At 50.2% G+C, this 57,671-nt stretch carries 40 protein-coding genes (2 of these 40 cut by a window edge); 19 read left to right on the top strand and 21 right to left on the bottom strand.

The features are described 5' to 3' along the window. Together HRM2_RS04415 and HRM2_RS04405 are read right to left on the bottom strand one after the other, a co-directional pair. Positions 1-531, bottom strand: the 5' portion of a protein-coding gene (locus HRM2_RS04415) for an SMP-30/gluconolactonase/LRE family protein (RefSeq protein ID WP_012663252.1). Its footprint begins 531 nt before the window's first position; only the first 531 of its 1,062 coding nucleotides appear in the window; it begins with the start codon at positions 529-531; its stop codon lies off the left edge, out of view. Between the two features lie 286 nt (positions 532-817). Then, on the bottom strand, positions 818-1,738 hold the full coding sequence (locus tag HRM2_RS04405; protein WP_187149331.1) for an alpha/beta fold hydrolase: 921 nt from the start codon (positions 1,736-1,738) through the stop codon (positions 818-820). A 236-nt stretch (positions 1,739-1,974) separates the two neighbouring features. Here HRM2_RS04405 and uvrA point away from each other — a divergent pair, with 236 nt between their 5' ends. From uvrA to HRM2_RS04380, 5 genes are all read left to right on the top strand, one after another. Next, the gene (gene uvrA / locus HRM2_RS04400) at positions 1,975-4,884 is read left to right on the top strand and encodes an excinuclease ABC subunit UvrA (RefSeq protein WP_012663250.1); all 2,910 of its coding nucleotides are present in this window, start codon (positions 1,975-1,977) and stop codon (positions 4,882-4,884) included. A 30-nt stretch (positions 4,885-4,914) separates the two neighbouring features. After that, a complete protein-coding gene (locus HRM2_RS04395) occupies positions 4,915-6,336 on the top strand; it encodes an MFS transporter (protein WP_012663249.1) in 1,422 nt (473 codons plus the stop codon). A gap of 238 nt (positions 6,337-6,574) precedes the next feature. Next, complete coding sequence (locus HRM2_RS04390; RefSeq protein ID WP_012663248.1) at positions 6,575-8,281, top strand: YcaO-like family protein; 1,707 nt, start codon at positions 6,575-6,577, stop codon at positions 8,279-8,281. 67 nt (positions 8,282-8,348) lie between these two features. Beyond that, entirely contained in the window at positions 8,349-10,442 is a 2,094-nt protein-coding gene (locus HRM2_RS04385; RefSeq protein WP_041273046.1) for a TonB-dependent receptor plug domain-containing protein, read from the top strand. 9 nt (positions 10,443-10,451) lie between these two features. Next, the gene (locus tag HRM2_RS04380; protein ID WP_012663246.1) at positions 10,452-11,243 is read left to right on the top strand and encodes an alpha/beta hydrolase; all 792 of its coding nucleotides are present in this window, start codon (positions 10,452-10,454) and stop codon (positions 11,241-11,243) included. An 88-nt stretch (positions 11,244-11,331) separates the two neighbouring features. Here the strand turns inward: HRM2_RS04380 and HRM2_RS04375 are convergent, their stop codons facing one another. After that, on the bottom strand, positions 11,332-12,429 hold the full coding sequence (locus tag HRM2_RS04375; RefSeq protein ID WP_232364196.1) for a hypothetical protein: 1,098 nt from the start codon (positions 12,427-12,429) through the stop codon (positions 11,332-11,334). An 832-nt stretch (positions 12,430-13,261) separates the two neighbouring features. Between HRM2_RS04375 and HRM2_RS26485 the strand changes: the two genes are divergently transcribed. Next, complete coding sequence (locus HRM2_RS26485) at positions 13,262-13,483, top strand: hypothetical protein (RefSeq protein WP_148214559.1); 222 nt, start codon at positions 13,262-13,264, stop codon at positions 13,481-13,483. A 453-nt stretch (positions 13,484-13,936) separates the two neighbouring features. Here the strand turns inward: HRM2_RS26485 and HRM2_RS04370 are convergent, their stop codons facing one another. The 3 genes from HRM2_RS04370 to HRM2_RS04360 all read right to left on the bottom strand — a co-directional run bounded on the left by HRM2_RS04370 (position 13,937) and on the right by HRM2_RS04360 (position 19,363). Further along, entirely contained in the window at positions 13,937-17,239 is a 3,303-nt protein-coding gene (locus HRM2_RS04370) for an AAA family ATPase (protein ID WP_012663244.1), read from the bottom strand. A gap of 17 nt (positions 17,240-17,256) precedes the next feature. Continuing rightward, positions 17,257-18,237: an SPFH domain-containing protein gene (locus tag HRM2_RS04365; RefSeq protein ID WP_012663243.1), complete on the bottom strand. Its 981-nt coding sequence runs from the start codon at positions 18,235-18,237 to the stop codon at positions 17,257-17,259. Positions 18,238-18,400: 163 nt separating this feature from the next. Beyond that, complete coding sequence (locus HRM2_RS04360) at positions 18,401-19,363, bottom strand: tRNA dihydrouridine synthase (protein WP_012663241.1); 963 nt, start codon at positions 19,361-19,363, stop codon at positions 18,401-18,403. 79 nt (positions 19,364-19,442) lie between these two features. On the opposite strand from HRM2_RS04360, the gene HRM2_RS04355 reads away from it, so the two are divergent. From HRM2_RS04355 to HRM2_RS04345, 3 genes are all read left to right on the top strand, one after another. Next, complete coding sequence (locus HRM2_RS04355; protein ID WP_232364195.1) at positions 19,443-20,075, top strand: TetR/AcrR family transcriptional regulator; 633 nt, start codon at positions 19,443-19,445, stop codon at positions 20,073-20,075. A 32-nt stretch (positions 20,076-20,107) separates the two neighbouring features. After that, a complete protein-coding gene (locus tag HRM2_RS04350; protein WP_012663239.1) occupies positions 20,108-21,919 on the top strand; it encodes an acyl-CoA dehydrogenase in 1,812 nt (603 codons plus the stop codon). 268 nt (positions 21,920-22,187) lie between these two features. Beyond that, entirely contained in the window at positions 22,188-23,951 is a 1,764-nt protein-coding gene (locus tag HRM2_RS04345) for an acyl-CoA synthetase (RefSeq protein ID WP_012663238.1), read from the top strand. 139 nt (positions 23,952-24,090) lie between these two features. Here the strand turns inward: HRM2_RS04345 and HRM2_RS04340 are convergent, their stop codons facing one another. Next, on the bottom strand, positions 24,091-25,986 hold the full coding sequence (locus tag HRM2_RS04340; RefSeq protein ID WP_012663237.1) for a bifunctional acetyl-CoA hydrolase/transferase family protein/GNAT family N-acetyltransferase: 1,896 nt from the start codon (positions 25,984-25,986) through the stop codon (positions 24,091-24,093). Between the two features lie 20 nt (positions 25,987-26,006). After that, positions 26,007-27,395 carry an NAD(P)/FAD-dependent oxidoreductase gene (locus HRM2_RS04335; RefSeq protein ID WP_041273045.1) on the bottom strand — a complete coding sequence of 463 codons (1,389 nt, stop codon included), beginning with the start codon at positions 27,393-27,395 and terminating at the stop codon, positions 26,007-26,009. Between the two features lie 180 nt (positions 27,396-27,575). Between HRM2_RS04335 and HRM2_RS04330 the strand changes: the two genes are divergently transcribed. Both HRM2_RS04330 and HRM2_RS04325 read left to right on the top strand, forming a co-directional pair. Continuing rightward, entirely contained in the window at positions 27,576-28,031 is a 456-nt protein-coding gene (locus HRM2_RS04330) for a DUF3842 family protein (protein WP_012663235.1), read from the top strand. Beyond that, positions 28,024-28,212 carry a CooT family nickel-binding protein gene (locus tag HRM2_RS04325; RefSeq protein ID WP_012663234.1) on the top strand — a complete coding sequence of 63 codons (189 nt, stop codon included), beginning with the start codon at positions 28,024-28,026 and terminating at the stop codon, positions 28,210-28,212. Before HRM2_RS04330 ends, HRM2_RS04325 begins: the two co-directional genes overlap by 8 nt. Before the next feature lie 106 nt (positions 28,213-28,318). Here the strand turns inward: HRM2_RS04325 and gltA are convergent, their stop codons facing one another. The 6 genes from gltA to HRM2_RS04300 form a co-directional block, all read right to left on the bottom strand. Further along, a complete protein-coding gene (gene gltA, locus HRM2_RS04320) occupies positions 28,319-29,728 on the bottom strand; it encodes an NADPH-dependent glutamate synthase (RefSeq protein ID WP_012663233.1) in 1,410 nt (469 codons plus the stop codon). A gap of 21 nt (positions 29,729-29,749) precedes the next feature. Then, positions 29,750-30,577, bottom strand: a complete 828-nt coding sequence (locus HRM2_RS04315) for a sulfide/dihydroorotate dehydrogenase-like FAD/NAD-binding protein (RefSeq protein WP_012663232.1) — start codon at positions 30,575-30,577, stop codon at positions 29,750-29,752. Positions 30,578-30,948: 371 nt separating this feature from the next. Beyond that, on the bottom strand, positions 30,949-31,452 hold the full coding sequence (locus HRM2_RS04310; RefSeq protein ID WP_012663231.1) for a dihydrofolate reductase family protein: 504 nt from the start codon (positions 31,450-31,452) through the stop codon (positions 30,949-30,951). Between the two features lie 169 nt (positions 31,453-31,621). Further along, entirely contained in the window at positions 31,622-32,179 is a 558-nt protein-coding gene (locus HRM2_RS04305) for a carbohydrate-binding family 9-like protein (RefSeq protein WP_232364194.1), read from the bottom strand. A 153-nt stretch (positions 32,180-32,332) separates the two neighbouring features. Next, positions 32,333-32,596 carry a GGDEF domain-containing protein gene (locus HRM2_RS28050; RefSeq protein ID WP_083776514.1) on the bottom strand — a complete coding sequence of 88 codons (264 nt, stop codon included), beginning with the start codon at positions 32,594-32,596 and terminating at the stop codon, positions 32,333-32,335. Next, a complete protein-coding gene (locus HRM2_RS04300) occupies positions 32,496-33,644 on the bottom strand; it encodes a sensor domain-containing diguanylate cyclase (RefSeq protein WP_012663229.1) in 1,149 nt (382 codons plus the stop codon). Before HRM2_RS04300 ends, HRM2_RS28050 begins: the two co-directional genes overlap by 101 nt. Positions 33,645-34,090: 446 nt before the next feature. Here HRM2_RS04300 and HRM2_RS04295 point away from each other — a divergent pair, with 446 nt between their 5' ends. Beyond that, positions 34,091-35,653, top strand: coding sequence for a long-chain-fatty-acid--CoA ligase (locus tag HRM2_RS04295; protein WP_012663228.1), 1,563 nt, complete (start codon positions 34,091-34,093; stop codon positions 35,651-35,653). Positions 35,654-35,835: 182 nt separating this feature from the next. Here the strand turns inward: HRM2_RS04295 and msrB are convergent, their stop codons facing one another. From msrB to HRM2_RS04260, 7 genes are all read right to left on the bottom strand, one after another. Further along, positions 35,836-36,975, bottom strand: coding sequence for a peptide-methionine (R)-S-oxide reductase MsrB (gene msrB, locus HRM2_RS04290; protein WP_012663227.1), 1,140 nt, complete (start codon positions 36,973-36,975; stop codon positions 35,836-35,838). 141 nt (positions 36,976-37,116) lie between these two features. Continuing rightward, entirely contained in the window at positions 37,117-38,412 is a 1,296-nt protein-coding gene (locus tag HRM2_RS04285) for a nitrogenase component 1 (RefSeq protein WP_012663226.1), read from the bottom strand. Then, positions 38,402-40,642, bottom strand: coding sequence for a nitrogenase component 1 (locus HRM2_RS04280; protein WP_012663225.1), 2,241 nt, complete (start codon positions 40,640-40,642; stop codon positions 38,402-38,404). The genes HRM2_RS04285 and HRM2_RS04280 overlap by 11 nt, the downstream gene beginning before the upstream one ends. Positions 40,643-40,709: 67 nt before the next feature. Further along, the gene (locus HRM2_RS04275) at positions 40,710-41,312 is read right to left on the bottom strand and encodes a DUF7713 domain-containing protein (RefSeq protein WP_012663224.1); all 603 of its coding nucleotides are present in this window, start codon (positions 41,310-41,312) and stop codon (positions 40,710-40,712) included. Between the two features lie 278 nt (positions 41,313-41,590). Then, a complete protein-coding gene (locus HRM2_RS04270; RefSeq protein ID WP_012663223.1) occupies positions 41,591-42,922 on the bottom strand; it encodes an anaerobic C4-dicarboxylate transporter in 1,332 nt (443 codons plus the stop codon). A gap of 225 nt (positions 42,923-43,147) precedes the next feature. Further along, positions 43,148-44,803 (bottom strand): phosphoglucomutase (alpha-D-glucose-1,6-bisphosphate-dependent), encoded by a 1,656-nt coding sequence (gene pgm / locus HRM2_RS04265; protein ID WP_012663222.1) that lies wholly within the window; start codon positions 44,801-44,803, stop codon positions 43,148-43,150. A 46-nt stretch (positions 44,804-44,849) separates the two neighbouring features. Then, positions 44,850-45,845 (bottom strand): LacI family DNA-binding transcriptional regulator, encoded by a 996-nt coding sequence (locus HRM2_RS04260; protein WP_012663221.1) that lies wholly within the window; start codon positions 45,843-45,845, stop codon positions 44,850-44,852. 727 nt (positions 45,846-46,572) lie between these two features. Between HRM2_RS04260 and ptsP the strand changes: the two genes are divergently transcribed. The 7 genes from ptsP to HRM2_RS04225 form a co-directional block, all read left to right on the top strand. Continuing rightward, a complete protein-coding gene (gene ptsP / locus HRM2_RS24965) occupies positions 46,573-50,529 on the top strand; it encodes a phosphoenolpyruvate--protein phosphotransferase (protein ID WP_012663220.1) in 3,957 nt (1,318 codons plus the stop codon). Between the two features lie 34 nt (positions 50,530-50,563). Beyond that, entirely contained in the window at positions 50,564-52,300 is a 1,737-nt protein-coding gene (locus tag HRM2_RS04250) for a zinc-binding dehydrogenase (protein ID WP_012663219.1), read from the top strand. Between the two features lie 4 nt (positions 52,301-52,304). Next, complete coding sequence (gene pfkB / locus HRM2_RS04245; RefSeq protein WP_012663218.1) at positions 52,305-53,231, top strand: 1-phosphofructokinase; 927 nt, start codon at positions 52,305-52,307, stop codon at positions 53,229-53,231. 22 nt (positions 53,232-53,253) lie between these two features. Next, positions 53,254-54,237, top strand: a complete 984-nt coding sequence (locus tag HRM2_RS04240; RefSeq protein ID WP_332306305.1) for a class II fructose-bisphosphate aldolase — start codon at positions 53,254-53,256, stop codon at positions 54,235-54,237. Between the two features lie 95 nt (positions 54,238-54,332). Next, the gene (gap, locus tag HRM2_RS04235; protein WP_012663216.1) at positions 54,333-55,352 is read left to right on the top strand and encodes a type I glyceraldehyde-3-phosphate dehydrogenase; all 1,020 of its coding nucleotides are present in this window, start codon (positions 54,333-54,335) and stop codon (positions 55,350-55,352) included. A gap of 25 nt (positions 55,353-55,377) precedes the next feature. Continuing rightward, complete coding sequence (locus HRM2_RS04230) at positions 55,378-56,643, top strand: glucose-1-phosphate adenylyltransferase (RefSeq protein WP_012663215.1); 1,266 nt, start codon at positions 55,378-55,380, stop codon at positions 56,641-56,643. An 18-nt stretch (positions 56,644-56,661) separates the two neighbouring features. Next, positions 56,662-57,671, top strand: the 5' portion of a protein-coding gene (locus tag HRM2_RS04225) for a fructose-bisphosphatase class III (protein WP_012663214.1). 946 nt of this gene lie beyond the right edge of the window; only the first 1,010 of its 1,956 coding nucleotides appear in the window; it begins with the start codon at positions 56,662-56,664; its stop codon lies off the right edge, out of view.

Below are 57,671 nucleotides of genomic sequence, written 5' to 3'. Positions count from 1 at the left end.
TTCTAAAAGATCATACAGGTACTCATTTGGGGAATACTTTGCACTTGCATCGGTAAAATAGATGGTGCCGTCACGGGCAATGTCCAGGGCATCGGTGAACTTAAAGGCAACGCCGTCTGCCGAGGTGGCAAGCACCTTGATCTGCCCGTCAGGGTTAATGGAAAGCAACCCCTTAAAGGCATCACAGACAATCAAATTGCCATGGGTGTCAAACTGAATCCCCAGGGGACGGCCCTGGGTTTCGGCAAAAGTTTCCAGATTTCCATTGGCCAGAACCCTCACGATGGATCCATCCTGGGTTCCCCCATAGACCCGACCCAGGCTGTCCACGGCCACTTCTTCGGGTCCGTGGATTTTTCCCAGGGCCAGAAGTTCAGCTTTCTGCAAATGGGTGTTGGGTTCAAGAACGCCTGAGAGGGCCTGTAATTTGCCAGGGGTGTATGCCACAGGATCAATGGGTGATGGCTTGACCAGGAAAACAACGATGATCACTGCCAGTATTCCACCCATCCCTATCATTATTTTTGCCATGCCTGATTCTCCTGTATCTGATTATCATCTAACCTGGACGAGCCAAAACCCAAAAGGTGCGACACGTGCGGGTAACTTTTTTTACATGAAACTCTTATAAGACCGGCGAACGGGAACAGGTATAACCCTACACTCATTCTCGCAGCCCGTCCATGGGCTGCTGCGAGGTCAATGGCAGCTTCTTCAGCGTCCATGCTGACCGCTGCCATTTAACCCGCTTCGGGTAATACCTATTCCCGTTCCCCTCTGTTATTGGATTTTATTTTTTGTCATACCAGTCGGAAAGCTAACCCCACAGGTCGAAAACTTTTAAATCAGGGCAAGGGATCCCAAGAAATTCCGCTATAGCCTCATTCAGTTCTTTTGAATGGGTTACCGGAATTGAATGACCACCCGGAATGATTTTAAGCGTTCCGTGGGCCAGCAGACTCGCCATCTTTTCTGCATGGGCAATCGAGATAAGATCGTGGGTGCCGACCATCACAAGGGTCGGATTGGTAATATTTTCCAACTCCACCGATTCCAGCACTGGAAATTTTTGCCACATCTGCTTGATTCGTCTTTCCAGACCGGTAAGTCGTTTTCCAGCACCTGTCCACCAGCTTTTGAACCAGTATGACACCCCCCAGCTCTGGGTATGCGTTTCTTCAAGGGCTCCAGGGGTAAGGCCGGAAGGACTGAAGTTAGCACTGACAGTAACAATTCGACCGATTCGCCCGGTCCAGTATTGTCCCATCCGCAATGCCGTATTCCCGCCATCACTCCAACCGATCACATCGGCCAGGGGAATGTCGAGTGTGTCCAGGACATGGATGGCGTCGGATGCAAGCAGACGGTAGTTCAACGGCCTATTGCCAATTCCAGACTCACCATGCCCCCGGGTATCCGGCAGCACAACCCGATGACCGGTTGCCACAAGCCAGGGAATCTGGGAGAACCAGATAAGCCGGTTACTCAACCCGCCATGGAGCAACAAAATCGCCGGACCTTTGCCATAGCTTACAAAATGGATGGTTGCGTCACCTGTTTTGACACGTCCCTTCAATGCAACGCCGGCCGGTGTCGTTGTCCAGACCAGATAACGGATAAAACAGCCGGAAACAGGCATAAACAGGGTATAAAGGGCCCACAGCAAAGCAAACGACACAACGACACCGATGAGGATATGAAGACCTGGTTTAAAAGCTGTTCCGACTGATGGAATCATATTGGACAATAAAAACCTGTTTGGGCTGAGCATGGTTTATAACAGACATCTTCTCGGTTAAGTTTTTCATTGTAATCACTTCCTTCGTGTTTTTCAAAGGATTTTTACTTGGTATGAGGCCCTCTTTACATTGCCGGGGCCATGCTTATTCTTTTCTTCTTACACAATAGTGGAAAACCATGAAAAAACCCTCCCTGCAAAGGGGTTTAACATATTAGACAACGGAAACCAGCACCATGAAAAATGGCCAATCAGCAATCAAATCCATCATAAGGGATATTAAACCCGGAAAAACCATGGAACTTGACACCATCATCGTCAAGGGAGCCAGGGAGCACAATCTTAAGAACATTGATGTGACGATTCCCAAAAAACAGCTCATCGTGTTCACCGGGGTATCGGGATCAGGCAAATCAAGCCTTGCCTTTGACACCATCTTTGCCGAGGGCCAGCGCCGCTATGTGGAATCTCTCTCCTCCTATGCCCGCCAGTTCATCGGACAGATGGAAAAGCCCAAGTACGACACCATACGGGGACTTTCCCCCACCATTGCAATCGAACAAAAGTCCGCCAGCAAGAACCCAAGATCCACCGTGGGAACCATCACCGAAATCTACGACTACCTCAGGGTGCTCTTTGCCAGAGTCGGCACCCAGTACTGTTTTAAATGTGGTAAAAAGGTAGGCCAGGGCAATGCCGAATCCATGGTTTCCCAGATTCTCGCACTTCCCCTTGACTCCAAGATCCTGGTCATGGCCCCCATTGTTGAGAACCGAAAGGGAGAGCACCGGGACCGGCTGGGCGATCTCAAACAAGAGGGCTTTGCCCGGGTCAGAATCAACGACGTAGTCCAGGATCTTGCCGATGTCCAGACCCTGCCAAAAAACAAGAAGCACAACATCGAAGTGGTGGTGGACCGCCTGGTCATCAAGAAAGATCCGGCATTCACAAAACGCCTCACCGACTCGGTGGAGACAGCCCTTAAACTTGGCAACGGCCGGCTCTTTATACACATCCCGGGCCGGGAAGACCTTAAAATGAGTGAGGCCAGGTCCTGTTGCGGTATGGCCTATCCCGAGCTTGTGCCCCAACTCTTTTCGTTCAACTCCCCCCTTGGCATGTGTTCTGAATGCAACGGTATCGGAACCCTCCTGTCCATGGATGTGAACAAGGTCGTTGCCGACCCCAGTCTCACAATCCGCCAGGGGGCCGTTATTCCATGGAAAAACTATTTTCTCAAAAACCCCCGTTATACCAACAGCTCCTGGGGCAAGGAACAGCTCCTGGCCATGGAAGAACAATGGGACCTGGATTATGACACCCCGTGGAAGGATCTTCCCCGGGCCCAGAAAGATCTCATCCTGTACGGTTCCAAGGGCAAGGAACTGACCGTTAACTGGAACTCGGCAAAGATCCAGGGGGCGGTGACCATGTCCCACGAAGGGGTGCTCAACACCCTCATGCGCCGATACCGGTCCACCCAGTCCGAAGGATCCAAACGGTATTATTCCGGCTTCATGACCTCAAAACCCTGCCCGGTCTGCCAGGGACGACGCCTTAAGGAAGAGGTTCTCCACGTGCTGATCAACGGTCGTTCCATCATTGACCTCACCGAAATGACCATCCAGGATGCCTATGAATTTATCTCAAACCTCAAGCTTGAAGGCAACCAGCTGCTCATTGCCGAAGAGCTGTTAAAGGAGATCCAGGACCGCCTGGGATTCCTTGTAAACGTGGGGCTTGACTATCTCTCCCTGGACCGGAACGGTCCCACCCTGTCCGGCGGTGAATCCCAGAGGATACGACTTGCCTCCCAGATCGGTTCAGAACTCACCGGCGTCCTCTACATCCTGGACGAACCCTCCATCGGCCTGCACCAGCGGGACAATGGAAAGCTGCTCAAGACCCTCCACCACCTCCGGGACATCGGCAACACCCTCATCGTTGTCGAACACGACCAGGAGACCATGGAGAATAGCGACTGGATCGTGGACATCGGCCCTGGTGCAGGACACCTTGGGGGCCAAATCGTGGCCCAGGGCACCCCGGACCAGATCCGGCAAGATCCCATGTCCATCACAGGCCGGTTCCTCAACATGACCGAAACCATCGAAATTCCCGAACAAAGACGCACCCCCAAACAGATGGGCAACCACTTTATCACCATCAAGGGAGCCACAGAGAACAACCTGAAAAACGTCACAGCCAAAATTCCCCTGGGTTTGGTCGTTGCCGTCACCGGAGTTTCAGGGGCAGGAAAATCCACGCTTATTAACCAGATCCTCTACCCGGCCCTGGCCGTAACACTCAACAACGCCACCCTGGAGGTTGGCCGTCACAAGACCATCACGGGCCTTGAGAATCTGGACAAAATCATCAACATCGACCAGAAGCCCATCGGCAGGACCCCAAGGAGCAACCCCGCCACCTACACCAAGGTGTTCGACCCCATCCGGGAGCTGTTTGCCAGCCTTCCAGAGGCAAAGGTCAGGGGCTATCAAAAGGGACGCTTCTCGTTCAATGTCAAGGGCGGCCGATGCGAGGCCTGCCACGGAGACGGATATATCAAGGTGGAAATGCACTTTCTGGCGGACGTGTTCGTTCCCTGTGAGGTGTGCCACGGAAAACGCTTCAATACTGCCACCCTGGAGATCAAATACAAGGACCACTCCATTGCCGACGTACTTGACCTCTCCGTGGTCCAGGCCATGGTGCTGTTCAAAAACCATCCAAAAATCCGAACCATCCTCACCACCCTCATGGATGTGGGGCTGACCTATATCAAGCTGGGCCAGGCCGCAACCACCCTGTCCGGGGGAGAGGCCCAGCGCATCAAGCTCGCCCGGGAGCTTGCAAAAAGAGATACGGGCAAAACCCTGTACATCCTGGACGAGCCCACCACGGGCCTCCATTTCCAGGATGTTAAACTGCTCCTAAAAGTTCTCCAGCGACTTTCCCTTGCCGGTAACACCGTGATCATCATCGAGCACAATCTGGACGTGATCAAAACAGCCGACTGGGTTATCGATCTTGGCCCGGAGGGGGGCCACAGGGGCGGTGAGATCATTGCCCAGGGGTCTCCGGAACAGGTTGCCCGGTCAAAAAAAAGCTACACAGGCTTTTTTCTAAAAAAAATGCTGGCCTAGGGGAAAAAGTACCATTAAGATACAATTCATATGGCTGAAGACGAGAAAAACAAATGGCTGATCTTTGCCTGTGTGGCCCTGGGGGTCTTCATGTCCACCCTGGACTCGAGCATCGTCAACATAGCCCTGCCCTATATCATGCAGGATATGGGAACAGGTGTTGAAACCATTCAATGGGTGGTGGTGGGCTATCTGCTCACCATCTCATCGCTGCTGCTGACCTTTGGCCGCTTGAGCGACATCCGGGGCAAGCGAATGGTATACACGGGTGGATTCCTCATATTTACCGCGGGCTCTGGCCTGTGCGCCATGGCCCAGACTCCGCTTTTCCTCATCATCTCCCGGGTCGTTCAGGCCTGCGGTGCTGCCATGCTCATGGCGTGCTCACCGGCCCTGATCGTGGACACCTTTCCGGTCAGAGAACGGGGCAAGGCCCTGGGCATGGTGGGGGCCGTGGTGGCTGCGGGCCTCACGGCAGGCCCTGTGGCAGGCGGGATTCTCCTGGATCTGTTTTCGTGGCGGTTCATCTTCTACATCAACATCCCCATCGGCATTGGTGCGGCCCTGGCCGGTTCACTGATCCTCAAAAACGGCCAGTCAGACCCTGGCAGTCTTGAACCCATGGACAAAACCGGCAGTCTCCTGCAGGCCGTCAGCCTGGTCTGCCTGATAGTGGTCCTCACCCATCTCAACCAATGGCAGTTTTTCTCGGCCAAAACCATGGGGTTCCTGCTGACCTTTGCCATGGCCAGCCTGGGGTTCGTCTGGAACGAAACCCAAACCCTTTATCCCTTGTTTGATCCGGCCCTGCTAAAAATCCGGCTGTTTGTGCTGCCCGTCATCACTTCGGCCATCCTGTTCGGTACACTGTTTGTCATCGTATTCATGATGCCCTTTTTCCTTGTCCACCCCTGCGGCCTGTCGGCATCGGCCACAGGGCTTATAATGATCACCCCCTTTATCCTGCTGTTCTTCATCAGCCCCGTGTCCGGCGCCCTTTACAACCGAACCGGATCAAGGGGCCCCTGCTCCCTGGGAATGACAATTCTGGCCCTGGCCCTGTTCGCATTTGCCCGGATAGAACCGTCCTCAGGTATGACAGCCATTGTATCGTACCTGGCCCTGGCCGGAACAGGCACAGCCCTTTTTGTTTCACCCAACAACACTGCAGCCATGGGTGCGGTTCCGGCCAATCGCAGGGGCATTGCATCGGCTACCGTGGCCACTGCCAGGAACCTGGGAATGGTCATCGGCGTTGCCACGGCAGGATTGATCTTCACCGGCACATTCACCAGTCTCAACCATGGAACCCCCTTTCAAACCTACTCATCCAGTGTAGAGCCAATGTTCATGGCAGGATTTCACAGGGCCATGGCTGCCGGTGCCATCATGGCCTGCCTGGGCAGCATTTTATCGTTTTTACGGGGGGATGACCGGCCCCGCGTCCATTGAGCCAACCCCGTTCCCTTTACAAAATGACATGAAAACCGACACAAATGATTTCAACGCCAGGTTCAGAAAGGGTATGGGCTCCCGGCAAATACAAATGATACACGCCGCCAATTGTACTGTATTGGCAGCACTTTCCCATAAACAATGCAAAAACAGCTTTCAAAACTGACCATACAATTAATCAGGCACAATATTTGCTGAAGATTCTAAAATAATATAAACGCAAGGAGATTTACCTTTGATCGAATCCCTGGAATATACCTTAACCCTGGCCGACACCCAGCTTGCCACCGGTTTTTTCAAAGCAATTCCCCGTTGTTGCCCCTCCCTGGAACGGGCCCTTGACCTGCTCAACGATCACCCCATGGACCAATTCCTCCACCAGTATGCCCTGGACCTCATGGCCCAATTAAACCCGGACCAGATGACGGCCCTCATCACCCGGGCAAAGGCTGAAAACAACATGGTTTTAAAGGCCCTGGCCTGTGAACAGCTCCTCCTTTTCCACGCCCTTCCCAAGGTTGAACAATTTTTTTCAAGGGAAAACCTTGTTGAACTTTGCCGCCACACGCCCCTTGTGGACATCCGGTCGGCCCTCATGCCCAATCAACGGCTCCACAAAGGTTGGATTAAAATCTTCAAGGCCAACATGGTTGACCACCTTCCCCTTCCCCCCCTGGACAATACGGGCCTTCCCCCCATCTGCCAGGGGGAATGCATGGTCACCACCCCGCCTGCCACCACCATTGATTCACTTGTAACGGCTGATATTAACACCCCCGGCAACAAACAAGAATTCTCCCTTGAACAGACGACCCAGACAGCCATGGAACGGCTGGAGAATGCAGGAGTCAAAATTAAAAAAGAGATGCGTCACGAATCAAGCCTGAGTCCCTTTGCCCTGCTCAGGCAATGGCGGTTTTCCACAACCACCACCAACCGTCGAAACCGGTTCACCCTTGAAGGCCCCCAGACCAGCTATGGAAAGGGGCTCTCCCTTGAGCATGCCAGGGCCTCCCTTGCCATGGAAATGGTAGAACGGTGCTCGGCCTTTGCCACGATCTCGGACAAAGAAGTGATGGGGTATGCAAGGCCTTATCCCTTGACCCGGGCCACCCACCAGGAACTCCTGGACCAGGGCAAAAAAGCTTTGAACCCCCAAGATCTGGCCCTTGAGGTAAACTACAATGACGAACCCCTCCACTGGATAGAGGGAACAACTCCTGGAACGAACGGTCTGGAACCTGCCATGGTGCCGGTCCAGGCCCTGTTTCTCTTCTGCAACCTGGATGAAACAGCCCTGTTTTCGGGCCTTGGCTCCACAGGTCTTGCTTCTGGCAACACCATGGAACAGGCAAAGGTTTCCGCCCTCCTTGAGGTGGTGGAACGCCACCAGGAGGCAACGGTTCCCTTTACCCCGGAAACCTGCTTTAACCTCGTTCCCGGCACCAGCGGCATCGCATCCTTGCTCGACGGATACCGGGCCATGGGTATCCACCTGCAGTTCCAGGACCTAACGCCAAAATCTGGCATCCCATGCTGCAAGTGTTTTGTCAGGGCCAAGGACGGCACCATACACAAGGGAACCGCAGCCCATCTCAGCGCAAGGCGGGCTATTGTCTCTGCCATGACCGAGACCACCTACCCCTTTCCCTCGGGACCGCCATCGGCTGCGGGCATGGCAGATCTTATTCCCGTGGGGTATGACAACCTGCCCGACTATTCCACCAACGACCACGGCCGGGACCTTGCCCTGTTGGAAAAACTGCTGCTGGCCAACGGCCAATCACCCTTTTATGTTGATCTGACCCGCAGGGACATCGGCCTTCCCGTTGTTAAGGCCCTGATTCCCGGAATGGATATCCTTGGGGACTTTGACCGGTTTTCAAGGGTTCACCCTGAACTGTTCCAGAACTATCTCGAACTGTTCAGCCCGCCCCAATAACCCAATGACAAGGATGCCTGACCTGAAACGATTAGCTGAGGCTCGACACCCTGAAGCGAGTAAACAGATGCACGGTTTAAAAGTCTTCCTACAACCCATTTCAATCGTTCTCCTCCTGATCCTGGCGGCAACGGGTACAGCAATTCCGGGTGAGGGTTACACACAAACAGAGGAACAGGAACAGGAACGACGTATAACCCTTGATCCGGTGCTGGTGACGGCCCGGGGCAGACAGAGCCTGGCCTCGGAAACCCCGGGGGGTGTCGGTGTTGTTGACCAGGAAGAAATTTCAGAGTCAAATTCCATAAGCCTTACCAATGCCGCGGCCCGCATTCCAGGAGTGGACAAATCATCGGATTCGGCCTGGGGATCCGCCATGACCATCCGGGGGCTTGGCAGAAATGCTGTTATTTTTCTGGTTGACGGATGCCGGGTAAACACCTCAACGGACATTAACGCCCGGTTCGGTCTGGTCAACCCCCTTGACATCGAACAGATTGAGGTGCTCAAGGGCCCCATTTCTGCGCTATACGGCTCAGGCTCCACGGGGGGTGTCGTCAACATTATCACCCGGAAAGGAAAATTCACCCAGACCCCCACCTGGACCGGTGAGATTACCAACACCATTGCCTCCAACCCCCAGGGCAATGACTCCTATGGGTTAGCCACCTATAACAGCAAAAACGTATGGGTCTCAGCCTCAGCAGGTTTCCGGGATCACGCATCCTATGAATCGGGCAGCGGTGAAAAAATTGACAACAGCCAGTTTGAGGATTCAACGCTTAACGCAAGCCTTGGCCTGCGGGAAAATCCCCTCAACACCACCCAATTTCAGGTCCAGCACCTCAGGGGCGAAGAGATCGGCATCCCCGGAAAGGGACTTGCCCTGCCCACAGGACCGGATGTGACCTATCCAGACGTAAACCGAACCCTTGTCAACCTCACCCACACCCTTACACCGGACACCCCCTTGATTTCAGAGTCAAGCATAAACCTCTTTTACCAAAAAATTGAACGCAGGGTGCGCCTGGACCATTTCCCAGGAGGGCCGCTCACTGAATTAAGACCCCAGGCCGACCATGATACCTGGGGAGCAAAATGGCAAAACACCCTCACCCCCCGGGCCCACACCATTGTTGCCGGTGTGGACGTCTGGAACTGGAAAATTTCAAACTCAAACCGCTACAGGGAGTTTGCAAGCGGCTTGACCGGGGTGGACGCCTCCCTTGCCGATGTGGAACAATTTTCCGGCGGCGTGTTCATGGAGGATGAATGGCGGATAGGTAAAACAGTCAGCCTCAACCTTGGCGCCCGCCTGGACTACATCAGCGCCGAAAGTCAGGATCTCTACAACTGGATCACCCCCCCTACCCCATCCACTCCCGTAACACTTGTACAATCTGGACGAAGTTACAGCGACACCAGTTGGAACGCCCATGGGGGTGTCACCTGGAAATTCATGCCCGACTGGACCATGACCTTTATCACGGCCTCTGCATTCAGGGCCCCGGACCTGATGGAGCGGTTTAAATATATCAACCTTGGCGGCGGTGTCGAACTGTTCGGCAATCCGGACCTGGACCCGGAACGATCCATATTCCTGGAATACGGGCTCAAACATACAACAGACCGGTTCACGATTTCAGCCTCAGCCTATGTCAATTTCCTGGACGATCTCATCACGGAAACCGTTGTGGATGACACCACCCATGAAATGATGAACGTAGACAAGGCAAGGATACATGGGGGTGAAATCGATGTTGCCTGTTATCTCACCCCCTCGCTGACGGCAACCGCCACCCTGGCCTATATCTATGGCAAAAACACCCGAACGGATGAGCCCCTGGCCTTTATCGCCCCCCTGAACGGCCTTGCGGGCCTCAGGTACGACGGTACGTCCCGGTTCTGGGGAACCATTGAAATGGAGTGGGCCGCAGACCAGAACAGAACCCCTGACGCAACGCCATCGGGCAAGGGATGGGAGAGATTCAACCTTCACATGGGGAAAAAATTCACTGCCCTGGGAAAGAATCAGGAACTGATCCTGGGCATAGACAATCTCTTTGACCGGGATACGACAAACTACCTTTCCACCTCCCGGAGCATGGAGTTAAAGGAACCCGGTATCAACTTTTTCTGCACTTGGAAAATAATTATCTAAGGAGGCAAAATGGAACAACGACAACGGCCGGATTATACCGTTCTTGATCAACCGGAAGTGACGCGCTACCTGTTCCACCCCAGAAGGGAAGATTCCCACAGGCGGCTTACGGCAAAAGATCTCATGATTCCCGTGGATGACACAACCGTGGTCGGGGCCTGTTTCCACCTTACAACGAAAACCGGGCCCAGCATCCTGTTTTTCCACGGAAACGGTGAAATCGTCTCAGATTACGACGATCTTGGCGGGGTATACAACCGCATGGGAATCAACTTCATCGTGGTGGACTTTCGGGGATACGGCCGATCCAATGGATCGCCGTCCGTATCTACCCTCATGGCCGACTGTCATCCTATCCTTGACCGGGTAACCCACCACCTTGACGACCTGGGATTCAAAGGCCCGCTCACCGTCATGGGCCGATCCCTTGGCAGCGCACCGGCCCTGGAGCTTGCAGCCTCAACGCCCGGCCCCATTGCCTCACTGATTATTGAAAGCGGTTTTGCCAGGGCCGAGCCCCTTCTTTCAACCCTGGGCATTGATCCCAAGGCCATAGGATTTAAGGAAGAGCAGGGCTTCTGCAATATTGACAAAATCGGCAGATGGACTGGACCGACCTTGATCATCCATGCCGAATTTGACCACATCATCCCCTTTAGCGACGGTGAGGCCCTTTACAATGCCTGCGGGGCTGATAAAAAACGTTTGCTCAAGATTGCCAACGCCAATCACAATGACATTTTCTTCCAGGATATGAACACCTACATGGCGGCCGTCAGTACCCTGGTGGAGAACGAATAATAAAACAGGGTCTGCCAACGGCAGACCCTGTCTTGTTTTAACAAACTGTCTTAAACCTGCAACCAAAGATTAACCGGAACACACGGCATCAGTCATGGGTATAAAAGGGCCATTTATGAAAGAACCATTCATTCCAGAGCAGTGGAATAATCCACCAGAAGTTCCATACTAGTGACTCTCCATGGGAAAATTTATGTTCCCAATGGGGGTTGCCAAGGGCCCACTCACCCCAGCCTGCGTAATAGAAAATAATGTAATTGATGGCACAGAATACGAGGACACCAGCGGTTCTGAACCAGAAGGCTGCCCAGGAATCTTTATCGTCCATGGGAACCATGTCATCAAAATAGTGGTGCCAGATCAGAAATGGAACCAGTGTAAACCCTGCGATTTCAGCCGAATGGTACCATAGGAATCGTAACAGTTCTGCATTTTCGGGCTTGGCCTGCTCAAGGTGATGAAGCACATCATGGGGCAGCCACAGGGGAGCAAGTTTAACACAGATCAATGCCATGATATATGCACCGATCATATTGAGCACAAAAGAGACCAAACCTTTCCAGGGCTGGGGAAGGGGAATCAAACTCCAGGGTTTCATCCGCCAGACATTGGCTGTCATGAAAAGAATGATGATGGCCCATTCCCACCATCCAAAAACCCAATGGAGATGGGTAAAATCAGCAATCCCCCCCCACCATGGCGTATTCAGACCAAAGGAACTCCCAAGGGCCGTTCCATATACAAGCCCCCAGAAGGGAACGATAAGAACGGTATAAAAGAACAGGGTCCACAGAGAACACCATGCGATTTCAAGCATACCTGCATGGGGCTGGGGAAGATCGCTGGGACGAAGGGGCCATTTGCCAAAAAGAATGGTGACAAAAGGATAGCTGTAAAAGCCGACCAAAACAAAACAGACAACAGCACTTTCTGCGAAATGATTTGCCTGCATGGCGGCAAGATCAAGTTTCCCGGCCTGGCCGGCAGCAGCAAGGGCATTTAGATTGTCCTGACTCAGAAAATTGAACCCCACCCCCAAAATTTTATAAAAAACAATGTGAATCATAAACCAGACAAGCACGAGATTAACGATGGTCTCAACGATTCCCCGGGCAGGTTGAGGCAACTTTTCAAAGGGCCAGTCGCCAAGGAACATGTGTTGATAGAGGCCCACGAGGATCATCATTGCCAGATACATTACAAACGGGTAAGGAAACCATTGAACAATCCCCCTTGGGTCACTAAAAATAAACCACGTTATCAGTGCAATCCCCAAGAAAACAACAAAAGAGATTATTCCAGTAAGGGGTTGCCCCCAACGAGGTTTTAATTCTACTGCTGCTGACATACGCTTCTCCTTTTCAAAACAATTATTAAATAATTCTTTTTTAAACTGAGAACGAACCATGCTTCGCAATCGAACTGCATTCCCCAAATATCTTTAAAACCGAGCGCTCGGTCACAAAAGGATATACAACAACAATCTTCCGTAAGACTGGAAGTTTACCTCTAAAATTTTTATTTCATTTAATGGTCATTCATTTTCTGATCAAGCGCTCAATCGTTTTTACACATAATAATTCGTAACTGCTTTGTCAATCCTTATTTTAACTGGGAAGAATAAAAAATAAAGTCTTGATCATCGCATCGGTCGTCTGTCACTGGTTAAAAACACCTGAATGCGATCAGAACGACGATCAAGCCCAGAAATAACGGCAAGAAACACGATGATACAGGGCAGGCGATCGTACCATTCCGCCCTCTTTGGTTACCCTGACCGAAACGGTAAACGTCGGGGGAATTTTTGCCCTTCCGGACTAAAGCGCAGGAACTGCGGGCTAAAGTCCTCAAACAGCCTGCGCTTCTTAACGCCTGGAAGGGCAAAAATTATAGCCCCTTTGGTTTACAATGTTCCGGTCAGGGCGACCAAAGAGGGCTCTATAGTCGAGACTTTCATAATGATGTTACGACAAGCGTTTCTTATAAAAACCCACATGTCCTGACGGACACAACGAAGCATGAAACTCGACAATAGTAGGCCGGTGGGAACGGGTGTTGCACTGAACGGATTAAATGGCAACGGTGGACACGAGGTCCAAGGAGTTGCCATTTCCCTCGGAGCAGGCCATGGACGGCCTGCGAGAATGAGTGAAGGGCAACACCCGTTTCCACCGGCCGATCGAAGCGAGTTTCATATAATTAATCGAATTGACAGCACGTTTTTAACAGGTATTGTTTAGAGAAGGACAGCAGACAAAGAAATTATTGATTCGGTAAACAAACGTCGGATGATCAAATGAAGCCTTAGAGCGCGAATATAACATGACGGGTCGGTTTTTTGCACAACAAACTGTTAGTCCTCCATCGGGGGAACTACGCATATAAAACTTATCTAAAATAAACCGACCACTACTGATGATTTAAAAACTTGTCTTCCGTGCCTGAATTATTAACCCGACAGGAAGAATTCTATCGATTTGATATTTTCAATCTGTAGCGTCAATCAAAGTGTTCTTGGGACAAGACCCAAAAACCAACAGGAGACTATTCCCTTTTTCGAGGGGAGTGTTACATATAAAACCGGCACGGCCGGAACGAGGTATGGCTCCGGCCTCAACGAATTTTGAAACACCTTCATTGACAATGCTTCGGTGAGTGTTTCATATAAAAAAAAAAAGAAAAGGTATCCCCTGTCACCGGTTCCCATAATGCTTTAAGATAAGGTCGTGGGAGAGATAATGATCCCGGACCGGATCAAGAAGATAATTTCGTATGGCATTGATTCTGTCCAGGATAACCGCCTCCACAATGACCCGAAGTTCCGTCTTTCGCTCCTGGATATTCCTCTGGAGATTGGGGCATCTTTTTGCCCCCTGGTAATCCTCACGCTTTATCCTGATCCCCATGCGAATATGATCCTCAAGTTTTTTGTCGTAATCTTTCCCAAGGGAAACCACTTCGGCAAGGAGGTCGGCAAAATGGGTTACCCCCATGATATCCTTGTCAAGCTCCCAGTATCCCATTAGGAACTCGGGTTCAAGGTCCTTGTAGTTCTGCAACGGCATATACATCCGCCTGAGGTGGAGCAACACCTTTTCCGTCTTTTTCCGATGGCCACCGATGATCACAGATCCTCCGACTTCGTCCTTTCTCACCCCCTTGGTCCAGGGGGCGCCGGTGATGCCGAAATCGTTGCACAGGGGGATTCTGAAAAGGGCGGACAGGGTATTAAGGGCAAGGGCATATCCTGCCGAGGGTCCCCCGACATTGTAGGAGGCACTCAACAGCTGATGGTGGAAGGCATAGGGTTTTAAGAATTCCTCGAACAGTCCGGCAATGTCGATTCCCGGGGCCAATTCCTGGAGATAATTCTTGACCATGGTCAGGGCCTCCCTGGCACTCTGTCGGGTCATCTGGACGGCCATATCCATCTGGGCCGCAGTGTCTGCCGTGGACGACACCGCCCCTGTAACCAGAACCTGGGACTGGCCCAATCGGGAGGTGAGGCTTGTGGCAATGGGAAGCAGCATGCCCGTTACATCATTGGCCCCCACCCCGATGATGAAACCGATCTGGGGCTCCTGGCTCAATTCCGCCTCCAGAAACTCGTTGAGCTGGACCGACCCCTTTCGGACAGGACTCTGGGAGATCTCCCGCCGTGCAGATTCCAGGTGGGACTCCTTAAGGGGATACTCGGCTTCGGTTTGAACCTCCTTGATAAGGTCGAGGATGGCGGCATAACGATCGACAAAATTTACCGGATCCCCCTTGATCTCGGCCTTGAGAAGGGGGGGGGCATCCATGGCATCCAGGATGCCAAGCAAGGTCTTGAAATTAAACTTGATAAAGGCCTGTTTGTCGGCCTGGGGAGCGTGTTCCAGTTCCCTGAGGCGAATGAGTACCTTGTACTCGGTGGTGCAGAGGGCAATGGCCTTTTCCGTAAATGCCGTGAAATCGGCCGGGGTATTGCAGATGCCCTGGGCCGTCTCAATGATCCTTTCGGCTGCCACCTGCCTGCCATGGGCAATGGCGGCAAATTGCTTGGTGATGATGTCTGCAATATCCTTTTGTCGCAGATGCCCTGTCACCTCAAGCACCTTGAGCCGCTTGGACCGGATCAGGGCCGGGTCCAGAATATCAAGGCGGTTGGTGGTGAGGACGGTAAACACCTTGTTCAGGGGAATTTCCCCGTCAATAATGTTCAAAAACTTGTTGGTCAAGGCATCAGAGGGTGATCCACCGGAGGCGCTTCGCCGGGGGGCAAGGGAATCACCCTCATCAAAAAAGACAATGGCCGGGGCGATCATCTTGGCGATGTCGTAGACCCGTTCAAGATTGGCAACAGCCCCGTGGATGGGATTAGCACTGTCCTGGAGGGCAGACGGGCTTGTGGCAATATCGTGGACCTTGGTGCTTTCGCCCAACCAGGTCCGGACCAGGAAGGTTTTGCCACTTCCAGGCGGCCCGGTAAGCACCACCCCCTTGTCTTCACTCACGCCGTAGTTAAAACAATTGTTTGCCATTTCTGAGAACCGGTCCTTGATGCTGCCCACATACTCCTCCCAGGGGGCATTTCGGTCCATCCTGTCCACCACTTTTTTGTACAGTTCCCCATAGACATTCTTGGCAACGAGCTGAAACGCGCTCCTGATCAAGGTGGCATCGTCCAGGTAATCCGGGGTAAAATCACCCTTGATCTCGATCACGGATTCCACAAGCTTTCTTACATAGGCCGGGGTCACCTTGAGACTTCGATCCCTGAAAATCGTATAGATTCGATCCGCGGACGCATTGACAGCTGCAGAAGCGGCATCCATGGACAGGTTGTGACGTTTGAGTTCCAAAACAATAATCTGCTTGAGATTTTCAGGATTTGTCCAGAACTCTGACATGTCAATGATTTTTCCCCGTTCAATGAACCGGCGATAAATGGCCGAATCAAACCGGGAGGCCTGGTCCGTGGTCGCCACCAGGAAACAGTCCCTTTTGCCGTTGATAATTTCGTCGAGGAGAATATTGGCCGTGTCGACGAGGGAACGCTGCTGACCTTCCACCCCGGATTCCCTGGCATCTGCCTTGCCAAAGGCGGAATGGGCCTCTTCAATATGACGGATGGTGGTCACCTTGGGATACCCCATGGCCTTTCGAAAATAGTTGCCCGGTTCTCCGGCATAGGCGGTCTGGTAATCATTGGGGGTAATGGTTGAATAATCCACGGATATCCCCCGCTCCTCAAAATGGGTCAGGTTATCCATAATTCGATGTTTGAAGATCCTGTTGACAATAGGAATCTTGGACAGGGTATTGTAAAAAGCCCTTTTTCGGCCCAGGGCGATCTCCATGGCAAAATCGGGGTCCACCGCCTCAAGGCTTGTGAACAATCCCTCCCTCGCCATGATTTCGTTGCGCTTTTTTCGCCAGTCAATGGTCGGGATCACCCTGTTCCTGAAGATCACCTTTTCAATGGTTTCCTGGACGGTTGCGCTCTTTCCGCTGCCACTGGATCCCTCGACCAGCAGAATCGGGGCCTTGGGAACGTCCTGGCCCGTGAGATACTCTTTGCGGATATGGGCCCGGTAGATTTTTGAGATAATCTCCTCCAGCTCCAACGGCACATGGATATCGGTCAATTCGCGGTCAAGGACCGCCAGAAGGTACTGTTTTTCCTGGCGGGTCAGCTCATTCTCAAGAATCCGATTCCACGAGCGGCCGGGGTTGGTTTCTCCTGAATATTCAAACCGTTTTTTCCAGTCCGTCAGAATCTCAGGATCCTTGAGAACCTTCATCCGTTTTTCCCTGAATTTAAAAAGAAAAATAAGGGTTGCAACGGATTTCAACAGGGAAAAAAACGGCGAAATGGGCCTGAACTGGTTCAGGCGGGAACGGACAAAGGCCATGGTGTCGTAGGACCATTCGCCCACAAGATTTTCTATCCGCAGAATCTGGGACTCGGGCAGACGAATATGAGTGTTTTCCCGGGTTAAACGTTTCGGCATGGTCACCTCTTCTGGATTTAACGACCGTCAGATGCAGAATTGCCCGTTAGTATATCGTCGACATGCTTGCCCTTTAAATCTGGAGCATCCGGCATGGCGGGAAGTGTCATGGAAGGATCGACCCTTGAGCCGTGGAGCACAAAGGTCTTCTGCCCGGTCTGGTTGGCATAGGCCGAGGCCCACTTCTGCTGGGTCAGAAAGTTCAAAAGATCCGGTTCGATTCCTTTTCCATCGGTCCCAAGGGCCTTCTGCAGCGACGAAATACTCTCAAGATATGCCGTGTAAAGCTTGCGTATCCGATCGGCTTCCTGGTCTGCCGCATAGTTTTCCGCCTCGGCCAGCAGTTCCCTGCGTTTTTTTTCTTCCGTGGCTGCAATCAAATCATCCCCGAACCGGGTTTCGCGAAGCACAAAACTGACCACGGTCATCCCGTACTTCTCCTCCAGGGTTGGGCCACCCTCGTTGATGGGCCGGGATTTAAGGGCCTTGAAAATTTTCTCCTTGATCCCCTCCCGGTCACTGATGAGGCTGTTAACCTTCTGGGCCTGGAGAATATCCTTGACGATTCCGTCAAAATCACCCTGGAGCAAATCCTTGGGCGCAAGGTTTTCAATGGCCCAGACCCTCAGGTCATGGATTCGATAGGTGAGCACAGCCGAGGTCCACAGGGCAACATTCTCCCTTGATATAATCCGCATGGGCTCATGGGTGGCACCGAGGAAGAGGCGCTGGTTCATCAGGGGCACCTCCTGCTCAAGCCGCGTAAAAAAGGGAAGTCTTGCGTGCCATCCCACATCGGTGACCGCCTCCCTTATACCTCCGAACTGTTCGATCACCATGGCATAGTTGAGCTTTACCTTATAGATGACATGGGTCGAATAAACCAGGGCAGCAAGGGTATAGACAATGGTAATGGCAAAGAGGGTAATGGCAATCCGCCGGATCAAGTTTCGCACCTGGGCTCTTTGCAGGAAAACCTGTGACGCTTTTTCAGTCATGGCAACTCCTTGATTTAGTGAAACTCAGGTTTTTGAAATATATGCAGGGAATAATTATTTTTTATTCTAATCAGTTCCCCGACCTTTTTGCAACCTTTTTCCCACAGGAACCACCAATTCTAATTGTGGGGATCAACATGGGGATTTAAACATATTTAATTGCCTAACCCGCCGGGCAGAAGGGAATCTGTTCATCAAAGAAACGACGGGTCTGAACCAGGTAGGCCTCCCGGTTCCGTGACTTGAATATCTGCTTGAACAGTTTTTCCCCACCCGGAAACGAAGGCCCAAGATAGGACCAGAACCCCTTCATCCTTCCGGCAATGTGGGAGGGACCGTAGAAATTACCGTCGTAGGTGGTAAAAAGATCGTCGTGAAAGGCCTTGATACGTTCCAGATCCATTGTTCTGTCCCGGACCTCCCCCTTGATGGTTGCGGGTAGAAACGGATCAGCCAGAACCCCCCTTCCGATCATGAAGCTTCTAATTTCAGGGAACCGGTCAACCAGAACCTGGAATCCTTTTTTATCGGTTATATCCCCGTTATAAACAAGGATATGGCGACTCTGGGCCAGCACACGTTCAAAGGCATCAATGTCTGCTGTTCCCGTGTAAAGCTGCACCCCGGTTCTTGGATGGACAATAATCTCGTCCAGGGGATAACGATCAAACACCGGCAGAAGATCAAAAATCTCATGGCTGGTCTTTCGGCCGAGCCTGACCTTGACCGACAGTGAACAGGGAATGGCAGGCACCACCTGTTCTAAAAAGGCGTCTATTAAATCAGGCCGGCACAACAGGCCTGAACCCCTGAGTTTTTTGGTGATCTTGGAGTGGGGGCAACCCAGATTCCAGTTGACCCGGGTGTAGCCCTTGTCGGCAAGATAACGGGCAAGGAAGATGAAATCTTCTGCCACATTACCAAGAATCTGGGGCACCACCGGCAGGAGCGGATTGTTCTCAGGCAGTACATCCTTGATTCGTGACGGCTTGAGTCTTGCCTGCCCCATGGTCGAGATGAAAGGTGCCAGGGCCTCATCAAAGCCGGTAAAATGTCTCGGGTAAACCTGCCTGAAGGGTGCGTCAGTGAACCCCTGAAGTGGAGCAAGTATCAATTTTTTTTCCATTGTTTTTCCTGTTTTATTAAAAATTACTTGACAAGTTAATCGTTACTGCTAGAATGTCAATTCTAAAATTGAAATAACAATGGAGAGAGCTATGGCAACCATATCCCGCAAGGAACGAGACGACGAGAGACGACGCCAGGAAATTCTGGATACGGCCCTGTCCATATTTGCCACCAAGGGATTTCACGGAACCACCATGGCCCAGATCAGCCAGGATTCCCAATACCCCCTGGGAACCATTTACAAATACTTTTCAGGCAAGCAGCAGATGTACCATGACCTTGTGCTCGACAAGGTCCAGGAGTTAGGACGTATTTTCCTTGATGTCAGCAGGCGAACTTCAGATACAGCCCACAAAAAACTCAAGGATGCCCTGTTCGCCCAGGCAAGCTTTTACAAGAATAACGATGAAGTCATCCGCATCTATATTTCAGAACGTAGCAACATAGATGCAGTACTCATGCCTAAACTCAACGAACGAATCAACAGGATGCACGATAAAATGGTGGATCTTTTTGAGGCCATCTTTGACCAGGGCATCCGCGACGGTGAATTCAAGGCATATCCGGCAAAAGAAATTGCCATTGTCTTCAGCGACATCGCCCACTCTGCCTCCTGGGCCTGCCTGTTCCGGGATGAGGATGATGAGGCCTTAAACGAAAGACTTACCATGATTTTTGAGATGTTCACCAAAGGTGTTTCCACAAATTAACCAACAGGTACAAACGACTTAAGGAGAAAAAAATGGCTCAATCAATAGCAGACCGAAGGGATCAGGATTTTGTCCTCCATGAAATGCTTTCCGTGGCGGACCTTGCAAAACACGAAGATTTTCAAGATTTCAACAAAAAAACCGTGGACATGGTCATAACCGAAGCACGAAACCTTGCCATCAAGGAAGTACTTCCCACTCAAAAGGAAGGTGACGAACACGGCTGCACCCTGAACAACGGCAAGGTGACCATTCCCGAATGCTTTAGAAAGCCCTTTAAACTTTTCTGCGAAGGCGAATGGATCGCCATGTGTGACGACCCGGAATACGGCGGTCAGGGCATGCCCAAGGTGCTTTCCATTGCAGCAGGCGAAATGTTCACGGGCGCCAACTGCGCGTTCATGATGTACCCGGGACTGACCCACGGGGCAGGCAAAATCGTTGAAGAATTCGGATCTGAAGCCCAGAAGAAAAAATACCTGAAGAACCTTTACACGGGCAAGTGGGCAGGCACCATGTGTCTTACAGAACCAGAGGCCGGTTCCGATGTCGGGGCCTTGACCACCACGGCTAAAAAAAACGATGACGGCACCTACTCGATCGCAGGCAACAAGATCTTCATCTCAGGCGGAGACCACGACCTGACCGAAAACATCATCCATCCGGTCCTGGCCAGGATTGAAGGCGCACCTGCCGGAACCAAGGGCATTTCCCTGTTTCTGGTGCCCAAGTTCAAAATCAACGACGATGGCACCCCTGGCGAATCAAACGACGTGGTCTGCACGGGTCTTGAAGAAAAGATGGGCATCCACGGCAATGCAACCGCCGCCCTGGCCTTTGGATCCAAGGGCAACTGCATCGGTGAACTCATCGGCGAAGAGAACAAGGGAATGCGGGCCATGTTCATCATGATGAACGAAGCAAGGCTCGGAGTGGGCATGCAGGGTTTCGGTTTTGCCACCACCTCGTATATCAATTCCGTCAACTACGCTAAGGAGCGGGTCCAGGGCGTTAATCTCATGAACATGTTCGACGCCGATCCCAAACCGGTTGCCATTATCAACCACCCGGACGTCAAGCGCCAGCTCCTGTCCATGAAAGCCAACGTGGACGGCATGCGTACCCTTCTCTACTACACAGGATTTCTCTTTGACAAGGCAAAGACAGCCGCCACCCCCGAAGAAAAAGAAAAGTGGGAAGGACTCATCGAGCTTTTGACCCCCGTGGTCAAATCCTACTGTACGGACCGGTCGTTTGAGGTATGCGCCCAGGGCATTCAAATCTATGGCGGTTACGGGTTCATCAAGGAGTACCCCCAGGAGCAGCTCCTGAGGGACTGCAAGATCACCAGTATTTACGAGGGAACCAACGGTATCCAGGCCATGGACCTTCTGGGCCGCAAGCTGGGACTTAAAAAGGGAAAACCCTTTATGGATCTTCTCGGTGAAATGAACAAGACCGTTGCTGCGGCAAAGGAAATCGAGGGTCTTGAAGCCATGGCAGATATCCTCCAGAACGCCATCAACAAGCTTGGTGAAGTCGCCATGTACATGGGCGCCACAGCCATGTCAGCCAATGTTCTCCATGCCTTTGCCTCAGCCCTCCCATTCCTGGACGCCACAGGAGACGTCTGCATGGCATGGGTGGAACTGTGGCGGGCCGTTGTTGCCGCCCCGAAAATTGCCAAGGCAAAGAAAAAGGATGTTGCCTTTTACCAGGGACAGGTTAAGACAGCCGAATATTTCCTCAGTTTTATTATCCCTGCAACCCTTGGAAAAATGGAGGCGATAAAATCCAACATCACCGCCATCATGGATATGCCCGACGACGCCTTCGCCGGTTGATCCTCCTCCCATAGCCCCCACCCTCCCCTGCCATCGTGCAGGGGAGAGTCCTTTCTGAATCCCATCCAGACTCTGTACGTTCAAAAAAAATTAAAAAGTCTTTGACAATCATATTTAGATTAATCTATATCAACTCTAGGCTGTAGACTGAGCGCTCGTTAGGCGACACTGCATCCGGTACACACCAGTCAAAAATAGCTGTTGCAGACGATAAGAGACATACCAAAAGGGACATTAACCGCAAATCATAACTGCAAGGAGTGATTTTATGGGCATGGAAACTTTGTACAAAGAGGTCATGGATCTGAACCTGATGGATGACAATGACCAGAAAGAAGCTGCGGCAAAGGCTTTTTTTGAAAAACTGAACCACTCGAAACTCCCTGAGTATTTCAACTGGGCAGACGAGATTTTCGAGAAACTACATGTCAAAGAGAGGGGGGACCAGACAGCCCTGATCTGGGCCGATATTGCCAAACCGGGAAAACTATCCTACACCTATAAAGAACTTGCCGCCAAGGGAAATCAATGTCTCAACCTGCTGCGTAAATCGGGTGTGGAAAAAGGGGACAACATGTACATGATGACCCCCATTGTTCCAGAAACCTGGTTTTCCACCTATGCCTGCATCAAGGGTGGGGTGATAAATGTCCCCACCGCCACCAGCATGACCATGCGCGAACTTAAATTCAGGTTTGAATCCTATGCTCCGGATGTCATCGTTGCCGACGAAAGTTTTACCGAGCTCATGGATGAGGCTATTGAACTGCTGGGCGTCAAACCAAAAATCAAGGTGGTGCTAGGAAAAAAAGACGGCTGGATCAGCTTCAGCGATTCTGAAAAGATGCCAGCAACGGCTGAACCTGCAAAAACCCGGTCCAACGATCTTCTAATCTGCTTTTTCACCTCCGGCACCACAGGAATGCCCAAAAAGGTAGGCCACACAGCCACCTCCTACCCCTTAGGGCATCTCTCAACCGCAGTCATGATCGGCATCCGACCGAACGATGTCCATCACAACCTGTCGGCGCCCGGCTGGGCCAAATGGCACTGGAGCAGTTTTTTCGCACCTTTGAACGTGGGCGCCACGGTTGTGGGATTGAACTTTGCTGCTCTTGACGGCGAACGCTACCTCAAGGCCGTTGAGGAATGCGGGGTGACCATTTTTTGCGCTCCTGCTACGGCCTGGAGAATGTTCATCAACGTTGACACGACAAACATAGACCTTTCAAAACTTCGTCAGTCCATTTCTGCAGGCGAGCCCGTCAACCCCGATCTGATCAAACAGTGGAAAAAACGTACAAACACTGAAATCCGGGATTTTTACGGTCAGACTGAATCCACCGCCATGGTAGGCAACCCCCCGTGGAGGACCGGCAAGATACGCTCAGGTTCCTTTGGCTATCCATCGTTCATGTACGATGTCACCCTGGCCGACGACGAAGGCAAGGAGTTGACAGTTCGTAACGAGCCCGGCCACATGGTTGTCCGCCTTAACCGCTGGCGGCCCATCGGCCTTTTTACCGAATACATTGGAAGCCCTGAAAAAATGGCCTCTGCATTTGTTGGTGACTTCTACTACACAGGCGACAAGGCATTAATTGATGATGACGGCTATTGGTGGTTTGTGTCAAGGTCCGACGATGTTATCAAGTCTTCGGATTTCCGCATCGGACCCTTTGAGGTGGAAAGCGCCCTTGCGGAACACGAGGCAGTTAACGAGTCTGCCGTGGTCGGTGTCCCCGATCCCGAACGTCACCAGTTGGTCAAGGCCTACGTGATTCTTAACAAAGGTTTTCAGCCCTCAAGGGAACTTGCCCTGGATCTGTTCCAGCAGACTATAGGAATCCTGGCCAAATTCAAGATTCCCAGGATCATCGAATTTGTCACGGAAGTTCCCAAAACCATCAGCGGAAAGATCCGCAGAATCGAGCTCAGGGAGAACGAGGTTGCCCGCAAGGAAAAGGGCGGTGCTGCCCAGGCAAACGAGTTCTTTTACTGGGATTTCCCGGAACTGAAATCTAAAAAATAAACAAACGGACAAACAAAAGCAGTAATTCTAATTACGAAAGTCAGCATGGAGCGTTAGTCGGTATCCGTTAGCTGAACATTAAGAAACAAAGGGACCGTTTCACCAGGATAGATGAAACGGCCCCTTTTTATAGCCGGTTCTAATCCCCTGTTTTTTCCTCTTCTTTTTTAACCGGTGCTTGATCAAATGCCATTTCAATCTCGATCTCACCGGCGCCGGAACGTACCAGCTTTGAATTGGGATACCGGTTCTGGAACACTCTCACCATCTTTCGGTTCTCCGCAAGCACTGTTGCCACAAAGGTGGTGTAGCGGTTCTTTTTAGCAATACCCTCAAGCACTTCCAGAAGATAGGTACCAATGCCCATGCCATGGAGTTCTTCTTTCACCAGGAAAGCCACCTCAGCATGGGTTTCCCCTGCCTCGGCATAGGATCCGATGGCGACAATCTGCTTGCGCTTGCCCTTTTGCATGACACCGATGATGGTCATGTTTCTCATGTAGTCCACATCGGCCCACTGGCGCTGGAGCATCTCCCTTGAGAACACCTTCCGTTTGTTAAAGAACCGGTAATAAATAGTCGTCTCCTGGAGGGAATAGAAGAACTGCCTTGACTCAAACTCATCCGAAGGCATAACCGGACGAAAATCCACGTGCTTGCCCATGGGAAGCTCCATGGAGTAGTGGTAATTGTCCAGAAACAAAAGGTCCTGGGTGGTGGGTGGCAACTGGTCGGGAAAGATATATCTTCGCTTTTTTGCCTCATCAATGAGCTGTTTTCTGAACTTGGGGTGGGCAATCTGGGCAAGCTCCATAACCCGCTGGTAAATGCTCTTCCTCCTCAACTCAGCAATGCCGTACTCGGTCACCACAATATCAATATCTCCCCGTGTGGTGGCAACGCCGGCCCCCTCACTCAGGTGGGGAACGATCCTTGAAACGGCATCGTTTTGGGCCGTAGACGGAATAACGATGATGGAAAATCCACCCTTTGACATACACGATCCCCGGATAAAATCCACCTGGTCGCCAATGCCGGAATAAAAGAGATATCCCTTGGAGTCGGTGCAGATCTGGCCGGTGAGGTCCACCTCCAGGGCCGAACTTATGGAAATGAAGTTATCGTTCCTTGCAATGACATTGGGATCATTGACAAATTCAGACGACCGGAAGTAAAACATGGGGTTATTGTCCACATAGTCATAGAGCTGTTTTGACCCCATGCACAACGAAGCCACCACCCTGCCCGGGAGGTAGCTCTTGTTCCGGTTGGTCACCACTTTTTTCTTGAAAAGGGGCAACAGCCCGTCAGTGATCACCTGGGTATGGATGCCAAGGTCTTTTTTCCCGTCAAGATACGAAACAACAGCATCTGGAAGGTGGCCGAATCCCACCTGAATGGTTGCCCCGTCATCCACCAGTTGATTCACATAATGGCCTATCCGCTGGGCAACCTTAGTATTCTTGATCCTGGGAAGGGCCTCCACCAGGGGTTCATCCTGGATCACAAGATAATCAATCTCGTCCACATGGACCAGGCTGTCCCCCCAGGTTCTGGGCATGTCATGGTTGACCTGGGCAATCACCAATTCCGCGTTCTGCATCCCAGAAAGGGTAATGTCAACGGAGATACCAAGGCTGCAGAACCCAAATCGGTCCGGGGGACTCACCTGGACAAGGGCCACATCCAGACCGATCTCCTGGCTGGCAAAGATTCCCGGTATTTGGGAAAGGTAAATGGGAATATAGTCAATCTTTCCCTCAAATGCCGCCTGGCGCATGTCAGGGCTGATGAAAAACAACTTCAGGGAAAATCGATAGAGAAAATCCTCGTGATTCATATATTTTGCAAAGGTGGAGCTGAGCATCTGGTACACAACAATATCCTGGATGGACCGATCCTCAACCATGGCCCTTATCAGCGCCTGGGGCTCACCGCAACCGGTACCGATGAAGACTCGGCTGCCGTTCTCAATTTTTTTAACACCCTGACCTGCTGTGAGTAGCTTTTCAGGGCAGTATTCCTCAAGGTTCATAGTCAATTCCCCCGTAAAGTTTAATCCCTGTCGGCCTTGTTGGCCAGAATCCGTTTTGCCGGTATCAAACCGGTGGCGGCGGCAGAGACAATGTTTCCGGCAACCCCAGGACCGTCACCTGCAACGAACAGCCCCTGAATGGCGGTCTCAAGGCTCTTGTCCGTTTCGATCTGGGTGGCGAAAAATTTAATTTCTGGTGCATAGAGAAGGGTTTCGTCGTTGGAAACCCCCGGGACCACCTGGTTAAGGGCCTCAAGCCCCTCAATGAGATTGGAAAGAATCCGCTCTGGAAGGGCCATGGCAATGTCTCCGCACACCACATTGGTCATGGTCGGCTCGATAAACCCCTTGTTGATCCTGTTCCAGGTAGACCGACGGCCCCTTTTGAGATCGCCAAAACGCTGGAGTATGGGCTTGCCCCCGCCGATAATGGTGGCAAGACGGCCAATGGATTCCCCATAGGCCTGGTTATCCGTGACAGGTTCAGTCAGGACCACCTTGGAGAGAAAGGCGAAATTGGTATTCTGGGATTTTTTATCTGAATAGGCATGGCCATTGACGCAAACAAAATCCTTGTAATTTTCAAGGGAGATGAAACCACCCAGGTTGGTGCAGAACGTTCGAGTCTGATCATCATAGGTTGGCGTCTGGATAAAAAATGTTGGATCATAGATGACCTTGCACAAATCTTCCATGATGTCGTTATGAACTTCAACCCGGACCCCCACCTCTATGCCCCGCTGGGAAACGTTGAGACCGTGCCGCTGGGCAAGGGTCGACACCCAGTTGGCCCCGATTCGGCCCGGAGCCAGAATCACGCTGGAAGCCGTGTAACTGCCCTTGTCCGTTAGGACCCCCGTCACCCTTCCATCTGCTTGCGTGATATCAACGACGGTCTCACTGGTTTTGATGGTAAGACCTTTTTTTTCAATATATCCGGCCATTTTTGCAATATAACCGGGCAGGTTGTCGCTGCCGAGATGTTTCTGTTTGATCAACAGCAGATCAATTCCGTAGCGCTTTGCCTCTTTACGTATCTGTTTTGCCTCGCCCATATTGGTCGGATAAACAGGGCCGTCCATGCGAAACCGGGTAAAGATCTTTTCGGTCTCGTCAATGAGATCCTGGGCTCTGCCAAGGGACATGAACTGGGTGAGGTCGGTCTTGCCCAATCGGGGAATGAAGTTGAGTTTCCCATCTGAAAACAGCCCTGCACCACCGATCCCTGCCATGATGTTGCACGGTTCGCAGCCAAGGCATTTCTGGAGATTATGGTTAGGACAACTGCGGGAAAGGGATCTTCGCCCTTTTTCCACCATGAGCACCCTCAAATCCGAATGCTCCACCAGATGAAATGCCGAAAAAAGCCCGGCAGGCCCCCCCCCTACAATAATAACATCGTAATCCATTCTATTCTCTATTACCCATATCGTATTTTAACTGTTTAAAACCTTTCAGGTTATACATGACTTGCCAGCTTAATCAAGCTTTTTCTAACCGGCACGGCTGGGAACCTGCCACGGGTTCACCAATCCCGGAAATGATTGTTTGACCTTGACAAACCAGCAAAACCCGACTAAAAAAACACCATGAAACCTGCAACGACATACAGAATTTGTGTCATAGACGGTCAGGGGGGCGGCATCGGATCGACAATTATCCGCAAGATCAAGGATCGCTTTGGCGAAACCGTTGAAGTGCTGGCCCTTGGCACCAATGCCATTGCAACGGCCCAAATGCTGAAATCCCATGCCAACCGGGGAGCCTCAGGTGTCAATGCCATTGTTCAGACCGTGAGAACGGCCGATCTCATCATCGGCACGGTGGGAATCATCATGCCCCACGCCATGATGGGAGAGCTCACGCCAAAAATGGCTGAAGCCATCGCCCTTTCCCCTGCCAAAAAGATACTTATTCCCCTGACCCAGGAACACATCGAGATCGTTGGCCTGGCATCCACGCCTCTACCCCAGCTTGTGGATGAACTCATCGATGCACACCTGGCAAATTTCAACAACACACCCAAGGAGTCAATCAATGTGTGAAGCAAATGCATATATTCGAAACAAGGACAAGGAAACCCTTGTCATGGAAGCTGTTGATCTTGTAACCCCTGAAGAGGGAGGAATCCGACTGATCAGCATCTTTGGCGACCAGAAATTCATCAAGGGCCACATTGACGCCCTTTCCCTGGTCAATCACAAGATCTATATCACGGAAGAGTAAACACCCGAAAGAAAGAGGGGAAAAGAAGAGAGGGAAAAGAACCGAAAGACGGCAAGTCTTTAATTAATATCCGGCTCTTATCCCCCCATAAAAACAAAACCTGGAACTACCAGCCCCGGGTCAGGTAATCATGTATTGAATCGGCAGCTTCCCTGCCCGCCCCCATGGCAAGAATTACCGTAGCCATACCCGTGACGATATCACCTCCGGCCCATACCCCCTTTTTGGTGGTCTTGCCGGTAACTGGATCGGCAACAATGTTACCCCAGCGGTTCAAGCCGAGTCCAGGGGTTGAGTTGGTCAACAATGGATTGGCCTTTGCACCGACCGATACCACCACAAGATCGCAGTCGATCCGGTACTCAGAGCCCTCGATGGGAAGGGGTCGTCTTCTACCCGACGCATCAGGTTCTCCAAGGGACATCTTAAGACACTCCATGCCGACGAGGCGGCCTTCATCATTCCCGAAAAACTGGGTGGGATTGGTCAGGAGAACAAACTCGATCCCCTCCTCTTCTGCGTGGTGAAGCTCTTCAGCCCTTGCAGGCATCTCTTCCCTGGAACGGCGATAAACGATCTTGACCGATTCAGCACCCAGACGCATGGCGGTTCTTGCGGAATCCATGGCAACGTTGCCGGCACCGAGAACCACGACGTTTTTCCCCCTGGCAATTGGGGTGTCATATTCGGGGAAAAGATAGGCCTTCATCAGGTTGGCCCGGGTGAGGTACTCATTTGCGGAAAATACACCGATGAGATTTTCGCCGGGGAGATCCATAAACCGGGGAAGACCCGCACCCACACCCACATAAACAGCGTCAAACCCTTCCTCAAAAAGCTCTTCAATGGTAATGGTTGTTCCCACGACGCTGTTGAGTTCTATCTTTGCCCCAAGCTTTTCAAGGGTTTTAACCTCGGATGCCACAATCTCCTTGGGAAGCCTGAATTCCGGAATACCGTAGACAAGAACACCACCGGGCTTATGAAAGGCCTCAAAAATATTCACATCATGGCCCTTGACCACAAGGTCTCCTGCCACGGTAAGTCCAGAAGGTCCGGAACCAATGACGGCAACCCTTTTCCCTGTTTTCGCGGCCACCTCAGGAAGGGCTCCTCCGCCCTGTTCCCTTGCCCTGTCTGCGGCAAACCGCTCCAGATAACCAATGGCAACGGACGACCCTTTTTTACCAAGGATGCAGTTCCCCTCACACTGGGCTTCCTGGGGACAGACCCTGCCGCAAACGGCGGGAAGGGCATTTTTCTGCCACAGACGTTCTGCAGCACCTGCAAAATCACCCTCGGCAATGAGATGGACAAAACCTGGAATATCCACGGATACCGGACACCCTTCCACACAGGCCGGTTTTTTGCACTGGAGACAACGCGACGCCTCTGTCATGGCCATCTCATCGGTCAGTCCCAGGGGTACTTCTTTAAAATTTCGGCGCCGGACTTCGGGTGCCTGCTCAGGCATTTTCACCCTTGGCACCGCTTGTTTTTTTTCTTTAACTGCCATCATATCCTCCGTATATCGGAACTACGCTTTTTTTTCAAATTGTTCTAGGCTCTTTTTTTCATCTTCCTGGTAGGCCCGGAGACGTTTGGAGAGCTCATCATAATCGACCTTATGCCCGTCAAACTCAGGGCCGTCAACACAGGCAAACTTGGTCTCACCACCAACTGAGACACGACAACCACCGCACATGCCTGTTCCGTCCACCATGATGGGATTGAGACTGACCAGGGTTTCGACTCCCTTTTCTTTTGTAATGGACGAGACAAATTTCATCATGGGTACGGGTCCGATTGCCACCACCAGACTGATATCATCCTTTGCAAGGACATCTTTTAACACATCAGTCACAAAGCCGTGATGGCCTTTGGACCCGTCATCCGTACAGATGTGGAGGACGTCGGATGCCTTTTTCATCTTGTCTTCAAGGATAAGAAGATCCTTGTTCCTGGAGCCAAGGATAGTGGTCACATGGTTACCCACCTCTTTCAAGGCCCGGGTAATGGGATGGAGAACGGCAATGCCGGTTCCACCGCCCACACAAACCACTTTGCCCCTTTTCTCAATATGGGTTGCCTTGCCCAGGGGACCGATCACGGCAAAATATTCAGCTCCGACTGCCATTTTGCTAAACGAAGCCGTGGATTTACCCACCACCATATAAATAATGGTGATGGTTCCCTTGTCTGGATCCACATCGGCCATGGTCAGGGGAATTCTTTCTCCCTTTTCATGGGATTGGATAATGACAAATTGACCTGGTTTAGCCTTTCGGGCAATACGCGGTGCCTCAATCTCGTTAAGTATGATGGTGCCCTGGGCCATCTCTTCACGATTCACTATCTTAAACATTCGAACCTCCTGACATAAATACCGGCATATAAATGCAAATATTATTATGAAACCAATTCAATCAAAAAAGAACAGCCTCTTTTTAACCTGCATCTGTTTTTAGTAAATGACAATAACCAGAAAAAACCAACAAAATCAAGGAGAAAATAATGATATTTCATCCCCGCTGGAGAACATTTTCCCCTAAAAGCAGACACAGCAAAAGACATTAAACTTCTTACTTTATCAAAACAAAATACATATTTCAACAAAACCCGGACGATAAATCTCGAATTTTAGCTTTGTTCATGGGCCTAAGCCCAAAGGATTCATCACCACCATTCCACTGACCCTAATATGGACCTGGCAGATACCCCTGGGCTCCTTCAAAATCACTTTTTCTTGACCCGATACCTCAACACCAGGGATTGGTCAGAAATGATCTCTGTTCCGAGAAGCTCAAGCTGGTTATCCATCTCACAGTCAAACAGGGAAAGACCCCTGCCAAAAAAAATCGGAACCACGGTAACAAAAATCTCGTCAATGAGATTTGCCTGGGCAAACAACGAATTGATCTGGGTACCACCGATGAGGGCAACCTCGCTAAATCCCTCCCGGTCAAGCCCCTTTAAGATCAAATCCGGTGGTTGATCCGTAAAGATAAGATTCCCATCGCTTTTCCGTGACCGGTTCCGGGTCATGACAATATTTTTCCGACCCGGCAAGGCCCTTCCAATAGTGTCAAAGGTTTTAGATCCCATGATCATGGCTCCGGCCCTTTTGGTTATCTCGACAAATTTTTTCTTATCGTCCTTCCCAGTCCAGTCGGCCGAATGATTGGAATCCCTTGCTATTTTCCCGTCAAGGGTCATTGCCATGACCAAGATTACCTTCATCGCGCCTCCTTTGTATTAGGGTCAGATCTGCACGTCTGATACTTTGGTAAAGAGTGTAAACCTGACACCGTTTTATTGTCAAGGGTTCGGGCCCGTCAAAGCAAAAGGCCCGGCACTATGGTATTATTTTGTTTTTGAGATGTTTATACGGTACAGCGGATGCCGGGCATCACTGGAATTCCAATATACCAAAGTACCGGGGAAGATGAAAATTAGGTTTTGCAAAATCAACCGGCGACCATGTCAACCAGTGGGGATGTGATGTCTTGTCAGCACATTTGTAAAAATTTGCCCGCCATGTAGCCCTAGGCCCAGGCATGACCACCCGGCAGTATTTTTTTAACACGGCCAGGGGGAGTTCATAGGCAAGGGTCCAGGTGACAGGTTCATGAATTTCCGGATCAACAATGGTCGGCAATGAGTGCATCCGCCAGATTTTGGTGCATTCACGCTTTGGAATTACAATTTTCTCCTTGCCTGTCCCCGGGTGAAAATGGAACAGCATGGTACCGCCGCAATTCATCTCAAGGTTGAAATAGCCTGTGGACAGATCCGAACCAGGCGTAAAAAAAAACTCAACACAGCTATCTTCCCAGACCTTTCCCTGATCCTCCGGGGCAACAGCCCTGACAAATCGGTCTTGAACGCGGAACATCACGTGAATGGCCATGTCATCGTAGGCAATCTTCACCTCTGCTATAGGAAAATGACCGGGTTGATTACCCATGTAATTACCAATCCGCCGGGGTAAAATGGCTTTCCATGGGGAGGCATCCCAATCTGCATACCCCTTTAAAGGATTTACTTGTCTTGCTACCTTATAGATCTTTTTCTTCATAATCTTTGTTTGTGTAGACTGGGAATCAGCCGGCATCGACAATCAGATGAATCTGTCGGTTTTATGTTCCATAGTATCGGAAACACAATTTCTGCCGTTCCCTTTGGCAACATACAGACACTTATCAACTCTTTTTACAAATTCGTCCAGGGAGAGCGTATCATCGTTGTACTCCTGAACGCCAATGGACACGGTAAAACACATATCACCTTCGTCGGTCAAAATTTCCATGGCTCCGATGTTGATTCTTATCTTCTCGGCGACCTTTGCTGCGGCTGAAAGTCTGGTTTCCGGCAAAAGAACCATGAATTCTTCCCCCCCCCCATCGACCCACAAAGTCGGTTTCACGAACTGTCTGCGTTAGTGTCTTTGCAAGTTCTTTCAAGGCCTTGTCTCCGGCCTCGTGACCAAATGTATCGTTTATTTGCTTGAAGTGGTCAATGTCCAGCATTAAAAGACAACATTCATGTTCAAATCGTTTGAACCTGAGGATTTCACTGCTCAGAATCTCCGTAAAATGTCTTCTGTTGAAAAGATTTGTTAGAGAATCTTCACGGGACGCAATGAGCAACTCTTCCATGAGTTTGTTCTTTTCTGAAATATCCCGAATTACCGCAGTCATTTCCATACTGTCTTCAACGCGGATCTTTGATATCGTCACCTCAATTGGAATTTCCCTGCCGTCCTTTCGGATGCCACGCACTGCAGCCCGTGTCTGCATGGGACGGGAATCCACCCGGGAGTTCTTGAACCCTTCAACATATCCGACATGCTTCTCCCTGAACTTCTGGGGCAGGAAATGAACCAAAGGCCCGCCTATGATTTCTTCAGCACTGTAGCCAAAGATCTGCCTGGCGGCGTTGTTAATGAGTTTGACATTTTGATTCGCATCAATGGTGATGATTCCATCATAGGCTGATTGAACAACGGCCTCAAAACGCTTCATGCTGAGCGAAAGTTTTCGCTCCAGAATCTTCTTTTCAGTTATCTCGACACAGGTTTGGATAATTCTGAACTCACCATTTATTGTTTCCAGAATTGGAGAAATGATCGAACGCCAATACCGTTCTTCGCCCTTGTATTCGATCATAATTTCTCCTTCAAGCGCCACTTGTTCTGTTTTGCAGAGCCTGAAACTTTCGGTTATGGGTCGTTCAACATAGCGTGGAAAAATCGACATCAGATTTAGACCAAATGCCTCGTTCTTGGCTTTACCAAGAAGTTCCTCGTAAAGATTATTACAACTTATCAAAACAAAACTGTCATTTCCTGGAATATGCTCATAAATGGCAAAACCAGCACCGATAGCTTCGATGGACTCAGTTAATTCCTTGTGAGTACCATGAAAGAACATAAATTAGCCCTCTATAGCTTTCCATTCAAATGTCTTCAACAAACACTATTCTATAATTCCCATAACCCTCAAGGGGTAGCATAAAGTGGGGCCATTGTCCACCTAATCCACAAGCTCTGAAACCTTGAAACAAATGCGAACTGACAGATCCCGACGCATTTAACCACCCCAGTCAATGGTGGTGATTTAAAGGACTCAGAAATAAATAATTCCACAATCTTGCTTGTCATTCAGCTCGTCTTCTGCGTTGCATCAAAGGGCACATATTTCAATATGCTCCCTTTGATACGCCTTGAATACGAGCTGAAATCCTGCACCATATTTGTGGAATTATTTACATCTGAGCCCCTAAGATCAAAAGCCCTTGACATTAGATTTTAAAACTGAAACAGTTTTTTTGTTGCTTTTCAGCTTCTATCCCAAACCACCCCATAAAGGAGACACCCATGCAAGTACCCATGACACCCGCTCGTATTCTCAAGCGAGCCGTCAAGCTTTATGCAGACAAGACTGCCGTTGTGGATGGTGAAATTCGCCTGACCTACAGGATGGTTCAACAGCGGGTAAACCGTGTGGTCCATGCCATTGAGGACCTTGGTCTTGAGCCGGACGCCCGGATCGCAGTGGTCGACTACAACACCCATCGCTACATGGAACTCTATTTTGGCGCCAGCCTGTCCGGGCGAATTCTTTCGCCCCTGAACATCAGGCTTTCCGAGGACGAGTATGCCTATATCCTTGAGAATTCCAGGGCTGAAGCAGTTATCTTTCATCGGGATTTCAAACCCATCATGGAACGGGTCAGCAGACGTGTTTCAACGGTAAAACACTGGTTTATCGCCGAAGGTGAAGCTTCGGAATCCTGGATCACCAACACCTATGAATCCCTCATGGATTCGGCAAGCTCCGAGTCTGTCACCGATAAAATTGTTGATGAAAACGCCACGCTTAATCTTTATTACACCAGCGGAACCACGGGCCGGCCCAAGGGGGTTGAGCTGACCCACAGAAACATCTACGCCAATGCCCTGACCACCATTATCAGTTTTAAGATTGACGATGCCACCACCTGGCACCATATTGCTCCCCTGTTTCACCTTGCCGATGCTTTTTTTATCTGGTCGGTCACCTTCCAGGGAGGGTGCCACGTGATGCAGCGAACCTTTGTCCCCCGTGAGGTACTTGCAACCATGGCAAGGGAACGGGTGGTTGCGGCCATGATGGTTCCCACCATGATCAATTTCCTTCTGGATGTGCCTGAAATAGGAAACTATGACCTTTCAGCCCTTGAATGGATAATGGTTGGCGGTGCACCCATGTCTCCTGCCAATGCAGAACGGATGATGGAGAAACTCGGGTGCCGTTACGTTTCAGGGTATGGCCTCACAGAAACCACCCCCCTTCTCACAGTGGGCCACTTGAAATCCACCTTGACCGATAATCCCCAGAAGGAACGTCTGGAATTCATAACAAGGACGGGCCTTGAAGTAATCGGTGTTGATCTCAGGGTGGTTGATGAAAACGGACAGGATGTCCCCTGGGATGGCGTCAGTGTGGGAGAGATTCTCGTGAGTGGAGACAATGTAATGAAGGGATACTGGGAAATGCCCCTTGAAACAGAGCAGGCCATTCAGAACGGCTATTTTTTCACCGGAGATCTTGCCTGTGTGGACAGTGAAGGCTATATCCTGATTGTGGACAGGGCAAAGGATATCATCATCTCCGGTGGTGAAAACATCGGCTCCGTGGAGGTGGAAAATGCCATATACACCCATCCCGATGTCCTGGAATGTGCTGTAATCAGAATGGCAGATGAACGCTGGGGAGAGGTTCCAAAAGCCGTGGTTGTTCTCCGCCAGAATGCCCGAGTCACAGAACAGGAACTCATGGATCACACCCGCAAGCACCTGGCAGGATTCAAGGTTCCCAAAAAGATAGTGTTTGTAAATGAACTTCCCAAAACGGGCTCCGGGAAAATACTGAAGGTTAAACTTCGGGAAAAAAGCTAACACCCCAAAAACCTGAATTTTCCAGTCCCCCTTTGACAGGGGTTTCATCTGCGCTCAGACCGGAAAGGGTATCGCGGACAGTGTCAATCGCCGGGATGCCAGGAAGTTTTATCCTGCTGGCACCCCAACAGAACCAACAGAAGGACAAACAAAAGAAATTTTTTAAACATATGATTCACCTTTTAAAACAGATCAAGGTACCGGCCATACCCTTCGGCCTCAAGATTTTCTTTGGGAATGAATCTTAAGGCTGCTGAATTAATGCAATAACGAAGTCCAGTGGGTTTTGGGCCGTCATCAAACAGATGCCCCAGATGGGAGTCCCCATACCTGCTTCGGACTTCCGTGCGAACCATGAACAGGGTTTTATCAGTCACCTCTATAACATGCTCAGATTCAAGGGGCTTTGTGAAACTTGGCCACCCGGTTCCTGAAACAAACTTGTCTGTGGAACTGAAAAGGGGCTCTCCAGACACAATATCCACATAAATCCCCTGGTGTTTATTGTCCCAGTATTCATTGTTAAAAGGCCGCTCCGTTCCGTTTTCCCGGGTAACCTTGTACTGCATCGGGGTCAGTTTTTCTTTAATTTCAGCATCACTTGGCTTTGACCAGGAGGCTGTTTCCATGGCGTTTTTTTCTTTGATTTCCATTGTTTTTCCCTCCATCGCTTTTTTCCCCCACGTCTTTTCTAAAAACGCGTCCCGGCCCGAACCCCAACGGTAATATTTATACCGGTATGAATTTTTCTTATAATAATCCTGATGATAATCTTCTGCTGGGTAAAATTTTTCAAATTTCGTAATGGCCGTGGCAATGGGTTTGTCAAACACCATGGATGCCTCCAGGGCTTTTTTTGACGCCATGGCCTCTTCTTTCTGGTTGTCATTATGATAGAATATTTCCGGCCGGTACTGGGATCCTCTGTCCGCAAACTGCCCCCCGGGGTCTGTGGGGTTGATGTGCCGCCAGAATACCGCTAAAAGTTCATTGTAAGTTACCATGCCGGGGTCATAATAAACCTGTATGGCCTCTGTATGGCCGGTGGTTCCCCCGGACACTTCGCTGTAGGTCGGATCTGTTTTATGGCCTCCGGTATATCCGGACACCACATCCTTAACCCCTTTGACTTGCTCGAAATCAGACTCTGTGCACCAGAAGCACCCGCCGGCAAAGGTGGCAACGTCCAATTTTTCCATATGGGATTTCGTATCTGTTTTCATAGTCACTTCCTTTGTCTCCTGTTTCTCAGCAAACGAAAGACATCCAAAAATAAATACCGCAGTAAAAATCATCAAGAACATCATCATTCTTGTTTTCATGATAGATCTCCTTGTTTAAGGTTGTGTCCTTGGTATAGCTCCAAAAGATCATGCATTCCTTTTAAAATAATCACAAGTTTATCACAAAGCAAAAAAAAAGACCGGCCAGGCCTATAAAATCAACTATTAATATGCTCCTGTTCAGAGACACCCGGCCAGGCCGTTGATGATACGTTCAACAAGATAAAGGGCTCCCTGGCACCCCATATATGCCTTGGGAATCACATGGTGGTAACCGCTGGTGGGCAGGGAAAGTTCAATTCCGGTAAACGGCCGACCCGTCAACCGATGCCGGACAACAACAGCCCCACTGCCAAAGACCACATCGGGTGCCCCTTGGGTAAGGTCAGCCTGCCACACCCCTGTACAATGGATTTCATCAAGCAGGGTTTTGATTTTTTGTTCAAGTTCGGGCACTCCATGGCCCACCCGGACACAAACCGGCACCATGCCAAGGTATTTGTACAGCCATGTCACCAGGGGCAATGCCAGTGAAGCATCGGCATCCACGGCAAAAGTGGCCCCCTTGGGCAATCCAGTCAAGGCATTGAACCGGTTTAACGCTGCATGGCTTTTCTGCCGGGCGCCTTGGATCAGCCCAAGGGCCGGTGCGGAATTCACATCAAGGCGTTCGCACACAGTCATTATCCACGATGTTGTGGCCTCGAACCCCACGGGTGCACCCATGGGAGGTACAAGGCTTTCCATGCCGAACCGCTGAGCCATAAAGGGCACAAGGTCCTGGGCATACTCCCCATGGACAACCACATTCACCTCGGCACGGGCAAGGCCTTCAAGGTCAGATAAATTGCAACCGGCACAGATACAGGCATTCACCCTGATGCCACAAGCCCCTAAAAGAGTGGTTATTTCCGCAACATTTCCCTGCCAGTGATGGTGAAAGATGGACAACCCTATCAAATTGATTGACCCTTTGTTTTTTTTCGGCTCCTGAAGGGGCACGATGGTTTCCAGAACAGCTATGACCGCCTGTTGAAACCCCCATGCCAGGGGCTGGGAGAACCCTGTATTTTCAATGGCAATGCAGGGTACGGCCAGGTCAGCGTTTTTGATGAACCGAAGCAGATCATCTCCAATCAGGGCCGCACCTGGAGAATTGATCACCGCAATAAGACCATGCCCTTTGTCGGCCACCACGGGCAGAATCTTCTCAAGCTTGTCTGTTGCGCCAAATACATAATCATAATCGTCCAGAAAGGTTACCGGCACCCGGGGCTGACCAAAATAGAACGCCTCGGAATAATAGAGAGGATCCAGAGAATTCGCCCGGGGCATCTGATTTTCCGACAGGGCACCATGGTAAAATTTACATCCCGTGGGGCCGTTTAGCAATACCGCCGCATTCTGGATACCTTCAATGGCCACAATGGCCCCGGTAAAGCTGTCCGGTGCAAACTCAAAACAGTCAGATGCCATCAGTTTTCCAACCCTCAACAATCGGTGCTTTGATTAAAGTGGCCCAGCGATGGGCAAAGGCTATTCCACCGTAAAACCCCACATCCGGACACATGGGAATCATATCCACGTGCACGGGCAGGGACAGGTTACCAGGCGTATAGTTTCCCAGGAGCAGGTCCGGTTTCAGCCGTGCCACATCCTTATCCCTTTTGGCTGGATTATAATCAGTTTCCACCTCAAAACGGCCCGGGTACCGGGTGGTAAAAAGAGGGCCCTGGCAATGGCCCAGGAGACACACCTTGACCACTTCCATGCCAAGATCAAAGGCCGCCTCCACAATCCAGTCCACATTTTGAACATAGGTGATAATCATGAGCCTTTGCCCCCCAAGGGCAGGTCCATATTTTTTGATCATTGACCTGTAGTGCCCATGACAGCCGGTGATCAGCTTTTCACCGGCAGCCTGTTTTTCGAAGAACGCGGCAATCTCCCTGACCCAGGCAGCACTTTCGGTAAATCCCACGGGAAAGGGCAGACTCGCAGTTGGCACTCCCAGACGCTCCTCAATAAAATCAGCCATGAGCCGACCAAAATAGTCAATATAGGCAACCAGGTTCAACGGTGCTTTTAAAAAATGATTCAATTGCGCCACCGAGGTGTTTCTCACAAACCGGCAATTGACATGAATGCCCATGCCACTGAGAAGCTCAGCGACGGTGTTGAAATTGCTCTCCGAATTAGAGGCGATATTTTTTTCCGCCAGGATATTCACACAATGGGGGTCAGGTGTGACAGTTTTATCCACCAATGCCCCAGCCCCCTCCATGCAGGCATTGAGCACCCCCTGCATGTAATCCCCCCGAAGATTGCCGTCCGAGGTTATGGGAATCACCGGCACATCCGGGTAACGATGCCGGATTTCGTTTACAGCCGCAATGGGATCATCCCCGATAACCCCCGAAGGACACGCGGTCACCAGGAACACGGCACGGGGACACTGTTTCATGGCCTGCTCAAGGGTTTCGATCAGACGGTCCCGTCCCCCGTAAATCACCATGGATTCATCCATATCCGAAGAGATAACGGCCGGAACCACCTGGTTTTTCAGCAGGATATGTCTCTGGTTGAAAAGCCTGAAACCCACAGACAAAATTGCCTGGCCGGCAATATGGGTACAGCTTCTGGGCCCATGGGCAACGGTGACGCTGTCCTTGATCTGGGTGGTGGTGGCAAGGGCCCCGGAAAAGGCACACCCGTGCAAGGGTTCCCGGCTCAACACTCTTTTGGATAAAAAAACCGTGGGTTTGCCCCCGGGAGAAATGAATGGTTTTACCGGCAGTTCAGCCCCATCAAGGTTTTCACATTGATCGTCCCGGCAAAGGGCCGGACAGTCAAGGCCTCCTGGCATCTCCCCATCGCCACCAGGGTCCCCGGACAATGGGGACTTGTCGTGTAAAATCAATCGGTCAAGGGAATCTTCATCAAGGAACCGGGCCGGATAAAAGGTCTTATTTCCCAGCACATCCAGGGCAAGCCCATGGAAAATCATGGCCTCAAGAGAGTCAGGGAATGCCTCCACCAATGTCTTTTCAAGCATTTCCGCCCGCCTGAATCGCTCGCTTCTGGGCACCACCTGTTTCACGGGAAGGTTAACATTTCGGGCAAAGCTCTCCACAGGACGCCGATCTTCTTTCCTGCCCCTGCTGTTGAGGATCAATCCGGCCAGGCGATGGCCTCCTTCATCAAAATTTTTAACCCCCTTGAGAATATTATTGGCCGCATAGATGGACATGAACTCTTCCGAGGTCACCACATAGACCCTGTCGGCAAACCCCCTTCTCAGGGGAACGGCAAATCCACCACACACCACATCCCCCAGCACATCGTAGAGCACCACATCAAAGGAAGCCATATCAAGCCCAAGGCGATCAAACATGGCAAAGGTGCTTAATATCCCCCGGCCGGCACACCCCACACCGGGCTCCGGCCCACCCGCCTCAACACATACAATGCCCCCATACCCCACATGGAGCACCTGGTCCAGGCGTTGCAGGGCCACGGGGGTGGCCTTCATGTAATCCAGGGCCGTGACAATCCGTTTACCACCCAAAAGAAGGCGAGTGGAATCGTGCTTGGGATCACATCCAATCTGCAGCACTTTTTTGCCGCTAACAGCAAGGGCTGCAGAAAGATTGGCTGAAATCGTGGATTTCCCAATACCGCCTTTTCCGTAGATGGCTATTTTCATGGTCTTCCTTGATTTACGCCACCCCTTGATCTGAGCACCCCTTGATCAGATACGAGCAAAGGACCCATCAGGGCATTTCGTGGTGACGATCTAAAACCTGAAGTTTAAAATTAAACCCTTCATGGGCTGCGAGCATCCTGCCGAATTCATTCCAGGTTAAACCCTTACCATCGATGATAATCAATGGAAGCGGCGCTTCCTTCGAAGATGCAAGATCACAGCCGATATGCCCCCGCACTGTTTTTTGATCTGCGATGAGCCAGGTGTCATAGGTTTTATTTTTATAGATGTATTTGGTCCCCAACGCTTTGAGCATACGTTCATACAATTTTGAAAACAGGACAAACACTCCAGATGCAACAGGCTCTCCCATGCTGAACTGATATCCTGCCGGTTGATTGTCAACGAGTTCAAATGCATCCATGATCTGCATCGTCCCCATTAATCTGACTGTCAGATGAAAGGTATGATCAAGCCCGTCGGTATCCTGGATAATGATTGGATGGAGAGCCAGATAGTCGTATTCAACGCCAAAGGATTCAGCGACTCTTTTATTGTAACATTTAAGGCAGATCAGGGTGTCGCCGTTCGCCGACGGCAACCGGATAGACTCATAGGGTTGGACCGGAGCCCCACACCTTGTGCAGTTCCTTTTTTTCTCACTTGTCATTTTACAGCCCTCCCTTGGTTAACGGTGGACTTTATTTAGTGTTTGAACGAAAACTCACCCATCTGCGGCGTTGCTGCAAATTTCTGAAATCCCCACGTACAGTAGTACGCTCCGGTTTCAGAAATTTTTGCGCCTTGCATATGGGCAATTTTGTGAGCATAGCTTCTCTTCGAGCCATCCAAACACGGGTTTTCGGTCAACCACTATTTAGATGTCCGGGCCTGCAACCGGGCAAACTCCCCGGTTAAAGGGAGCTCACCTGCATTCCGGGTCGTGCGTCAGATGATCACCTGGGCCCAGAAGTAGCCGATGGTGCACGAGATGACCACCGAGATCAGGCCGGGAATCATGAAACTGTGATTCAAGAGGTACTTACCGATTTTGGTGGTACCGGACCGATCAAAGTTCATGGCGGCAATGTCACTGGGATAGTTGGGAATAAAGAAATAGCCGTAGACCGACGGCAGAATACCCACGAGCACGGCAACGGGGATCCCCAGGGAAAACCCCAGGGGCATAACGGCGAGCACTGTGCCGCCCTGGGTGTTGATCAGGACTGATACACCAAACAGGGCAAATGCAAATGCCCAGGGAGCTGCCTGGACCATGACATTAATCGCTTCCTTCATGGTTCCGATATAGGTTCCGAAATAGGTGTCTGACAGCCATGCGATACCATATATGGCCACCACCGCGACCATGCCTGCCTGGAATACCGTTCCCTGAACCACATCCGTGGGTTTCACCCGGCAAATCAGCAAAATCAGGCCGCCGATGAGCAGCATCACGATCTGGATAACAAGACTCATCTTGATGGTCTTTGCCGGGTCACCGTAGGCCGGCAGCAGTTCCGGAAAAATGGCAAACAGACCAATTAGGATCAGGGCGAAGGAGAATAGAAGAACAGAGAGCTTGGCCGATTTCGGAAGTTTTTTGTCCAGGGTGGTGATGGTTTCACCAAACATGTATTCTTTGATATCAGGATCAGCCAGCCGTGTCTGGTATTCGGTATCATCGGCAAGGTCCTTACCCCGGCGGCTGGAGTAGAGCGCGGCAAAGAAGATACCGATCATGCAGGCAGGCCAGGTGACGGCCAGCACCTGCAGAATGGATACAGGGGAGTTGTTGCTGCTGGACATGGTGACGAAGGCCACCACGGCTGCGGCAATGGGCGAGCAGGTGATGCCGACCTGGGAGGCGATGGACGAAACCGCCACTGGGCGTTCAGGCCGGATACCGTTCTTCAGCGAAATATCGGCAATGATCGGCATCAGGGTATAAACCACATGCCCGGTGCCACAGAGAACGGTAAGAAAAAAAGTACAATAGGGTGCAAGAAAAGTTATTCTTGCCGGATGTTTACGCAGGAAACGTTCGGCAATCTGGATGAGAACATCCATTCCGCCGGCCGCCTGAAGAATACCGGCCGTGGTAACGGCAGCGATGATGATATAGATTACCGTGGTTGGTGGGGAACCTGGTTTCATCTGAAAGATGAGTACCAGGATGGCAAGGCCGATGCCCGAGATGACGCCGAGGGCGACGCCACCCCGGCGTGCGCCATAGTAAAGGCAGGCCAAGACAAGTAGCAGTTGGATAACAGCAAGCATTATTATGCCTCCATAAAAAGGGTTAACGATATGGGGTAAATATTCAAAACGTCTGCTTTTTAAAATAGATCGGGCCGTGTAAAAACCTGATTTTTTCCGTTAAAGCAGACCACCAAATTTTGAGGTTACTACCTAAATAAACGGAATTCAAGTAAATCGACCCGTTCCAATAACCGAAACGACCGAAATGAAGGCAGATGTAACAGAATCAGAGGATTGTTTTTGTCATGAAGCACCTGCCGCTTGAAAAGCATCACTGACAATGCTCTGGGCCTCTTTTTGAATGCTTTTCAGATGTGCCTTGCCTTTAAAACTTTCTGCATAAATTTTATAGATTTCTTCAGTGCCAGAGGGTCGAGCGGCAAACCATCCATTTTCTGTTACGACCTTTAATCCCCCCAAAGGGGCCTGGTTGCCAGGCGCACGGGTATGTTTAGCAAGGATCGGCTCACCGGCCAGCTCCCGGGTGGTAATTGCTGCGGCTGACAGATGTTTTAGCACCTCTTTTTGCCCAGCGGTTGCCGGTGCATCGATGCGCTCATATACGCAGGAACCGAATTGTTCCTCGAGGGACTGGTATATTTCACCCGGATCCCTGCCGGTTTTGGCCATGATTTCAGCGGCCAGAAGATCCATGATGATGCCGTCCTTGTCAGTGGTCCACACCGAGCCATCCCGGCGCAGGAATGACGCACCCGCACTTTCTTCACCACCGAAACCTATTTTGGCGCCCATCAGTCCATCTACAAACCATTTAAAACCCACGGGTACTTCAAACAGCTTTTTCCCAAGATGCATCGCCACCCGGTCAATCATGGAAGTGGACACCAGGGTTTTGCCCACGGCGGTCGAGGGGTTCCAGGCGGGTCGATTTTGAAAAAGATACCATATGGCCACGGCCAGATAATGATTGGGATTAAGCAGTCCGGCACTCTTGGTGACAATCCCGTGGCGATCCCCATCCGTATCGTTGCCAAAAGCAATGTCAAACTTGTCCTTGAGCTTGATCAGCCCCTGCATGGCAAAGGGTGAAGAACAGTCCATGCGGATCTTACCGTCTTTGTCCAGGGCCATAAACGCAAAGGTAGGATCAACGACCGGGTTAACGATGTCAAGGGAAATCCCGTAGCGCTCGGCAATGGGTTTCCAGTAGTGTACCGTGGCCCCGCCCATGGGATCCACACCGAGCTTGAGCCCGGATGCAGAGATCATCTGCATGTCAACCACCTTGGCAAGATCCGCCACATAGGGGCCGATGTAGTCATATTCGTGGGTCGTTTCAGCTTTAAGGGCTTTTTCATACGGCATTCGTTTGACGTGATCAATCCCATGACCAAGTATTTCGTTGGCTCTGTCGGCAATGCGTTGGGTGATGTCATCGCCCGCCGGCCCGCCATGGGGCGGATTGTATTTAAATCCGCCATCTTCAGGGGGATTATGCGAGGGGGTGATGACCACACCGTCGGCAAGACCCTGGCGCCTGTTTTGATTGGTGGTCAAAATGGCATGGGAAATGACCGGCGTGGGTGTATAGCCCAGCCCCTTGGGGATCATCACGGTCACACCGGCAGCGGCAAAGACTTCAAGTGCGCTGGCCAGGGCAGGTTCCGAGAGGGCATGGGTATCCATACCCATGAAAAGCGGTCCGTTGATATGTTGAGAGGTTCTATATTCACATAATGCCTGGCTGATGGCCAGAATATGGTCTTGGTTGAAACTGTTTTTCAGTGACGAGCCACGGTGGCCCGAGGTCCCGAAAACGACTCGCTGGGTCGGCTCGGAAATGTCCGGTTGATGGGTGTAGTAGGATGAAACAAGCCTTGGGATATTGGCCAGCAGAGATTTCGGCGCCACTTTTCCGGCGAGGGGGTGAATTTTCATATTGAATCGCTCCTGTAGGTTTAAGGATTGATATTATATGTTCAGTTTATTTACAACCACAAGATTTTCGAACAATTAATTTGGTTTTGAGAACAACCTCACGATTTGAACGTGTCGGGTCCTGAATCCTTTTGATGAGAAGCTCAGTGGCCGTTCGACCAATCTCATAGGTGGGCTGATCAATAACCGTAATTGCCGGTTCAAACAACTGGGCACAGGTCGTATCATCAAAACTTGCAAAGGCAATGTCCCCTGGAATTTGTAATTTGCACTCACGAATCGCCAGCAGGACGCCTGAGGCCAATAGACTGTTGCTGGTAAGGATGGCGTCTGGCCGGTCCTGCATATTCAGCAGATTCATGGTTGTATCGAACCCATCTTCTTCCCGGGGGCTGGCAAATTTAATCAGGTCCGTCGCCGGCTTGATGTTGTGATCTTTCAAGGCTCGTACAAAACCTTCGTGGCGCTGACTGCCAGTGATACTATTGCCACCGAAAACGCCTCCTATTCGCCGGTAACCATGCTCGATCAGATGGCTGGTTATGGCATGGGCTGCTTGCACATTATCAATGTGAATACTGTCTATAGCCAGATTTTTCCCATGCCGGTCGATTATAACCGTTGGCATGTCCATGGCCGGCATCTCTGAAAACTTTTCAATGGCTCGTTGCGTGGGAGATAAAATAACCCCGGCGACATTTTCGTCCCGGAGAAGGTTCAGACAGGATTCTTCCTTAGCTGGATTCTCATCTGTATTGCACAGCATCACAATATAGCCCAGCTCGTAGGCCGCATCATCAACCGCCCTGCTGACCCTTTGAAAAAACGGATTTTCTATATCAGAAACGACCAAGGCAATAATTTTGGATGTGTTTGATCTCAGGTTTTGCGCAACACGATTTGGTCGATAATTCAGCTCTTTCACTACTTTTAATACGTGTTTTTGAATTTCAGGCCGCACGTGGGGTTTGTTTGCCAATACCCTTGACACTGTGGCAGTTGATACACCCGCTGCTTCGGCAACGTCTTTAATTTTAACCATGGGAATAGCACTTTCCTTGTTTGGTTGATAGTTCCGCTTGTCAATCTAATGTAAACGTTTACACTATTTTAGTCAAATTCATTTTTGTAACATCTGCTTTCAACCCGCAGCCATTGGGAAAAGATTAATATAAACTTTGAGCCTAAAGTTGCAACCTCCCTTTGGCCGGATATGCAAAACGCCGGGCATGGGGATGTAATCTCCTACCGAAAATACCTGGCAACGCAGCAGATCTGGTCGAATAGCGCTCCTGCAGGGTTTCTGCGTTCTACTGACACCTCGTACCACAAGGAATGTAATCGTTTACCATAAAAGCAACAAACAATGGGCGTTTTGGTAGGCGTTATTGGATAAAATCCAAAAGCACTAACAGTAAAAGATAAACAATATTATAATCAATTAAGTATTTTAGATTATTACGGATAAAAATTCGCATCAAAAAGATGATAAAAAACATTTGACACATTATATGTAAACGTTTACATTTGAATCAAGAATGCCGCAGGTCTACTTTTCAAACTGAAAAAGGCCGGTTCGAATTACCCTCAGGAGGTATGGCGATTGGCCACCCCACACTAACCCATTTAAAAAGGAAGCCTTGAAATGAACGAGACAATTCAAAGATTTGGCTGCTCCTGGCCGAAATGCCCCCCACGACATTGGTGCCTTTATTGCCTGGGGGTTGATTATCGATCATTTACGAACCATGTAACTGGGAGGTATGTTTATGTCGGGTAATACGATGAAAATAGGTGTCCAGTCATTTGGAAGGTTCTTGAGTGGTATGGTAATGCCCAACATTGGTGCTTTTATCGCCTGGGGATTGATTACTGCGTTGTTTATACCAGCCGGTTGGTTGCCCAATGAAAGACTGGCGTCACTGGTGGGTCCTATTATTACGTATCTGCTGCCCCTTTTAATTGGCTATACCGGTGGTAAAATGGTTGGCGGTGACCGTGGTGCCGTAGCAGGAGCCGTTACGACGATGGGGGTCATTGTCGGCAGTGATATTCCGATGTTCATGGGGGCCATGATTGCCGGTCCTTTGGGAGGTTTGGCAGTAACGAAATTTGACCAGAAGGTTCACGGTAAAATCAAACCTGGGTTTGAAATGCTGGTCAACAATTTCTCCCTGGGCATCATTGCCATGCTGGTCGCCTTGATTGCCTACCTAGTAGTTGGCCCGGTGGTTTCTATAATTACCAAGGCACTGGCGTCGGGTGTGGGTTGGATTGTGAAGATGTCTCTATTGCCCCTGGTGTCAATCATTGTTGAACCTGCAAAAATTCTGTTTTTAAACAATGCCATAAACCATGGTGTTTTCACACCCTTGGGTGCAGAACAGGCTGCCAAGGTCGGATCTTCCATTTATTATTTGATTGAAACCAATCCAGGTCCTGGTCTGGGGATTCTCCTGGCTTATATGGTGGCGGGTAAAGGTACGGCACAAAAGTCAGCTTACGGCGCAGCCATAATTCACTTTTTTGGTGGAATTCATGAAATATATTTTCCTTATATTTTAATGAAGCCAAGACTTATTATTGCCGTGATCACCGGCGGCATGGTGGGTGTTGGTTTTAACATGGTCACAGGTAATGCCCTGGTTGGTCCACCATCACCTGGTTCTGTTTTCGCGTTAACCCTGATGTCCACAAAGGGAATGGGTATTGTTCTCACCTTGACTTCCATTGCTGTTTCCGCCGTCACTTCGTTTCTCATTGGATCAGTAATCATTCGCAGGGACGCGTCAGAAAGTGATGACCTGGAAGCCGCCACAGCCGCTGTTGCTGCAAGTAAGTCCGAAGCAAAAGGACAAGCGGTCCCGATGGCGGCAGGAAGTGTTCGATCAATTATTGTGGCCTGCGATGCCGGCATGGGATCTTCAGCCATGGGAGCAACGGTATTGCGTGGCAAAATTAAAACTGCCGGCCTCGATATTGAGGTTTCCAACGCAGCCATTAATGATCTGAAAGATGCGGACATTGTGATTACACAGAATGAATTGACTGATCGCGCTCGGTCTAAATTGCCAGGTGCACAACATTTCAGCATTGATAACTTCATGGACGATAGCTTCTATGACGAGTTGGTAGCCAAGATTACCCAAAAACCCGAAATATCTGAAAAGGTTATTCCGACACCTGCTGCACAGCAAAACAAAACAGCCGCAGAAGATACTTTGATAGTCAATTCGGAACAAATTGTATTAAATGCCCAGGTAACGAATAAAGATGATGTACTCGAACTGATCGCTCAAAACTTATCTTCTTCAGGTCTCGTCAGTGGAGACTATTTGGATGCATTGGCCGGGCGTGAAGAAAAAATCAGTACCTATCTGATTAATGGTGTGGCTATCCCCCACGGTGTCAATGAAGCAAAAGATCAGGTTATTCAAACCGGGGTTTTTATTGTGCAGGCACCCCAGGGTGTTGTCTGGAATGAGAAGGGAGATGTGGCCCGTTTGATCGTCGGTATTGCAGCAAAAGGCAAAGATCATTTGAGCCTCCTTGAGCGTTTGACCAATGTGGTCATGGATGAGGCGGTCGCCGAACAACTGGCAACCACAACCGATAAAAACGATATTTTGCAGGCGCTGAATGCAAAGGAGCAGACACCGTCCGAGCAACTGGATGATTATTCTGTTACAGCAGAGGCAAAGGTTGTCGATTCGCAAGGCATGCACGCCCGCCCCGCAAGCTTGATTTCAGAACAGGCTGCAAAATTTTCAGGAACAGATATCCGCATTCGAAACAATCAGAAGACAGCCAATGCCAAATCCATGGCATCCCTGTTGTCCATGGGTGCGAATCATGGCGATGTTCTGACAATTTCGGCACAGGGGACTGGGGCGGAACAAGCAGTACAGGTTCTGGCTGAAATGATTCGTCAGGGGCTGGACAATGAGGAGGGACAGTCAAATGCATCCTATAATCCCCTGACCGTCTTATCAGCTCTCCCCAATGTTCAGTGTCGTTTAGCCCTGAAAGGTTCCGCGGCATCACCTGGAATTACAATGGCACCCGCATTTCGGTTGCAGGCAAGAAAAATTAAATTTGAGGAGGAAGCACAAGACCCCAAAGATGAATCCAAACGCTTTAGCGAGGCCCTGGCCGAGGCCGCCAGGCAACTGGATAAACTGAAAGCCAACCTGCAAAGCAGGGCGCCAAACGAAGCCGCAATTTTGCATGCTCAGAAGCAATTGCTGCAGGATGAACTGGTGCTAACCGACAGCGAAAAATTCATTATAAATGGTAAGACTGCCGCCTGGTCTTTTCATCAAGCGATTGAAAAGCAGGTTGAGTCACTCAGAACAGTTGACAGCGAACGCCTGAGGGCAAGGATTGCCGATCTCATTGATGTCCGTGATCGGGTATTGGCATTAATTGTGAAAGCTGTTTCAGCAACCACTTATCCGGAAACTGATTTCATTTTGATGGCAAAAGATTTAACACCTTCACAAACAGCCGGATTGCAAGGGCTGAAAGTTCGTGGTATCTGCACGGAGCTTGGTGGCCCCAACAGTCATATGGCGATCCTTGCCAGAGCCCTGGGTCTCCCCGCATTGGTTGGCCTGGGTGAGGGGGTAATGGAGAACATTGAGGACGGTGAATTGATTATTGTCGATCCACAGGCATCGTCCATTTATGTTGATCCGGATGAGGCAACCCAGAGAAATGGGGCAAAATGGATTGAACAGTGGGAACAGATTCGCAAGGCTGAAGGTGCCCAGAAACATAAGGCCGCTGAAACCCTGGATGGTCGACACATCGATGTCGTATGCAATATAGCCAAGCCAGAAGACGCAAAACTTGTTTTAGAAGATGGTGGCGAAGGTGTGGGGTTGTTGAGGACCGAATTTCTCTTTGAGTCGTCGGCAACAGAACCACCCATTGAAAAACAATGCGATGCCTTAAAAGCCATCATCAAAGAGCTTGGCAGTCGTCAGTTGATCGTGCGCACGTTAGATATTGGCGGAGACAAAGCTGTATCCTGGTTGCACATTTCCCATGAAGAAAACCCATTTTTGGGGATGAGAGGGATTCGTCTGTCGTTCAAATATGAAGACATCTTCAAGCGCCAACTGGAAGCCATTTACCAGACAGCAATCTGGCAGAAAGAGTCAACCGGCTCGACCGGACTGCACATTATGTTTCCCATGATCGGAAAAATGTCAGAATGGAGAAAAGCACGGGATATTGCTGAGAAAGTTCGCCTGCAGTTAAATGCTCCCAAGTTGCCGCTGGGTATTATGATTGAGGTACCATCTGCGGTTATGATTGCGGAGCATCTGGCGAAAGAGGTGGATTTCTTTTCCATCGGTTCAAATGACTTAACCCAGTACACACTGGCCATAGATCGCCTGCATCCTGATCTTTGCTCTGAAGCGGACAGTTACCATCCTGCATTGGTGAAAATGGTTGAGATGACGGTAAAAGCAGCAAAGGCCCATGGTAAGTGGGTTGGTGTATGCGGCAATGCGGCTGCGAACCCAAGTCTCGCTTCACTGCTGGTCGGGTTGGGGGTGGATGAACTGTCAGTCAGCCCTGCCAATGTGGGGGCGGTGAAAAATATTATCCGTGCCGTGAACTATACCAAATTGCAAGAAAAAGCAAAAAAAGCATTACAGCTGGAAAGTTCAGAATCTATTATGGATTTGTATAAAACCAACGACGACCTGGTGTAGCATCTAACTTTTTTAACACTTATAGGAGGTAACCATGACATCACAATATAATAAATACCATTCCATCGACCGTGCCATACCCGAGCAGACCCTGGTCTGGAATATGTACGGTGCAGGTGAGGAAAATATAGGAAAAAACGGGAAACCCGAATTATTGCCCATCCCCAAACCGGCAGCGAACCAGATGCTCGTTCGGGTTGACAGCGTAGGACTCTGTTTTTCCGATGTGAAATTGATACGCATGGGAAGAAAGCACCCTAAATTGTACAATCGCGATCTCACCAAAGAGCCAACCAGGCTTGGCCATGAAGCGTCGCTTACAATCATTGAAGTTGGGGAAGAACTAAAGGGAAAATACTATCCAGGACAGCGTGTGGCAGTACAGCCTGACATCTACCAGAACGGTAAAAGTACAGCCTATGGTTACACGATACCAGGGGGCCTTATTCAGTATCACCTGATTGGCCCGGAGATGCTGGAAACCGATGAGGGCGCCTGTCTGCTGCCGATAACAGGCGATATGGGCTACGCCGAGGCCTCGCTTCTTGAACCATGGGGATGTGTACTCGCATCCTACACCCAGCGAAGACGTCTTGATCCTAAGGATGGCGGCGTCATGTGGGTCATTGGACGACCTGGCGATGGGCGCGAATATGAATTCACTAAAGGCCTTGCCGCTCCTGCAACTATTATTCTAACCGACGTCCCAGGCACGGTTGCAAAGCTTACCGACAAAACCTCTGCAACGGTTGTGGTTCGTAATAAACTGGGGCCTGACCAGTACAGCGCACTCGCTGAAGAGTTCACTGATGGTAAGGGTTTTGATGATATTGTTATGCTTGACCCCCGTTCTGGGGAAACCGTCAGTGCTGTTGCCAAATTTATCATGCGCAGGGGGACTCTCAATCTTGTAGGCCAGACACCTTTGGACAGCCTGGTAAATGCCGACGTGGGCCGTCTTCACTATGACTATATCGCCTTTATTGGCTGCCAGGGCCCTGATATTGGTGCATCCTATGGCGAACAACGAAATCGGTGTGAGCTTAAAGCGGGTGGAACAACTGTTTTTGTTGGTGCCGGCGGGCCAATGGGGCAGATGCATGTGCAAAGAGCCATTGAACTTCCCCATGGACCCGGCAGGGTGATCGCCACCGAGGTCAGTGACCTGCGGCTGGCTGCGCTCCAGGAACGATTTGGCCCCCTGGCAGCCAGGAATAATTGCGAGCTGCTAACATTTAATCCCCAAACAAACGACAAATCACTCCATGACTTTGTAATGGAGGCAACCAATGGGCAGGGTGCCGAGGATGTTGTCGTCAGCGTACCCATTGCTGACGTTATGGCTGAGGCGGGTACCCTGATGCATAAGGATGGCATGCTGGTCTTTTTTGCCGGTGTACCCAATGGAACAATGGCCCATTTAAATTTAAGTGCGGTCTACATGGGCAATGCTCAATATACCGGCACCTCAGGCCTCAGCCTCAACGACCAGTTTCAGGTAATGGATCAGGCTGCAAAGGGAACGCTGAATCCGGGCCGCAGTGTCGGCGCCATTGGCGGAATGAATGTTGCCAGAGAGGGTATCCAGGCGATGATTGATGGTCGTTATGCAGGAAAAATTATTATTTTTCCACAATTCCCGGATCTGCCGCTGATGGGACTCGATGAGTTGCAGGATATTTATCCTGATATTGCTGAGAAACTTGAACCCGGCAATATGTGGACCGCTGAAGCGGAAGAAGCACTTTTTGAAAAATACTGGAAGGGATAAGACAATGATATTTACTGTTACACTCAATCCAGCAGTAGACCGGGAGATGACGGTTGATCAGATCGTCTTTGATACTGTCCTGCGAGCCTCGGACTGGCGGGTAGACTGCGGCGGGAAAGGGTTTAATGTAGCGCGCATGCTTAAATCGTTAGGTGTTTCAAGTGTGGCCCTCGGTTTTGCCGCCGGTAAAAGCGGGGAATTGCTCAACGATAAACTCCAATCTTTGGGGATTGAAACTGAATTTGTCTGGGTTGAGGGAGAAACCCGCACAAATGTATCCATCGTCAGTGGGAATGGACAGTATGTGAAGGTCAATGAACCGGGCCCGACCATTACGGATGTCGATCTTGCGCAACTGGCGCAAAAAGTAGGCGATCGGGTACGGGCCGGAGACTGGTGGGTGCTGGCCGGCAGTCTGCCTCCAGGGGTGCCGCCAGGTTACTATACTGAGCTGATAACCCTCATCCAGTCGGCAGGAGCATACGTATTCCTGGACACCAGCGACGAGGCCCTACGCCAGAACTGTGGTGCAAAGCCCTTGCTGGTTAAACCCAATGATGAAGAAGCACATGGGCTGACCGGGCTTCCTGTTAACACGCCTGCCCAGATCGCAGCAGTTGGCAGGGCAATCTCTGCCATGGGCCCTGCAAACGTGATTATTTCCCTTGGAAAACAGGGTGCCGTACTGGTCCATGCAGGGAAAGCGTGGCTGGCAGCAAGTCCCAAAATAGTTGCAGCCAACCCAATTGGGGCAGGTGATTCCATGGTTGCCGGGATTGTGTGGGGACTCAGCCAGGGGGATAGCATGCAGGATGCCTTGTGTAAAGGAATTGCCTGTGGTGCTGCTACAGCCAGTCAAAAAGGCACATCGGTTGGTTCCCTTGCACAGGTAAACGAGTTGTTAGCAAAAGTTAAGCTCAGCCAGGTGTAGTCGTAATTTTTATGGGAGGTTTATGATGACTGATCCAATTCGATATGAAGATCTTGATTTGGTAAATACCAAAAAAATGTTTCAAAAGGCGATGGAAGGCAAATTTGCCGTTCCTGCCTATAATTTCAACAATATGGAGCAACTCCAGGCCATCGTTACCGGTTGCGCAGAATCTGATTCACCGGTTATTTTGCAGGTATCCGGCAGCGCCCGGCAATACGCAGATCCCACAATGATGCCCCATATGGTAAAGGGCGCAGTTGCCATGGTAAGAAAAGCCGGCAGTAAAATCCCCATTGCCCTGCATCTTGACCATGGCAACAGTTTCGAACTGGCCAAAGATTGTATTGACAGTGGCTTTTCCTCTGTGATGATCGATGGTTCCCACCTTTCTTTTGAAGAAAATGTTCGACTGACAAAGGAAGTTGTCGACTATGCCCATACAATGGGGGTGACCGTTGAAGGGGAGCTGGGAGTTCTGGCAGGGGTTGAAGATGAAGTATCTTCAGAGACGAGTCACTATACCAGACCGGAAGAGGTGCAGGCGTTTGTTGAGAAAACAGGGGCAGACAGCCTGGCTATCTCGATTGGAACTTCCCACGGGGCCCATAAATTCAAGCTGAAACCCGGTGAACAGCCACCATCACTGCGCTTTGATATTCTGGAGGAAATTGAACAACGTCTTCCAGGTTATCCCATTGTATTGCACGGTGCCTCTTCGGTGTCGCCTGAACATGTTGCCATGATAAATCAATATGGCGGTAATTTAGAGAGCGCAGTGGGGATCCCGGCCGATCAATTGCGCCGGGCCGCAAAATCAGCAGTCTGTAAGATCAATATCGACAGCGATGGGCGCCTTGCCATGACAGCTGTTATACGAAAGGTATTTTCTGAATCCCCGGCTGAATTTGACCCCCGTAAATATCTGGGACCTGCCCGGGATGAATTGATCTCTTTAATTAAAGATAAAAACAAAAATGTTCTGGGTAGCGCTGGAAAGATGTGATTTCCCGCTTGAGAAATTCCATTCAAAAAGGGACGAGGAAACAGGAGAAGTGACTTTCCATCACTATACCAGATATTTAAATTGGGGGAAATATTATGCTTAAAGTTGCCATTAATGGTTTTGGAAGAATAGGAAGGCTTACATTCCGAAAAATCTTTGGAGACGATCGTTTTGAAGTAGTGGCAATCAACGATTTAACTGAACCAAAAATGCTTGCCCATCTTCTGAAATATGACAGTGTACAGGGTCCTTTTTACGGGCATACGGTCGATAGTGATGAGAATACACTTATCATTGACGGCAAAAAAATCAGCGTTCACAAAGATGCTGATCCGAAGAATCTTCCCTGGGACAGCTATGGGATTGATATTGTATTAGAATGTACCGGATTTTTCTGCTCAAAGGCCAAGAGCCAGGCGCATATTGATGCAGGTGCAAAGAGGGTTCTTATTTCAGCGCCTGCAGGCACTGACCTTCCAACCATTGTTTATGGCGTAAATCATCAGACACTGAGAAAGGATCATCTCATCGTTTCTGGAGCGTCCTGCACAACCAATTGCCTTGCTCCCATGGCAAAAGCATTGAATGAGTATCGTGAGTTAAGAACAGGCTTCATGACAACGATTCATGCGTATACGGGCGACCAGATGATTGTTGACGGTCCCCACCGTAAAGGTGATTTTCGTCGTGCAAGGGCAGGCGCAATTAACATTGTGCCGAATTCAACCGGTGCTGCAAAAGCGATCGGTCTTGTCATTCCTGAACTTGACGGAAAACTGATCGGATCCGCACAACGCGTCCCGGTTGCTTCGGGTTCCCTCACTATTCTTGATGCGACTTTAAAGGATGATACCGAGACTGTAACTGTCGAAGGTCTCAATGAAGCAATGAGAAAGGCTTCCGATGAATCCTTTGGATATACTGACGAGGAGCTGGTGTCAAGTGATACCATTGGTATGAGCTATGGTTCACTTTTTGACTCCACTCAAACACTTGCGCAACGATGTGGAACCAAAATTTATGAGGTTAGGGTTGTGTCCTGGTATGACAATGAAATGAGCTATGTTAGTCAATTAATAAGAACATTAGACCATATGGGAAGTTTAATGAAATAAGCGCAAATTGGGTTAGTTGCTTTGAATGGAGATTACAGCGATGATAATGAAAGATGTTTTAGGTCTAATTATGGGTGGAGGCCGAGGCACCCGCCTGTATCCCTTAACAAAAAAAAGGTCCAAGCCGGCCGTGCCGCTGGCTGGCAAGTATCGGTTGATTGATGTTCCCATCAGCAATTGTCTGCATTCCGGTATCGATAAAATTTCTATTTTAACGCAATTCAATTCGGTTTCGTTGCATCGACATATTTTCCAGACCTATCGGCGAGATATGTTTACCAACGGCTGGGTCCAGATCTGGGCGGCTGAGCAGACACCAGATAGCACAGGGTGGTATCAGGGTACTGCCGATGCGGTACGGCAGCAGATGGTAGAAATCAAAAATTCCGGCATCAAATATGTCCTCGTCCTGGCCGGCGATCACCTTTATCGAATGGATTATCGTAAATTTGTGCAATACCACGTGGACACCAAGGCCGACATTACCCTGGCGGTTCAACCAGTCAATGGTCTGGAGGCCCCTGAACTTGGTATTCTCAAGCGTAGCCCTGACGGTGAAATCACAAGTTTTATCGAAAAGCCGGATCCGGAAAGCCTCCATGACCTGGAAAGCAGTCCAGGTTCTGAAAAACCCTTTATGGCATCGATGGGCATCTATGTTTTTTCCACAGACCTGCTGGCTGAACTTCTGGCAACACCGGGTGACGATTTTGGTAAAGATATCATTCCCCAGGCTTTATCCAACCATCGGGTAATGGGACATATCTTCGATGGGTATTGGGCCGATATCGGCACCATCCGCCGCTTCTATGAAGTGAACCTGGAGCTGGCTGCAAACCCGATTTTCAACTTAAACCTTCCCAACCAGCCAGTATATACCAACGCTCGTTTCCTGCCGCCAACCGATGTACAAGGTGCTAGCTTAAAAAAAACGTTGCTCGCTGAAGGATGCAGCATTGCCGAGGCAAAAATTACCAACTCGGTTATTGGTATCCGCAGCAAAATAGGTTCCCAGGTCGTCATACGTGACACGATCATGATGGGGGCTGATTATTATGAAACAGATGAACATCACGCTGAAAACAGACGATTGGGTCGTCCCGACATTGGGGTGGGCGATGGCTCAATTATTGAGGCCGCAATCCTTGATAAAAAAGCCCGGATTGGTCGTAATGTCCATATTCGCTTTCTGCCTGATCGACCCGATTCAGAAACAGACCAATGGGCGATTCGGGATGGCTTGGTGGTCGTTCCCAAGAGTGCGATCATTCCTGATGGTACAGTGATTTAATAAAGAGGAGCCGCACCCATGGAAAGAGATCCGGAGAACATGCGCCACCTGAGCTACCTGACAAAAGAGCACCCATCCCAGGAAGCTGTTGCCGAGGCCATTATTAACCTGCAGGCCCAACTCAACCTGCCAAAGGGCACCGAACATTTCATCTCGGACATTCACGGCGAATATGAGGCCTTTTGCAAGGTGGTCAGCCATGCCTCCGGCGCAATCAAGCGCAAAATTGCCGAAATTTTCAACGACACTTTGTCCGCTGCAGAGAAGCTAGAGCTGGGTGCCCTCATTTATTCTCCTGAAAAGATGCTGGGAATCATGTTGCCGATCACTGATGACAGGAGGCAGTGGTATCAACGGACCTTGTTACACCTGATCCATGTATTGCGAGCGGTTTCTTCAAAATACCCACGTTCTAAAGTACAACTGTTGATTGAGGGGCGCTTTGAAATGTTGATTGAGGAGCTGCTCTATGAAAATGAACAGCTGACGGATAAGTACGAATACTACCAGAGTCTGCTTGAGACGATTATCACCACCGGCCAGGCCAAAATAATCATTATTAACATGGCCAAGTCCATCCAGTGTCTGGCCATCGATCACCTCCATATTGTGGGTGATATTTACGATCGTGGCCCTGCAGCCCATCTCATCATGAATCATTTGATGGCGTACCACAGCGCCGATATTCAATGGGGTAATCATGATATCCTGTGGATGGGAGCAGCAGGCGGCAGTGAGGCCTGTATCGCTAATGTCATCCGGATTTCCCTGCGTCATGCCAATATGGAGACTTTGGAAAATGGATATGCGGTGAGTCTTTTGCCTCTGGCTTCCTTTGCCATTGAAACCTACGGGGATGACCCCTGTGAAGTTTTTAGATCCCAGATGTTCAACCAGCTGGACAATTCACAGGGTGAGCAAAGGCTGATGGCGCAAATGCACAAAGCCATCACCATTATACAGTTCAAGCTGGAAGCCCAAATTATCAAACGACGGTCGGAATACTGTCTTTGTGATCGTTTGTTGTA

The organism is Desulforapulum autotrophicum HRM2 (assembly GCF_000020365.1).
Taxonomy (GTDB): Bacteria; Desulfobacterota; Desulfobacteria; order Desulfobacterales; family Desulfobacteraceae; genus Desulforapulum; species Desulforapulum autotrophicum.
This window is presented reverse-complemented; position numbering and strand designations above follow the sequence as displayed.

Coding starts and splice junctions, on each gene's coding strand:
- HRM2_RS04275 (WP_012663224.1), bottom strand. CDS start 41,312: ATGACAAGTGAGAAAAAAAGGAACTGCACAAGGTGTGGGGCTCCGGTC.
- HRM2_RS04230 (WP_012663215.1), top strand. CDS start 55,378: ATGGAGATTACAGCGATGATAATGAAAGATGTTTTAGGTCTAATTATG.
- HRM2_RS04395 (WP_012663249.1), top strand. CDS start 4,915: ATGGCTGAAGACGAGAAAAACAAATGGCTGATCTTTGCCTGTGTGGCC.
- HRM2_RS04345 (WP_012663238.1), top strand. CDS start 22,188: ATGGGCATGGAAACTTTGTACAAAGAGGTCATGGATCTGAACCTGATG.
- ptsP (WP_012663220.1), top strand. CDS start 46,573: ATGTCGGGTAATACGATGAAAATAGGTGTCCAGTCATTTGGAAGGTTC.
- HRM2_RS26485 (WP_148214559.1), top strand. CDS start 13,262: ATGAAACTCGACAATAGTAGGCCGGTGGGAACGGGTGTTGCACTGAAC.
- HRM2_RS04340 (WP_012663237.1), bottom strand. CDS start 25,986: ATGAACCTTGAGGAATACTGCCCTGAAAAGCTACTCACAGCAGGTCAG.
- HRM2_RS04310 (WP_012663231.1), bottom strand. CDS start 31,452: ATGAAGGTAATCTTGGTCATGGCAATGACCCTTGACGGGAAAATAGCA.
- HRM2_RS04280 (WP_012663225.1), bottom strand. CDS start 40,642: ATGAAAATAGCCATCTACGGAAAAGGCGGTATTGGGAAATCCACGATT.
- HRM2_RS04385 (WP_041273046.1), top strand. CDS start 8,349: ATGCACGGTTTAAAAGTCTTCCTACAACCCATTTCAATCGTTCTCCTC.
- HRM2_RS04335 (WP_041273045.1), bottom strand. CDS start 27,395: ATGGATTACGATGTTATTATTGTAGGGGGGGGGCCTGCCGGGCTTTTT.
- HRM2_RS04315 (WP_012663232.1), bottom strand. CDS start 30,577: ATGTTTAAGATAGTGAATCGTGAAGAGATGGCCCAGGGCACCATCATA.
- pgm (WP_012663222.1), bottom strand. CDS start 44,803: ATGAAAATTCACCCCCTCGCCGGAAAAGTGGCGCCGAAATCTCTGCTG.
- HRM2_RS04360 (WP_012663241.1), bottom strand. CDS start 19,363: ATGGAAAAAAAATTGATACTTGCTCCACTTCAGGGGTTCACTGACGCA.
- HRM2_RS04295 (WP_012663228.1), top strand. CDS start 34,091: ATGCAAGTACCCATGACACCCGCTCGTATTCTCAAGCGAGCCGTCAAG.
- HRM2_RS04270 (WP_012663223.1), bottom strand. CDS start 42,922: ATGCTTGCTGTTATCCAACTGCTACTTGTCTTGGCCTGCCTTTACTAT.
- pfkB (WP_012663218.1), top strand. CDS start 52,305: ATGATATTTACTGTTACACTCAATCCAGCAGTAGACCGGGAGATGACG.
- HRM2_RS04330 (WP_012663235.1), top strand. CDS start 27,576: ATGAAACCTGCAACGACATACAGAATTTGTGTCATAGACGGTCAGGGG.
- HRM2_RS04240 (WP_332306305.1), top strand. CDS start 53,254: ATGATGACTGATCCAATTCGATATGAAGATCTTGATTTGGTAAATACC.
- uvrA (WP_012663250.1), top strand. CDS start 1,975: ATGAAAAATGGCCAATCAGCAATCAAATCCATCATAAGGGATATTAAA.
- HRM2_RS04375 (WP_232364196.1), bottom strand. CDS start 12,429: ATGATGATCCTCGTGGGCCTCTATCAACACATGTTCCTTGGCGACTGG.
- HRM2_RS28050 (WP_083776514.1), bottom strand. CDS start 32,596: ATGGTTCTTTTGCCGGAAACCAGACTTTCAGCCGCAGCAAAGGTCGCC.
- HRM2_RS04370 (WP_012663244.1), bottom strand. CDS start 17,239: ATGCCGAAACGTTTAACCCGGGAAAACACTCATATTCGTCTGCCCGAG.
- gap (WP_012663216.1), top strand. CDS start 54,333: ATGCTTAAAGTTGCCATTAATGGTTTTGGAAGAATAGGAAGGCTTACA.
- HRM2_RS04300 (WP_012663229.1), bottom strand. CDS start 33,644: ATGTTCTTTCATGGTACTCACAAGGAATTAACTGAGTCCATCGAAGCT.
- HRM2_RS04355 (WP_232364195.1), top strand. CDS start 19,443: ATGGAGAGAGCTATGGCAACCATATCCCGCAAGGAACGAGACGACGAG.
- HRM2_RS04260 (WP_012663221.1), bottom strand. CDS start 45,845: ATGGTTAAAATTAAAGACGTTGCCGAAGCAGCGGGTGTATCAACTGCC.
- HRM2_RS04250 (WP_012663219.1), top strand. CDS start 50,564: ATGACATCACAATATAATAAATACCATTCCATCGACCGTGCCATACCC.
- HRM2_RS04365 (WP_012663243.1), bottom strand. CDS start 18,237: ATGACTGAAAAAGCGTCACAGGTTTTCCTGCAAAGAGCCCAGGTGCGA.
- HRM2_RS04350 (WP_012663239.1), top strand. CDS start 20,108: ATGGCTCAATCAATAGCAGACCGAAGGGATCAGGATTTTGTCCTCCAT.
- gltA (WP_012663233.1), bottom strand. CDS start 29,728: ATGGCAGTTAAAGAAAAAAAACAAGCGGTGCCAAGGGTGAAAATGCCT.
- HRM2_RS04325 (WP_012663234.1), top strand. CDS start 28,024: ATGTGTGAAGCAAATGCATATATTCGAAACAAGGACAAGGAAACCCTT.
- HRM2_RS04285 (WP_012663226.1), bottom strand. CDS start 38,412: ATGGCATCTGACTGTTTTGAGTTTGCACCGGACAGCTTTACCGGGGCC.
- HRM2_RS04305 (WP_232364194.1), bottom strand. CDS start 32,179: ATGGGTAATCAACCCGGTCATTTTCCTATAGCAGAGGTGAAGATTGCC.
- msrB (WP_012663227.1), bottom strand. CDS start 36,975: ATGAAAACAAGAATGATGATGTTCTTGATGATTTTTACTGCGGTATTT.
- HRM2_RS04405 (WP_187149331.1), bottom strand. CDS start 1,738: ATGATTCCATCAGTCGGAACAGCTTTTAAACCAGGTCTTCATATCCTC.
- HRM2_RS04380 (WP_012663246.1), top strand. CDS start 10,452: ATGGAACAACGACAACGGCCGGATTATACCGTTCTTGATCAACCGGAA.